Here is a 57,671-nt window from a genome sequence, read left to right on the forward strand (position 1 = left end):
TCTGCGACAAAATAAAAAATTACATATTGTCGGCAGTATTCATATGGGAACAAAGAACATGTTCCCACTTTCTGAAGTACTATTGGAGCAATTGGAGCAAGCTGATGCTCTTATTGTCGAAGCGGATATCACACAAGCAGCTCCCCCCTTCAAAGAAGGATTTCCAGAACAGATTGCTTTATCACAACGTTTATCTCCCGAATATTTTGACTACTTGCAGCATTACAGCCAGGAAATACAGTATCCTGTTTCGCTACTCGATCCATTACCGTCATGGCAAGTCGCATTAATATTACAGACTTCTCAAGCTCAAAATTTGGGGTTACGTCCTCAATATGGCATTGACTATCAATTGTTGAATAGTGCAAAAACACTGAATAAACCCATCATTGAATTAGAAGGCACCGATACGCAGGTTGCTTTACTTACCAATTTGCCAAATGGTGGGCTTTCTCTATTGGAAGATACACTTAACCATTGGCATACCAATGCCCGTGCTTTGCAGACGATGATCAATTGGTGGATGAATTATAACTGTGAGCAACAAGATCAGGTATTGCCGATGACATTTTGTGAAGAGACTCATCAAATCTTAATGGCTGAACGTAATCATCAATGGAGTAAGCAGTTGCAAGACTTACCAGTTGGAAAATATTTGGTTGCCGTGGGAGCCTTACACCTTCACGGTGATCACAATTTACGGCAGATACTGGTAAAATCGCAGGAATAGCTGCCTGTAACAAATACTCTATTTACAGGAATGACAGGAAAAAATATGACCCCCGCTATCGTTTTATTGGAAAAGCAAAAAATTAATTTCAAACTCCATCCTTATGAACACGATACCAATGAATATAACTTCGGTGACGAAGTTGTCAAAAAGCTTGGTTTAGATGCCCAACAAGTATTTAAGACACTGCTAGTCTCCTTGAACGGCGATCCCAAAAACCTTGCTGTTGCTGTCACACCTGTTTCCGGGCAGCTTGATTTAAAAAAAATTGCTAAAGTCTTCAAGGCCAAAAAAGCAGATATGGCCGATCCCCAGTTGGCACAAAAGGCTACCGGATATTTAGTCGGTGGCATTAGCCCGTTGGGACAGAAAAAACGTCTCCCTACGGTTATAGATAGCCATGCACAAACATTGTCAACGCTATTTATTTCTGGTGGCAAACGCGGATTAGATATTGAATTATCTCCTGCTGATTTATGCCAATTACTTAATTGTCCATTTGCTGATATTGCTAAGATTTGAAAATAAATTGCAACTTTCATTAATTTTTTTCGAGCTGGCTCTGTTTTTGCTAAAACAGAGCCTTGTGCTAAATCAGAATATCGATATGCTTCTCCTGTAGCAAAAAAACAATGACTATTTTAATTAACGTAATCCATTTAAATATAAAGAGTACAATAGATACCCCATCACTTTTCAATCAGATTGTTATTAACAATCTTAAGTCAATTAATATGCTGATAAAAGAAGAAAACAATTCATTAATTATAATAAAAATTAGATATATCCAATGGATTTCAAGATGCAGCGCGGCGGCAAGAGAATGAATCCCCAGGAGCATAGATAACTATGTGACTGGGGTGAATGAGTGCAGCCAACAAAGCGGCAACTTGAAAGACGAAAGGTATACGTTTAATTTCAACCACCTCTATTTTATATCCTATGGATTTCTAGTGACAGCCTGAAATCCAGAGGGTTTAAATTATGCATAACCACTTCTAAATAACTGTAAGAAAAATAAATAAATAGATAGATAATAGTAAGCAAAAGACCATCTATTTTATAGATGGTCTTCTTATGCAGATAACTAACAATAATCTTTTAATCTGTTGCTATCATTTATGCACTATTTCGCCTTTGGGTTCATAGTCAGCGGTATTCAATGGTGAATGTTTTTCAATATATCCTTTCAATACTTCAGCATCGACGAAACCGGTGTCAACGTAACCCGGTAAATGATCAATCTTTGGATAACCATCTCCTCCAATTGCGTTGAAATTCAGGGTAGCCATTCGATAAGTTTTATTTGGATCTAATGTCTTACCGCCGATTTTTACATCGCTGATATTCTTACCATCAACCACAAAACCTACATTATAGAATTGGCCATATGCACCTGAATCCTTTTCCATATTTGCAACAGCCGTCAAATATGGTAAGACTTCACTACCTTTAAAATCCAAATAAACCAACTGGTTAGAGAATGGATGCACTTTCATAACATCTTTGTAAGTAATATTTCCCGGTTCAATAGAATCACGAATACCACCACCACTCATCACAGCAAAATCAGCGTTTGTCCGTTCCATCTGAGCTGCCAGTACAAGGTGTGCCATATTGGTTTGTATAAAACGAACCTTACTACGGTCACCTTCTAGTTTGTTATCTACTGAGCCTACTTTAACATTAAGTCTTTGGCTGCTTTTATCCTGATAAGGTGTCAATAAATTGAGCATCTCAGGGTTTTGCTGAATTTCGTGTGTATAATAAACACGATCTGTACTACCATCTTCTTTAGTTACTTTTTTCTTCAAGTTGATAGGAATCAATTGGTAACTCACCAACTTAAATTCACCATTACGGAATTGAAAATCGGCTCGGCCAACATATTTTCCCCATTCATGAGCTTGAACGATCCATGTCCCATTCTGACGATCTGGGGAACAAGGTGTTCCTGGGATATAATCCATCTGTTTATAATTTTTCTTTTCTGCGGACATACAAACCGGATCTTGTGAGTGACCACCCACGATCATATCTAAATAACCCACAGGTAAACTACGCGCCATTTCAATATCTCCTGGCGCATTGGTGCCATGATGTCCATCGTCATAGTGCCCCATATGAGTTGCAGCAATAATCACATCTGGTTTTTCGTTCTTTTTCAGCTCATCAATAACTTTTTTGGCTTCTTCAGCAGGAATACGAAATTCAACATCGGGAAAATTAGCTGGATTACCTATTTTCGCCGTATCATTAGTCGTCAAACCAAAAACAGCAATTTTCACACCCTGCTTATCAAATATGGTATAAGGTTTAAACAAACGCTTGCCCGTGCTGGTTTGGTAAATATTGGCAGATAAAAATGGGAAGTTTGCCCATTCTTGTTGTTGGTACAGCACATTTAAAGGCTTATCGAATTCATGATTTCCCAGCGTCATTGCATCATAGCCTACAAGATTCATACCCTTAAAATCTGGCTCTGCATCTTGCATGTCTGATTCCGGTACGCCAGTGTTAATGTCACCACCTGACAATAACAATACGCTGCCACCTTTCTTGGCAACTTCCTGACGAACAGCGTCTACCACGGTTTTTTGAGCTGATAAACCATACTCACCATAATCGTTCTGCCAAAAATGTCCGTGATGATCGTTAGTATGCAAGATAGTGATATCGTAAGTTTTATCTTTTTCCCACGCAATAGTTACCAACGGTATCAATGAGAGAGAAACAGCAAGGACACATACTGGTGCTTTAAACGAAAATTTCATGGGTATCTCCATGTATTTTAAATTTTTATTAGTGATACCCACCATCTTTCAAATTGCAATGTTGTTAACGACAACTTGAAATCTATTGGGTATCTATGATCATGTATCGAGTTTTTTTGATAAGGATTACATAATTATGTCATTAGATAATGTCTTCTTTCACCTTTTCGGGATAACTATCAAATTATATCCATGCTATAAAATTTCATTAGCAGGCTAATATGTATTAAGGTGTAAAAATTAAACAACTATTTAACACTAGCCATCTCCCTACAAGTCACATTGATAAGCGAATAAATATGAGTGAACAAAGCAATGTAAAATCTCTGTCAGCCTCATCAACAAAAAAACACCGGACAGTTTTCTCAATACTTGGTGCTATCAGCTTATCTCATCTGCTGAATGATATGATTCAATCGTTGATTTTGGCGATTTATCCACTATTACAATCTGAATTTACCCTGAGTTTTATTCAGATTGGGATGATAACACTGACTTATCAAATCACGGCTTCACTATTACAGCCTCTTATAGGTCTGTATACAGATAAGCATCCTCAGCCCTATTCACTACCTATCGGCATGGGATTTACTTTATCGGGGCTGCTTCTGCTGGCTTACGCCGAAAATTTTTCCGTTATATTAGTGGCTGCCGCCTTAGTTGGAACTGGTTCATCTGTTTTCCATCCAGAATCATCACGAGTTGCACGAATGGCATCCGGTGGACGTCTTGGACTAGCACAATCATTGTTTCAAGTCGGGGGGAATTTAGGAAGCTCACTTGGCCCACTACTGGCAGCTATTTTCATCGCTCCTTATGGCAGGGGAAATATAGGTTGGTTTTCTCTGGCGGCATTACTTGCGATCGTGATCCTATTGCAAGTTAGCCAATGGTATAAAATGCAGCATCGAACCAATATTCACCAATCCTCTCGCCACATTTCTCTGCCAGCCCTACCGAGAAAAACCGTTATATGCTCTTTTTTCATTCTATTGGTACTGATTTTCTCAAAATATTTTTATCTCGCCAGCATCAGCAGCTACTACACTTTTTATTTGATACAGAAATTCGGTTTGTCAGTGCAAAGTGCCCAAATCTACTTATTCATCTTTTTATTTTCTGTGGCTGCAGGCACCCTCATCGGGGGGCCGGTTGGAGATAGAATAGGCCGAAAATATGTCATATGGGGATCTATTCTCGGGGTAGCTCCTTTTACCCTCTTGTTACCTTATGTCTCTTTATTCTGGACAGGCATACTGACTGTAGTGATTGGCGTTATATTGGCGTCTGCGTTTTCTGCTATTTTAGTTTACGCGCAAGAACTTGTTCCCGGTAAAACAGGTATGATCGCAGGCTTGTTCTTCGGTCTGGCATTTGGTATGGGGGGCATTGGTGCCGCGGTACTCGGCTATGTTGCAGATAAAACCAGTATCGAATTAGTTTATAAAATTTGTGCTTTCCTACCATTTCTTGGCATTTTTACACTATTCCTGCCAAATATAGAAAAGAAAACTTAAAATGTTCAATAAAATAATTAGATAGGTATTATAATCCCTATGTCATCCCCCTTTGTAAACAAGCGTAAATAATGACAAGATCTACATAAATTTACATTAAAATAGCATTTATGTAGATCACTCTTGTTTTCACCATTCAGCATGTTTTTTATCAGGTTCATCTTGAAATAATTATAAAAAATATTATTACCTGATTTAACTATATAATTTATTAACTCTCTAGCCCAGAAGGAGCCTTGATGGAGCATTCGACACCTCTTATCACGACCATTGTTGGCGGTTTTGTTCTCGCCTATCTACTTGGCATGCTTGCACAACGTCTTAAAATCTCGCCTCTAGTAGGATACCTTGTCGCAGGTGTACTCGCGGGGCCTTTTACACCCGGTTTTGTTGCCGATACCTCTCTGGCCCCAGAACTTTCAGAAATTGGCGTGATTCTACTGATGTTTGGTGTCGGTCTGCATTTTTCACTTAAAGATTTGTTAGCTGTCAAATCAATCGCCATACCAGGTGCCATCGCTCAGATTGCTGTAGCAACTTTATTAGGAGCAGGGTTATCAGCACTGCTCGGTTGGGGACTATTCAGTGGCATTGTTTTTGGCCTTTGTCTATCCACCGCCAGTACGGTGGTATTACTCAGGGCATTAGAAGAACGCCAGCTCATTGATAGTCAAAGAGGACAAATAGCCATTGGTTGGTTGATTGTCGAAGATCTGGCAATGGTTCTGGCGTTGGTGTTACTCCCCGCAGCAGCCGGTATTCTGGAGAGCCAGAATGCGAATATTGGTCAGTTATTGCTTGGGTTGTCCATCACAGTCGGCAAAGTGATTGCCTTTATTTTATTGATGATTTTCGTCGGTCGGAGATTAATCCCCTGGATATTGGCGAAAACCGCCAGCACAGGCTCTCGAGAACTCTTTACACTGGCCGTACTGGCAATTGCACTGGGTGTCGCTTATGGTGCAGTAACACTATTTGATGCTTCATTCGCTCTCGGGGCATTTTTCGCTGGTATGGTACTGAATGAGTCAGAACTAAGCCATCGGGCAGCACAAGATACCTTACCACTACGTGATGCCTTCGCAGTGCTTTTCTTCGTCTCTGTCGGCATGCTGTTTGATCCAATGGTTCTGTTCCAACAACCTCTGGCTATTTTAGGAACCCTTGTCATCATTATTATTGGCAAATCACTGGCAGCTATGGTACTAGTCAGAATGTTTGGTCATTCACGGCGTACAGCCTTAACCATCTCTGTGAGCCTTGCTCAAATCGGTGAGTTCGCTTTTATTCTGGCCGGACTTGGCGTTGCGCTAGGATTGTTGGATGGAGAAGCCCGTAACCTTGTACTGGCCGGAGCCATGATTTCCATTATGTTGAATCCTATCCTGTTCAGTTTGTTGGATCGCTATTTGGAAAAGACAGAAACTATTGAAGAGCAGTTACTCGAGGAAACACTGGAAGAAGAAACTCAGATCCCTGTCAATATCTGCGGTCATGCTATCGTAGTCGGTTACGGTCGGGTGGGGCATCTGCTATGCCAACGTTTGCAAGATAGAAACTTCCCAGTCGTCGTGATTGAAGATACACGTGCCCGATTTGAAGAACTGGGAGAAATGGGGATCAGTACAGTGATGGGTAATGCAGCCAATAAAGATACTATGGCTCTGGCGCGGCTCGACTGTGCCTGTACGTTATTTCTGACAATCCCTAATGGTTATGAAGCAGGTGAAATTGTCGCTAATGCCAGAGAAATACGGCCTGATATCAATATCATCGTACGTGCCCATTACGACGATGAAGTCACTTATATTACAGAACGTGGCACTAATCAGATCGTTATTGGCGAACATGAGATAGCAAGGGCGATGGCTGATGCAATGCCTGGAAATTATGAAGCCAGTTGCCCGATAGATCCCCCACAATTAGTTTCCCCAATCGCTCCATCTTCAACAGCATAATTTATTACGCAGGAATATCCCCGTATCTGGGGATATTCCAATGAAAGATTAAGATTTTATATTGATACAATGTACCGATATCAACGTTCCCAGTACGACTCTTCCAAACTATCTTCTTTCTCCGGTAACCCTCGGGTTAAACGTGGAGAATGTTGACTCAATACCTGATAACTGACTCTGTTCGCATACTTACAAACCTGAGCTAACGAGGAGTAAGTTAAATAAGAACGAGTATGTTTGCTGGAGTTCGGCACATTCATACGATGATAACTGTTGGCAGTTATATCATGCAGCAATGCAGATAATGCCCCGTCTCCTGCACCATTAGTATTCATGATTTTTTCAGGCCCCCCCATATAAGGTTCAATGTGGGAGTAGACTCGCACTGGATTCTGGCAATCAACCTTACGCATCGCTCGGCTGAATTCATAACGATTAAATTCCGCAATTGCACCAGGTAGCAGAGGATGCAATGTCTGTCGTTTATATTCTTCTTCTGTATAACCTGCCATGTATAATCCAGCAGGCCCGGCTGTACACAACACCAAATCAACCCAATTAAGCACCATATCTGCTGCCAGCAGAGGATCGCTGAAGCCGGTCAGTTCCTGAGCTTCATCTTCATTCATTGCCACAACAGAAACATTTTCAGCCAGAAAGTCACGCCACCACTGAGGATCATCAGCAATAACGTATTTTGTACCTAATGTCAGTACAACAGGCACATTATATTTCTTCGCATATTCGATGGCTTTCATCGTCGCTTCCGGCATTGGTTCACCAGGCTTGCAACGCACCAAATACGCCGTAATCACTAATGCTGACGCTTCCGCAATAATATGCTCTGGGATATTCTCTGGATGGAGCTGATTCATTAAACCCGGGCTAATAGCAAATGTTCTTTCACCATTTTCCGCCACTAACGTAAAACAACGACCAATTGAGCCGTTAACTCCTTGAAGATGATTCAAATCCATACGGCTGGAAGTATTACACAGATAACAATAGGCATAACTCCCTATTTGGATATTATTGCACATGGCACCAAGCAATACGGATTTGTCATCAGCCAGAACGGAATAATTATGCAAAGTATTACCAATAGTCCCTCCTGCAAATTCATGGCTGATCAGCTTATTATCTGTGAGTTCTTTATAAAGCGTCTCAGCTACATCATCTTCAATAACTAACGAATGTCCCTGGCTCAAGTTATAACGCTGAATAAAACTCTCATCGACTTTAGCTTCAATATCTACCAGTGTTTGGTCAATACCGACGATGTAAGCTCGGTTATTTTCAGTGTCCATCATCTCTTTAATGGGTTGGAGGAGAGGATCTCTTAAACTGACAGGAAAATAGTGTTTAGATTTACGTTTACCAGGGAATTTCATAATTAATTGCTGCTACAGAGCCAAAATATACGACATTTTAGCACAATATAATGTGTCACAATACTGGAGGCAAAGCGAAAACAGAGTGGCATAAATAAAAACAGCCAATGTTATCTTAACATTGGCTGTCAAAAGCGTTAGTTATGGCAAGAAATCACCATTAATAACATTAAGCTTCTTGTTTCCGGCGGCTATTCACCATATGACGCAGCAAAACAAACATGATAGACATAATAAATCCGATAAAGCCAGCACCTATCAGAATCAACAAACGCTTGGGTGAGTCTTTTGACGTTGGTTCATAAGGTTCCTGCATATATTTGAAAGGTTCAAAATTAACCTTATCAATACTCACTTTCTCCAGACTTTTGATATATAACTGACGGTTAAGTAAATCTACATCAATTTTAGTTGGATCAGTAATTTCTTCAGTAATCTGCAACTTACGTTGCAATGCATCCGCACCTAGCGCAATCGAATAATCCGGATCATCCTTGATCACCGCTCCGCCACTCGATGCTGGCTTTTTGATACCGGCAGAGTTAGCAATGGAAATCGCATACTTCAGTCGTTCAATATCTACACTGCGCATGTTAGCGATACGTGATAAATCAAGTTTATACATTTTCTGCGAATAAGCCAGTTTTTGATGAACCATATCATTCAACTCATCTTTCACTTGATCACGAACAATTGAAGAGACAAATTTAATATAACCACTCAACAAATTGTAAGCATCTTGCGCTGTACCAGCACTGAAAGAAAGCCTGGTTTCCTTAAATTCATCATCTTCCTTAGGCGAAGAAGAATTGATACTTTTATTGACAACTTGCTCGATAAGTCTTCTTTTTTCCTGTTCAGAATGATCATCACTCTTAGCAAGCAATTCCTTGAAATAATTAGTATTGACCAAATAGTCTTCACGCGATACACGTGAATTAAAGTTCTCAATAAAACGCTCATACAACATTTCTTCGGTCACTTTCGGTTCAAGACTTAGAACGTGCAAACCCGTTAACTCATCTTTCAATGGCTGAAACTCTTCCAGACTCGGTTTAACCACAGCGGCTGTACTAGTCCATTTTTGTGGCAAAGATGATGCAACACCGAAGCCAATAACTGCAAAAATAAAAGATACCGCAATGATCAAATATTTTGATTGGAAAATTACGGAGAATAATTCAAACAAATCAATTTCATCTTCCTGCGCCAGATGATGATAGTCTGAATGTTCCGCATAAAAATCGGGATGCTTAATAGGTTTATCACTCATTATCTATATGTCCAATCCAAATAATTTTGTTTTTCATTGATATGCAAGCTTTTTTTCGCTTACAATCATTATCGATTTAAGAACAATGTCATTAAAAATCATATAATTACTGACGTTTGTCACTCATTTTGGCAGATAAAACTGCATAACAAACAGTTGAAAATTATTTAATAATAGTATTTATCAACTTTTCGAGCAGCAAAATGTGCGCTTCATTATCATTAAGTGCTGGGATATATTCAAACTTTTTCCCGCCCGCACTTAAAAAGATAGTTTTATTCTGTTGCTTGATTTCTTCCAATGTTTCCAAACAATCCGCTGAAAATCCTGGGCATACTACTTGAATATGCTCCACTCCCTGATCTGGCAAAGATGCCATTGTTTTATCTGTATAAGGTGATAGCCATGGTAAGCGACCAAAACGAGATTGATATGTCATCATAATTCTATCAGCCGGATAGTCCAATGCTTCAATCAACAATTTGGTCGTTGCTTCGCAATCCAGCGGATAAATATCCCCCATCGTGGCCAGACGTTCAGGGATCCCATGGTAGGAAAGGAGCAGACGATCCGGCCGACCATGTTTTTCAAAACTCTGTTCAATGGTTTCTTTTAATGCCGCAATATAAGTAGGTTCCGTGGCATAACTACGGATGAAATGCAGATTAGGGAACGTGTGATACCCCTGCAATATTTTACTGATACTATCAAATACCGCAGCAGAAGTAGTACTGGAATATTGGGGATAAAGTGGCAATATAATCAAATTATCAATGCCTTGTTGCAACAAATTATCAATGGCCTGAGACAAAGAAGACGAACCATAAGTCATGCCCAAAACAACAGGGATACCCGCTAATTTTTCATCCAATAACTTTTGCTGACGGCGACCATAAACCAGTAGAGGAGATCCCTCTTCCGTCCAAATTTCTTGGTAAAGTTTGGCAACACGAGAAGAACGAAAAGGAAGAATAAGGCCGTACAGTATAGGTTTCCAAATTAATGGTGGGATATCAACGACTCTTCTATCACTCAGAAACTTCGCCAGATAACGTCTTACTGCTGCTGGTGTTGGTGCATCTGGCGTCCCAAGATTTACCAATAGGACACCATACTTCTTACTACTCATTCCTAGGTGCTCCATTTAAATACCTGACAGCCTAGTATAAGGCATGATTAATAGCCATATGTAACATTTCATGGAATGGTATACAAAAAAGTCAGGCGGTACAAATACCACCTGACTATTCTGGCAATTCAAGATATAACTATTTAGAAATACGCTAAATCATTCACCCAGAATGCTGGCTAATTCTGCGCTCACTTCGGATACCTGACGGGTACCATCAAGTTTAAAGTATTTTGTGTTACCTTCCTGTGCTTCTTTTTGGTAATAAGAGACCAAAGGCGCAGTTTGTGCGTGGTATTCAACTAAGCGTTTGCGGACGGTATCTTCCTGATCATCTTTCCGGATAGTCAGTTCTTCACCAGTTGCGTCATCTTTGTTTTCTACTTTTGGTGGATTGAATTTGATATGGTAAACACGGCCTGATGGTGCATGCACTCGACGACCGATAATACGTTCAACGATGATTTCATCGGGAACATCAAATTCCAGAACCGAATCAATTTTGATACCCGCTTCTTTCATCGCATCAGCTTGTGGAATAGTACGCGGGAATCCATCCAACAAGAAGCCATTACGGCAATCATCTTGTTTGATGCGCTCTTTAACCAAGGCAATGACTAATTCATCAGTCACCAGCTTGCCATTATCCATCAACTCCTTTGCCTGCAAACCCAGCTCTGTACCCGCTTTTACTGCGGCACGCAGCATGTCACCTGTCGAAATCTGAGGGATCCCATATTTCTCCATTATAAATTGGGCCTGAGTCCCCTTACCGGCGCCTGGTGCGCCCAGCAGAATAATACGCATCGCGTAAATCCCCTTGCTATTTGCTTTTCGTATTTTTAAAGAAAACGAACCACCATACCACTTGAATGGGGAGTGGCTCAAGAAAACAGGTAAACGTTTTCGCGTTATACAAAAATAAACCACGCTCCATTTTTCCATGGAAGCGTGGTTATTTATCGCGATCTCAATGAAATTATACTTTTTCAGTTAATAACAATTGATTCATTCGACGAATGAATTGGTTTGGATCATCCAGTGTGCCACGCTCTGCAAACAGAGCTTGATCCAGCAACAATTCTATCCAATCAGCAAATTGAGCATCATCATGAACATCTGATGCTTTTTTAACCAAATCATGTTCTGGGTTAAGTTCAAAGTTATAGCTCACTTCCGGCACAGACTGGCCTGCTGCTGCAAATAACTTCGCCATTTGAGTACTCATTCCATTGGCATCAGTTGTTACAATTGCCGGCGTATCAGTCAAACGGTGAGTCAGTTTTACTTCTTTCACGCGCTCACCCAACAGGGTCTTCACACGCTCAACGAACGGCTCCAATTTTTTATCTGCTTCTTCCTGCTCTGCTTTATTTTCATCCGCCAGTTTATCGAGAGATTCATCAGCTTTGCTAACAGACTGGAATGATTTACCATCAAATTCTGTCAGATGGCTCATCATCCATTCGTCGATACGGTCAGACAGCAGCAGTACTTCAATGCCTTTCTTGCGGAACAATTCCAAATGTGGGCTATTTTTAGCCGCAGCATAGCTATCTGCAGTGATGTAATAAATCTTCTCCTGCCCTTCTGCCATGCGACCAATATAATCTTCCAGAGAAACGATTTGTTCTGAAGAATCATTGTGAGTTGTAGCAAAGCGCAAAAGTTTAGCAATGGTTTCTTTATTTGAACCATCTTCAGCCGGCCCTTCTTTCAGCACTAAACCGAATTGCTGCCAGAAAGTCTGGTATTTTTCTGTATCATCTTTTGCCAGTTTATCCAGCATCTGCAATACACGTTTAGTCAGTGCACTGCGCAAGTTACGAGTAATTGTGCTGTCTTGCAGAATTTCACGGGAAACGTTTAACGGCAGATCGTTGGAATCGATCAGGCCACGGACAAAACGCAAATAATTCGGCATGAATTGTTCAGCTTCATCCATGATGAATACGCGTTGAACATATAATTTCAAACCATGTTTATGTTCACGGTTCCACATATCCCATGGCGCTTGAGAAGGGATATACAACAGGCTGGTATATTCCTGTTTACCTTCAACACGGTTATGGCTCCAGATCAGAGAGTCGGCAAAGTCATGAGAGATATGCTTATAAAACTCTTGGTATTCTTCATCACTGATTTCTGCTCTACCGCGAGTCCACAAAGCTTGGGCTTTATTGATTTTTTCCCATGTGATTGTAACCGAGTCGTCTTCTTCATTTTTAGTTTGAGTTTCAATCTCAACAGGTAAAGCAATGTGATCAGAATACTTGCCGATGATAGAACGAAGACGCCAGTCATTGAGGAATTCGCTTTCGCTGTCACGCAGATGCAAGGTGATTTCTGTACCTCGCTCTGCTTTTTCAATATCAGCAATAGTATAATCACCTTCCCCCGTTGATTCCCAGAATACGCCTTGATCAGCCGCAGCACCAGCTACACGGGTGCGTACAGTAACTTTATCCGCAACGATAAATGCAGAGTAGAAACCTACACCGAATTGGCCAATCAATTGGCTGTCTTTTGCCTGATCAGAACCGATGGATTCAAGAAATGCTTTAGTGCCGGATTTTGCAATCGTTCCCAGATTATCGATGACTTCATCACGGGACATACCGATACCATTATCACTGATGGTGATGGTTTTTTGCTCTTTATCACAAGCTAGACGAACGCGTAATTCACCATTATTTTCATACAGATCAGGTGTAGACAATGCACGGAAACGCAATTTGTCAGCCGCATCAGAGGCATTCGAAATCAGTTCACGAAGAAAAATTTCTTTGTTGGAGTAGAGAGAGTGGATCATCAACTGCAACAGTTGTTTGACTTCAGACTGAAATCCACGGGTTTCCTGACCTTTCATGTTCATTTATTACCTCAATCTAAATCCAGTTCAGATATGTAAAATCGGATGATGGTAATCAAATGGGGATAGATCTGGAGAGTTTCAAGTTAGAAAAACAAGAAGAATGAAAAATTTAGTTTGATGAGTGCGTAAATCTGTTATGGATGGCGGCATTAACCGCAGCACCATCCATTGAATTTTCCCATTTGAATTAGGGGAATAAATCACAAATCAGTGATTTTTTGACGGCCAGCCAGTGAATGAGACAAGGTCGTGCCATCCACCATTTCAAGCTCACCACCCACAGGAACCCCGTGAGCAATTCGGCTGGCTGTCACACCATACTGAGAGCAGATTTCTGCAATATAGTTTGCCGTTGCCTCTCCTTCGACGGTTGGGTTCGTTGCCAGAATGACTTCTGACAACGTTTCAGCAAATAATCGTTCTTCTAAACGATCCAAACCAATATCCATTGGCCCGATACCATCCAAAGGTGATAAGTGCCCCATCAGGACAAAGTAGCGTCCCGCAAATTGACCTGTCTGCTCAATGGCATGAATGTCAGCAGGGCTTTCTACCACACAGATCTGTCCATTTTGCTGACGACGGGGATTAGCGCAAATCGTACACTGTTCCTGTTCAGTGAATGTCCGGCAATCTTGACAATGGCCAATTTCAGACATCGCTCTCGTCAGTGACTGTGCTAACCGCATTCCCCCACTACGATTCCGCTGCAATAGGTGAAATGCCATCCGCTGAGCAGATTTAGGGCCTACGCCGGGCAAACAGCGTAGTGCTTCCATCAATGATTCAAGAAGAGGGCTGGTTTGCATCAGAATGGCATCTTAAAGCCTGGTGGCAATTGCATTCCATTGGAAACACCGGCCATTTTCTCTTTCTGGGTTTCTTCAATACGGCGAGCCGCATCATTGAACGCAGCAGCGATCAGATCTTCCAACATGTCTTTGTCATCGTCCATCAGACTTGGATCGATTTCTACACGACGGCAGTTGTGTGCGCCATTAATAGTGATTTTCACCAGACCCGCACCGGATTCCCCCGTCACTTCCAGGCTTGCAATTTCTTCCTGCATTTTTTGCATTTTTTCTTGCATCTGCTGGGCCTGTTTCATCAAATTACCCAAACCACCTTTACCAAACATAATTCTCTCTCTTCGCTATAGCCACAGCATAAAGATACACTGCGGCGGTTAAACAGGCCGGATACTTTCTTCATCTAATTCTGCATCAAATAGCTGCTGAAGTGTTTGAATCGTTCTATCCGAAATAATGGATTGGCGCGCTTGTGCCAATTTTTCTTCATAAATGGCTTGTCGCCATTCCAGAGGCGTTTTTACCGCAGGATTATCATCTTCAATGATACTGAGTTCAATAGGTTTTCCATGCAATGCACTTAATGCTTCAGCCAATGATTCCTGTGCCGATGCCGAATTAAGATGGCGCTGCTTTGAACGCAAATGCAGACAGAACCGAGTTTCATCCATCTGTTCTCTAAATGCATTTAACGCGACCTGCTGAACTAATTTTGGAATATTCAGTTTATCAATTTCCGCTGCCCATGAATCCCTTTGTATCGATTCGACAACCAGTTTTACGGCTAATTCTGCTGTTTTTTCATGCTCAAGCGCCGCTTTTATCGCTTTTGGCGTTGTTACCGGTGATTGTTTTTCTTCAACATGCGCATTTGTGGCTCGCCAGCGATACGCCTCTTTCTTTATCGGTTTAGGCTCTTGTGTTTTAGGAATATATGATTGAGGGCGCTGCTCAGCCACCGCCACCAATCTCTCCAGAGCCGAACTTGCCGGCTTAGCCTTCGCAGACTCTGCCGGCTCAGGCTTTTTTGGTGGAGTTTGTCCTTGACGAGTAAGTGAACTCCTCGCTTGCAATAATTTTGCTGTCGGACTGCTTGCCATAGACTCGCTGTCCGTTGATTGAAGTGTTCTCTGTTCAGGGTTCTCATTTGCCCGGTTATTTGGGATTTGCTGAACCGGAGATACAGGTGCTGATACTATTGGCACCAAGGGCCTTTCCACTGTAGGTGGTGGTGTTTCATCAATGACCGTTTTGGGGTGAAATGCCAAAGCTCGCAATAACGCCATCTCAACCCCCATTCGACGCTCTGGGGCATAAGGGAGTTCTTTGCGCCCAACCAATAATGCCTGATAATAAACTTGCAAATCAGTAGGGGAAATCGATCTTGCCAGCAAACGCAAACGCCCTTCTACCGAAGAAGGATCATTCTCAGGTTGCTGAGGTAATAATTGAAGCATCGCAATGCGATGCAACAACGACAGTGTTTCGACTAACAAGTTTTCCCAATCCATACCTCGGGATGCAACTTGCTCAACCAAAGCCATCACTTGTTGGCCATCAGCACGAACCAACGCTTCGATCATCTCCAATGGTTGGGCATCATCCAATGTTCCCAGCATCTGGCTGACAATATCAGATGTCAGTTTGCCTCCGCCAAGAGCAATAGCCTGATCGGTTAAACTCAAGGCATCACGCATACTGCCATCCGCAGCACGGGCAAGAAGCTGTCGGGCACGAACATCACTTTCTATTTGTTCCGCATTCAGAACATGCTCCAATTGATTGCTGATTTGATTCACATCAAGCGCCTTCAAATGGAATTGCAAACAACGCGAAAGAATAGTTACGGGCAGTTTCTGTGGATCTGTCGTTGCCAAAAGGAATTTCACATGCTCAGGCGGCTCTTCCAATGTCTTCAACAAAGCATTGAAGCTATGGCGAGAGAGCATATGAACTTCGTCAATAAGATAAACTTTGAAACGGCCTCGGGCCGGAGCATACTGAACATTGTCCAGTAGTTCACGGGTATCCTCTACTTTTGTTCGGGAAGCTGCATCGATTTCAATCAGATCGACAAATCTCCCCTGTTCAATTTCGAGACAGTTTACACACTGACCACACGGAGTCCTTGTAATACCCTTTTCGCAATTCAGTCCTTTTGCCAACAGACGTGCGATTGTGGTTTTACCTACACCTCGAGTGCCGGAAAAAAGATAAGCGTGATGGAGACGCTGGTGTTCAAGACCATTCGCCAATGCAGTCAACACATGTTGCTGACCGATCACGTCAGAAAATATTTGTGGGCGCCACTTACGGGCAAGTACCTGATAGCTCATGAATACCGAGGAAATTGAACATGACTGACTATCATGCTAGCACAGCCTCACCATGAACGGCGAGGCTGATGTATCAATAATGCGAAAATGAGAACAATCAGTGACCGGGAAACTCAATGATTGTATAGCTATCAATGCCTTGTTTTTTCAAGCGTTCGGTGCCACCCAAATCCGGTAACCCAATAATGAACGCTGCTTCTGAAACTTCCCCCCGCAAACGGCGGATCAGGCGTACCGTAGCTTCAATCGTACCACCCGTTGCAAGTAGATCATCAATGACCAGGACTTTTTCCCCCTCATTGATACTGTCCTTATGGATTTCCAACGTATCAGTACCATATTCCAGATCGTAAGTTTCACTTAACGTCTCACGCGGTAACTTACCTTTTTTACGGACAGGAACAAAACCGACACCCAGACGCAGCGCAACAGGAGCACCGAATAAAAAACCACGAGCTTCAGTACCAACAATTTTCGTGATGCCTTTTCCTTGATAATGCGCAACTAATAGATCTATTGTAGCTTGGTACGCAGCAGGATTATCCAGTAATGTGGTAATGTCACGAAAAAGTATTCCCGCTTTTGGATAATCAGGAATTGTTTCAATACTATCTTTAATTAATTGCAGTTGTTGTGCGTTAGCGGTCATAATCAATGCCAGCCAGTTTATAAAAAACGAAAACGGTAAAATTTATTCAAACTATTGAAAAAAAGCAACTGTAATCCAAATTACAGCCTATATTTTGTTGATCTAGGTCAAGCTCCGCGTCTATCAAATAGGATGACATCGTGGCCAAATAAGATAGGCCAACGAAATCGCCTTTAACGAACAGATTATTAACGATAACGAGATACTGATGAGCATACAAAATTTATTAAATGCACTTGAAAAACAAATCAGTATTCTGGAAAAAGACCTCACTTTATTACACGATACGCCTTTTTCCATCGCACGTTTTGATCGGACACTATTCCACCATCATAGCAACAAACTCAGTGGATACATGCAAGAAATTAAACAAAATATGGGGCAGTTAAAAGCTTGTGTAAACGACTATCGTATTGAACAGGTTAAATTCCTTTCTGAACGCTTGGTAACACAAATTGAGGCATTGAAGCGTGAAATAGCAACCCAAACGCTGCGAAAACAGGAAGATAAATTTGAACACCGATCACAACAACGCGATCTTTATCAACGTCTGGCAGAGCACCAAGATTATGAACGCCGTTTAATTGCAATGATCGATGACAGAGAATTGCAATTAAATAAGCAAGTTATACTAGCCAACAGGTCTAAATTGCAAAGAGAAATCGCAGCTCTGGCAGGAAGGCTTGCCCGCTGTCGTCAGGCACTGATGCGTATCGAAAAATCAATAGAAAAACAAGAACATTCAGATTAACCAGAAGGATAAAAAGACCGTTATGACTCTTGAACAAGCATCACCTGAAGTACAACTGGCAGTAGATCTTATTTACCTGCTCGAATGCAATGAAATTTCCCCTGCCATCGCACTAGCTGCATTAGAGATAGCCAAACACGATTTTCAGGGGAAACTGAAAAAACAGTCTCAACAACCTGAGAAATAAGTAAAACTAATTCCTATTTCATCAGGCTTCATTTTTTAAAAACGACCATCTGGGTGGTGGTTATCACCATTTAATGGTTTCTGCACCTCTTGCAAGCTATCACCTTGCCCATTGTGCAAGTAAACTTCTAACTGGTTAAATGCGATGTTGATACCATTTTCCCGACATAATTTATCGATACTGCGGTTTATTTCATCCACTGTGCGACTGCGATCGCCCAATTCTCGAACATAGAGCCTTAATTCATGATCCAATGTACTGGAACCGAAACTCATAAAATAGACTTGTGGCCCCGGTTCGCTCATTACTCGGGAATTATCGTTTGCTGCTTTTAACAAAATCTCTTTTACCTTATCAAGATCAGAGCCATATGCGACACCAACCTTAATGATAATCCGCGTGACAGTATCGGAAAGTGTCCAGTTGATTAACCGTTCCGTTACAAATGCACGATTAGGGATAATCACTTCCTTGCGATCAAAATCTGTGATTGTTGTCGCACGAATACGGATTTTACTGACCGAACCAGAGTAAGTTCCTATTGTTACTGTATCTCCAATACGAACGGGGCGCTCAAACAAAATAATCAGGCCTGAAACAAAGTTAGCAAAGATTTCCTGCAAACCAAAACCTAACCCAACTGAAAGAGCTGCCGCCAGCCACTGTAATTTATTCCATGAAACACCCAGAGTTCCTAGAGCAGTAATTCCTCCAACACCCATGATTAAGTAAGTCAATGTTGTCTTAATGGCATATGAGGAACCTTGCTGTAATTGCAGACGAGAAAGCACCAAGACTTCCAATAATCCCGGCAGATTTCTCATCATGACCCATGCGATCACAAGCATTGCTATCGATAGCATCAAGTCTTTCAGGGTAACGTATTTCAGAACATTTCCCAGTTCTGTTGTTGTGCTGTATTGCCACAGATTGATCCTGTCGAGGTAAGAAAACACCGTCACCAAATCAGACCAAATCCAATAAAACGCTCCCAGGAAGACCAAAAACAGTACCATCGTCGTCAAACGCAATGACTGCTGGTTAATCTGATCCAAAGCCATTGGGGGTTCTTCCACAACTTCACCTTCTGCCCCTTCTTTCGCCAGGGACTGACGACGGGCAACAGCCCGCTGATAGGCAATGCGGCGAGCGGCAATACTCAATCCCCGTAAGCAAGCCTGATAACTGATATGCCAGAAAAACAGTAAATACAGGCTGTAAAGCCAACGTTCTGCCAAGCGCAAAGTCGTGTAGAAATAGCCGGATACCATCAATACCATTAGTACCAATGGTGCAAACGTCAATGCTGTCACCACGATAGTGCGAATCATGTGTGAATTCTTTTCACGCCATATATACCGACAGAATGGAAAAATAAAAAAGAAAAGCAAGAATAGGCAAATAAATACAATACACTGACCAATGACATCATCAGACAATCTCAGGGGATGTTTTGCACCCAATGTTATCCAGAATAAAATAGGCAGTAATGCTATCGATAAACGTACAAGATTTTTGCGAAATAAAATGCAGACCGCTCTGTCCAGAAAAAAATGACTCTCTCCAATTCCATCTTTGGTAAGAATTTGGTAACTACAACTATATATAATCCAAAATAATGCCAATTGACGGGAAAACCCCCAAATCAAATCATCCAGGTTATCACCTGATTTCGAATACCAATAACCTATTGCCAGAACGATAAAAGCCAGTGGTAATGTTTTTATCAGTGTCAGAATCAATGCCAGTGGCGTGTGTAATTGGCTATCACGATGAAATTGCCCCACTTCATCTGCAATTTTCTTCAACTGTTCATTAATGCCTTTGGTCTGCCAACGTAAAAATAAGCCAACCAGTATGAGAGGGATAACGAAATGGATGGAATCTTTTAGCCCAGTGATAAGCCCACTGAAGTTAAATCGAACATTTAAGTGGCTCAATTCTCCCTGAATCAGTCCGGGCAGGGATTTCAGCCAAACTAAGTTCATCGGTTTGTTACTGTTCACCCAAAAAATCTGCTGAACAAGCGTTTGTTCCAACGAATGGGTAACATCCAACAACTCCTGTTGATCCATCTGTAAGTTGATGGCATGAGTAATTTGGTTTCCTAACTGATCATTTAGCTGATCCAGAAGCCCACGGCGAACATCCACAACCTTATTGAGGGCATTGTGAATTTCTTCCATCATCTCAGCGGATTCGTTCTTTATTTTATTGTGACTATCTTTCAATAAATCGACGATATAGTCATCATTCTGATAAATAAGATCCCGTTCCTGAGTAATTTCAAACTGCTCCAGACGCAAGTCAGCAATTTTTGTCGGCAAATCTTTTGTCAGAATATCCTGAGGGACTTTCAACTGTTCTTGAAATAAAATACGCGATAATAATAAGCTGCCACGTAATACCTTGACCTGCTCTTTTAAATTCCGCTCGGATTGAATGATTCTTTCCAGATAATTTTTGACACTAATATTTTTCTGGAACAACTGATTGTTGTCTCGTGTTGCCGCAATCAATCGTTCACTGAGTTCATGGTTATTTTCAATTTCCTGCTGAATCAGTGGATTATCCTGAATATGTGAATTTTTTCCGTCCTGATTTTGGGCTTCTTTAGCTGTTTCTTCAGATATGCTCAGGCGTTTTCCACTCAACACATTTTGAATAAATTCGACGTAATTCTCCAGTTGTCTAATCTGATACGTCGTATAATCCCTTTGCTGTCGCAGGAGCACCTGCAACTGAATATTCGCTTGCAAGGATGTTTTTTGAAACGCATTTTGATACATCAAGAAAGATTGTTCTACCTGCAACAACTCCATTTGGGTACGACTGTATTCTGGTTGTTCAGTCAATGCACTATTAAGTTGATTACGAATTTGCTGTAATCTCTGCATGTTTTGAAACAACACGTTTTGTGCTCGTTCTGGCTGTGTTTGCAACCCAATCAACTGACTATTGTAGCTTCCAAGATTTTCCTGTGCCTGTTGCAAACTATTCCATGTAGTATTTAGCTTCGCTTCAAGCTGTTTAAGAGATAATCTTTCCAGCGCCTCTATGTATTCATTTTTATCTTGCTGAGTGCTACTTTTCAGGTTTTCTAATTTAGTCATAACCTGACGTGCTTTTTGTGGCGCTTCTTGCCAATTTTTGTGAAGTAGCTCGGTATCCAACTTCACTTGTTCTATCCTGTCAAAGAAAGAAAGTGTTTTTTCCAAATCAGATATGGATACTCTTTCTTCAACCGTATGTTCCTTACGTTCTGTCAGGCTCTTAAGCTGGTTTTGAATATCGTTACGGGTTGGGACATCGCTACTGAATGCCGCACTTGCAGGAGAAAATAGAGATGACAGGAGAAAAAACAGACTTATCATCAACGCAAAGCGAAAAAATAATTTATCGGAGAGTTTGCTACACGAACTCCCCTTATTAAGCAAAATACCCAAATATCGGTTAGCTGGAACCATGAATTCATCTACTCATTATTTGCAGATAATGGAATAATGCCAGCCCGCTAATTCCTCTGGCATCCGTGCAGGTTTTGCACAATTTCACTTCGACATTTTGAGCCGTCAAAATTTCTAACATCTGTTTTAAATTATAACCTTCTTTGGGAATTTGCCCGGCTAGACCAGCAATCACAGCATCAGACATTAAGAACAATTTTAATTCGTTTTGAGGCTTCTGCTCTTTGAGTGCAATGGATAATCTCAACGCGTTAAAAAATTTTCTTCGCGATTCCGCACGTGGAGACTATATTTAAGTGTGTCGATAAAGCTGTCCACCAGATACGCTGACTGCTCTTGAATATTAAAACTGTCCGGTGCGAATGACCAGTTTTCCAATAATCCCGTCATCAATGCTTTCAGCATTATCGCAGAACGTCTGAGATCTAGGTTATAAGGTAATTCTCCAGATTGAATGCACGCTTCCAACGCTTTTTCAATTCTTTCGTAATCGGAAATACATGCCTCCCGAAGCTCCTCCGCTAATGAAGACATTTCTCCTACGAACTCACATTTATGGAAAAAAATTTCCATCAACAGGTGACTTTGAGGATCATCCATCATCATTCCTAACATAAAAATTAATAAAGATCTCAACGCCAGGAGTGGATTATTAGGGTATTTTGCTTGATACTCTTTCTCTAATGCGTCTATTTTATCTTCTGGAATTTTACAAACAATGGAAAGTAAATCCGTTTTATTTTTAAAATGCCAATAAATTGCTCCACGCGTTACACCAGCTGCTGTTGCGATATCTGCCAATGAAGTAGCAGAAACACCACGCTCAGAAAAAGTCTTTATCGCAGCGTCTATGATTTGTTGACGAGTTTTTTTTGCTTGTTGTTTAGTTTTTCGTGCCATTTTCGTGCCATAAACTTTGTTTTTGACTGAGGCTGATTTACATACATTCATGTATGTTTGTACTATAGCACCCTTAATCAATGAAGTAATGATTTCACTTGTTTGTTCAGAGAATCAACATTGAAAAATTGAGGTTTACTTATGCGAAAAAACAGGGGCGTTTTACCTCTGGCTACATTACTACTGGTGCTTTCAGGCGGTTTTATTCTTTCTGGATGTAATGACAATAAAGACGCACAGAAAGGAGCTGGAGCTGCCGGCCAGCATGTTCCTGAGGTCGGGATCGTAACGCTGAAAGCAGAACCTCTGACAGTGATCACGGAATTGCCAGGCCGTACAACGGCTTATCGTGTTGCGGAGGTTCGGCCTCAAGTCAGTGGTATTATTCTGAAACGTAACTATAAAGAAGGAAGTGATATTGTTGCTGGAGAATCGTTATACCAGATAGATCCGGCAACCTATCAAACAGATTACAGCAAGGCTAAGGCAAATTTAGCCAGAGCGCAGGCTAATGAGAATGTCTCTCATTTAACCGTTGAACGTTATAAATCATTGCTGGGAACACAGTATGTAAGTAAGCAGGAATTTGATAAAGCAACGTCTGATTATGCACAAGCAAACGCAGATGTTCAGTCCGCTCAGGCTGCATTGGAAAGTGCCAGAATCAATCTGGCCTATACCAAAGTCACGTCTCCTATTTCCGGCCGCTCGGGTAAATCCACCGTCACAGAAGGTGCACTGGTTTCTGCTAACCAAGGTTCAGCCTTAACAACTGTTCAACAGTTAGATCCTATTTATGTTGATATCACCCAATCAAGTGATGATTATCTGCGACTTAAAAATGAAATTGCAAAAGGAGTCGTTCAAAAAGAAACCCCAAAAACCAAAATTCGCCTAATTACTGACTCTGGACAAGAGTACAGTCAGGAAGGTTATCTTGAGTTTTCAGACGTGACGGTTGATGAAACTACAAGCTCTATCACTATGCGTGCTGTTTTCCCGAACCCAAATGAAGAAATACTTCCTGGCATGTTTGTCCGTACCAAACTGGAAGAGGGTGTCCGTCCGAATGCAATTTTGATTCCTCAGCAAGCTGTTACCCGGACACCTCGCGGCCAAGCGACTACTATGGTTGTCGATAAAGGTGACAAAGTAGAAGTACGTAATATCAGTGCTACTCAGGCACTCGGTAACAAATGGCTGGTGACGGAAGGCTTGAAATCTGGAGATAAAGTTATCGTCACTGGATTACAGAAAATAGCGCCGGGAATAACGGTTAATCCAGTAGAAACTGATCTAAATGCCAAGCCTGCGACTAATCAAGCTGAGCCTGAAAAAAAGCCTCAATAAGGAGTCGGTGATTCATGCCTAAGTTTTTTATCGAGCGACCAATCTTTGCATGGGTAATTGCAATTATCACCATGCTATCTGGTCTGCTGGCAATCATGAAATTACCCGTGGAGCAATACCCTGCTATTGCGCCACCCGCTATTTCTATTTCGGCAGTTTACCTTGGAGCTGATGCGTCTACAGTACAAAATACTGTGACACAGATTATCGAACAGAATATGAATGGCATCGATAATCTAGTGTACATGTCCTCCAATAGTGATTCTGCCGGTCACATGAATATCACGCTGACTTTTGAGGCGAACACGAACCCGGATATTGCTCAAGTGCAGGTACAGAATAAACTGCAATTGGCGATGCCTCTGTTACCTCAAGAAGTTCAGCAACAAGGGATCAATGTTGAGAAAACAACTAATTCATTTTTGATGGTGGCTGGTTTCAACTCCCAAGATGGTTCCATGAGTCAAGATGATATTTCCGACTACGTCGGAGCCAATGTCAAAGATTCCTTGAGCCGCGTTACAGGCGTGGGTGAAACAACGCTGTTCGGTACACAATATGCGATGCGTATCTGGCTCAATACTGAAAAGCTGCTTAACTATAAAATGACCCCCTTGGATGTGGTTAATGCAATTAAAGCACAAAACAATCAGGTTGCAGGTGGGCAGTTAGGGGGAACACCACCAGTTCCGGGGCAACGATTAAATGCGTCGATCATTGCACAAACTCGCCTCAGTTCTGCGGAAGAATTCAGCAAAATTCTGCTACGCGTGAATCCTGACGGATCAAAAATTAATTTGAGTGATGTTGCTGTCGTTGAACTAGGTGCTGAAGGTTACAATATCATTGGCCGATTCAATGGCAAACCTGCAGCTGGTATCGGTATCAAACTAGCTACAGGTGCCAACGCACTGGATACATCCAAAGCCGTCAAAAAAGCATTGTCTGAGATGTCGCCATTCTTCCCGCATGGGCTGACTGTTGTATATCCGTATGACACAACACCATTTGTTAAAATATCTATTTTCGAAGTGGTGAAAACATTGGCAGAAGCTATCCTGCTGGTGTTTGTTGTTATGTACCTGTTCCTGCAAAACTTCCGGGCGACTCTGATTCCAACGATTGCGGTTCCGATTGTATTGCTTGGCACATTCGCCATTCTTGCAGCCTTTGGTTATTCCATCAATACATTGACGATGTTTGCCATGGTGCTTGCCATCGGCTTGCTGGTCGATGATGCTATTGTTGTGGTGGAAAACGTCGAGCGTGTCATGCAGGAAGAAGGTCTATCGCCAAAGGAAGCTACCAAAAAATCAATGGGGCAGATTCAAGGCGCTCTAGTCGGTATCGCACTGGTACTTTCTGCTGTATTTGTACCAATGGCATTCTTCGGAGGAGCTACAGGGGCAATTTACCGCCAGTTCTCAATCACTATAGTTTCTGCAATGATATTATCTGTTCTGGTAGCCTTAATCCTGACGCCAGCTTTGTGTGCAACCATGCTCAAACCCGTTGCCAAAGGTAGCCATAACACTCAAAGAGGACTCTTTGGTTGGTTTAACCGTCTGTTTGAAAAGAGCACCCTCCATTATACCGATAGCGTCGGCCGGATGTTGCGTGGTACAGGGCGTTACTTGTTGATCTATGTTGCATTGATTGCAGGTATGGCGTTGATGTTTACCCGTCTGCCATCATCCTTCCTGCCTGACGAAGATCAGGGTGTTTTATTGGCAATGATTCAATTACCGTCAGGCTCCACTCAGGAGCAGACACAAAAGGTATTGAATCAAGTCAATGACTACTTCTATACCAAAGAGAAAGATGTTGTTAAATCTGTGTTTACCGTTAACGGCTTTGGTTTTGCTGGTCAGGGGCAAAATACCGGTCTGGCATTTATCAGTTTAAAAGACTGGGATCAACGTAAGAATGAGAAAGATAAAGTTTCTGCTATTGTTGATCGAGCAAATGCTGACTTTTCTCAAATTAAGGAAGCCGTTGTCTTTGCGTTTAATATTCCTTCGATTGTAGAGTTGGGTTCTGCCAGTGGCTTTGATTTCCAATTGATTGACAAAGGAAACCTTGGGCATGAAGCATTAACGAATGCACGTAATCAGTTGCTTGGTATGGTTGCTCAGCATCCTGATATGCTCAGAAGTGTTCGCCCTAATGGACAAAATGACACACAGCAATACCGTCTCCATATCGATAAAGAAAAAGCAGAAGCGTTAGGGATATCTACTTCAAATATCAACACAACACTGGGCACTATGTTTGGTGGTGCTTATATCAATGACTTTATTGACCGTGGTCGAGTCAAAAAAGTTTATATCCAAGCTGACGCAGCTTACCGTATGTTACCTAGCGATATTAGCAAATTATATATCCGCAATTACCATGGCCAAATGGTGCCGTTTTCCGCATTCATAGACGTATCAAAAGAACCGTGGGTTTATGGTTCACCCCGTCTGGAACGCTATAACGGGCTTCCTTCTATGGAAATCGTAGGTGAAGCAGCTCCTGATAAAAGTACCGGTGATGCAATGGCGCTGATGGAACAGCTAGCTGCACAACTGCCCGCTGGAATTGGCTATGACTGGACTGGAATGTCTTATCAGGAACGTCTGTCAGGTAATCAGGCCCCAGCTCTCTATGCGCTGTCATTGATTGTCGTATTCCTCTGTCTGGCGGCGTTATATGAAAGCTGGTCCATTCCGTTCTCAGTCATGTTGGTCGTCCCCCTGGGGGTTATCGGTGCATTGTTGGCAACATCAATGCGGGAGTTAGGTAATGACGTTTACTTTAAAGTTGGCTTGTTGACGACCATTGGTTTGTCAGCGAAAAACGCCATTCTTATCGTAGAGTTCGCTAAAGATCTGATGGAGAAAGAAGGCAAAGGGTTAATAGAAGCCACTTTGGATGCTGCCAAAATGCGTCTACGTCCAATACTGATGACATCTTTGGCCTTTATGCTTGGGGTTATGCCTTTAGTATTAAGCAACGGGGCTGGCTCAGGCGCACAAAACGCCGTAGGAACAGGAGTATTGGGTGGTATGATTGCTGCTACATCATTGGCAATTTATTTCGTCCCAGTGTTCTTTGTTGTTATCAAGCGTCGATTCACAAAGAAAAGTGAAGCGGTTGAGCACACCTCAACCCACCACTAAATTTAATTATGTTAAAAAAGGTCACATAAGTGACCTTTTTTAATGGACAAAAATCACTTCAAACGGCAAATTACCCTGATTACAATATCCACCTTAAAGCCTATCTATAATCTAGTTAAAATAAATACTTATGCAAAAAACTACATTTAAGGGCGATATCATTCTGTTTTTTATAATAAATAGAAGATAAATTGGCAACTGTCCTGATTTTTCTTCTGATTACACCTTTAATGGTAAAAAGTGTTCCATCCCGATGGTGACATATGTAATAATATCGATATATTGATTTTGAAAGTCGCAATACAATCGCCTATAATGACCCCAGTGCTATTGCTACAGTCTCTACTGTATTAGAATAATTCTATATATTTAACGGTATATGTAGATATGACTATCTTTTATAGTAGAATGTCAGGCTGTTGTCTGAAACTAAGCTGTACCAGAACTAAGTGTTTTAGTAAAACTAAACATAAATTAGTCATTGTTAAAAATTCAGTTAGCAGATGAACAAAATAGAGCTTTTAATATTAATAAATAATAATCATGTTTTGATAGGCTCTATTCTAAAATAATGACTATAATAAATAGCATGTATAAGCCTTAGTTCAAATAAGCAGTGCGCTTTTTACGGAGGTGATTATGGATGAATATTCACCAAGAAGACATGATATTGCTGAATTAAAATACTTATGTGAAGAATTAATTCATGAAGCACTTTTAGTCCTGAATCGCACTGAGAATCATTGGATTCACGATCTAACTTCCGAGAGAAGCTTAAAACTAAACGAATTGATCGAACACATTACAGCTTTTGTCTGGAGCTTTAAAATTAAATACACAGATAACTACGATCTCAGCACCTTAATTGATGAATATCTGGATGAAACATATAATTTGTTTGGAAGTGATAAGATAAGCTTTCTTGAACTTACAAAATGGCAAAGAACAAACAAACACTTAACTAACATTCTGCTACACGATTTGAACGCTTCTTTAAGCAAAACCTGATAAATATATTTCTAACTATTTTTTATACCAAATAAGATAAGGCAATTATGACTAAAACTGACTATTTGATGCGTTTGAGAAAATGCACTTCTATTGAAACACTGGAACGTGTAATTGAAAAAAATAAATACGAACTTTCGGATGATGAACTTGAATTGTTCTACTCCGCTGCTGACCACCGTTTAGCCGAACTTACTATGAATAAGCTCTATGATAAGATCCCATCATCTGTCTGGAAATTTGTCCGCTAAGCTGTAGTGATCAGATAGTAAGCGACTAAAGCCGGTAGATATTATCGGCTAACTGAGGAGCTAATTATAAACCTGAAATTGGCGAGGGCTCTGCCAGCGACATCCCGGCACACACATCCCTTGCTATGGCTGCTTCTTTCCAGACCTGACCAAGTTAACAAGTTAGCGTTGCGGGAGAACCAACAGAGCCCCCATTGACATTAGCTTCAAATCTTGAAGCGGTGGTCATTATCATTCATATATAATAAAATAGCAAGACACCTTCATTTGAATGCTGCTTTCTTGCTCGCGGCGATGAAAAAAAAATCAAAAAATAACATCAAGAAAACAAATGTTTCTGCTACCTAAAGGAATTAACCTTTCCATAATTCAACATTTCCGCTTAACATAATGCTCTTTTTATGTTCTATAGATATTAAATTAGCTTCAATTTCTTCAGTATAAGAATCGTTTTTCGGGATAAAATGAACATTTAACATGCAAACAATAAACAGATAAAATAATAAAAAAAGCATATACGATAACAAACATGAATCATTTTAAAATTATATAAAAATCTGAAAGAGTTTACAATATTAACTTAAATAAAATATTAACATTATCTTTTCGCTCAAGTAAAAATAATCATATAAATCAATAAATAAACATTAAAGTAATGTTATATACATTATTTGAATAAGTATTGGTTAAATTAACAGTGATAATTTAACACCGAAATAAAAACATAAAGATAAATTTGATTTACAACTTAATATCTTTATTTTTTTGGATAAATGAATTTTATATCTGTAATCGTTTGATTATACGTTTTCAACAGCTCTTATAAAAAGCAAAGGCACATTATGAGCCAGGCATTGCAAAATTTAATTAACTTGATACATCTGGAAAAGATAGAAGAAGGGATTTATCGTGGGCAAAGTGAAGACTTAGGATTTCCCCAAGTTTTTGGCGGCCAAGTGATAGGTCAGGCTCTGTATGCAGCAAAACAAACGGTTGCAAATGATAGAATGGTTCACTCCTTTCACAGCTATTTTCTACGTCCAGGCAATAGTCATAAACCTATTGTTTATGATGTTGAAATATTACGGGATGGGAGAAGTTTCAGCGCTCGTCGTGTTAGTGCAATACAACATGGTCAACCCATTTTCTACATGACAGCATCCTTTCAAGGCCATGAAGAAAGCTTTGAGCATCAAAATACCATGCCAATAGTTCCTCCTCCAGAAGAGTTAGAGTCTCAAGAGGAAATGGTAAAAAAAATGGCTCCCTCACTCCCTGACAAATTGTACAAAGCTTTTTCCGCACCACCTCTGGAGATGAAACTGGTTAAATCCCACAGTCTGCCTAATCATTCATCAAAAGAGCCTGTGCGTTATGTTTGGTTTCGCAGTAATGGAAAAATGCCAGAAGATCCATTCATACATCATTGTTTGTTAGGATATGCTTCAGATTTCGATTTTCTGCCGACATCTTTGCTGCCCCATGGAGTGGGATTTATGGAACACAATATGCAGGTAGCCACAATTGACCATTCAATGTGGTATCACCGTCCTTTCAATATGAATGATTGGTTACTCTATGCAATCGAGAGTCCATCAGCATCAGGAGCACGTGGTTTCGTTCGTGGGCACATCTATAATCGTGAAGGAATACTTATTGCTTCGGCAGTTCAGGAAGGGGTTATCCGCAAACTGTAAAAAATAAGCACTGTATGCCGTAATAATCTGGATAACACATAACGGTTATTCATTGTTACCCTATTATTACGGTAATCAATTTTGCAAAAATTAAAAGTTTATATACCCATTGGATTTCAAGATGCAGCGCGACGGCAAGGGAATGACGAATTCGTCGGGAACGAATTTGCCCAGCCAAAGGCTAAGGCTGGCCTCCGGTGAAAGGCAGGAGCCTTTCATTAATCCCCTGGAGCATAGATAACTATATGACCGGGGTGAGTGAGCTCAGCCAACAAAGCTGCAACTTGAAAGACAACAAGTATATCTCATAGATTTCGAGTTACAACCCAGCAATAAGAGAGTCAGCTCTTAGCAACATCACTAATTAACGGTATTAGTTATAAGCACTTTCACCATGTGAAGTAATATCCAGCCCTTCTCTTTCTGATTCAACGCTAATGCGTAATCCCACCAGTTTATCGGCTATCTTAAATGAAATATAAGCAGCTACTGATGACCAAACAATACAGATCAATATACTGATAAACTGCACTCCAAGCTGTCTTAACATGGTCATACCATCAGCAAATCCCATTCCGCCTAAAATTGGATCGGTAAAAACACTTGTTAGTAAACAACCAACAATTCCACACACGCCATGCACTCCAAAAACATCACAGACATCATCAACACGTAACCACCGTTTTAGTATGACCACTCCCCATAAACCGGCTAAGCCTGCAATTATCCCCATAACCAGAGCACCGCCGATGCCAACCGTTGCTGCTGCGGGTGTAATTACCACCAAACCCGAAATACACCCAGAACACGCACCTAAAAGCGATGGCTTTTGGCGGAATAACCATTCAGAAAAAACCCATGACAGTACTGCTCCTGCCGTTGCTATTACCGTATTTAAAAAAGCCAAAGCAGCAATAGCATTCACTGCACCAGCGGAGCCTACATTAAAACCAAACCAACCGATGTAAAGGATTGCTGTACCAATAAAAGTCATTGGTAAGTTATGAGGTTTAAAAGCTTCCCTCCCAAACCCTGACCGTTTTCCAAGTAAGTAAGCACCAACCAATCCTGCTGCCGCCGCATTAATATGAACAACCGTTCCCCCTGCAAAATCCAAAGCGCCATCTTTCGCAAGCAAACCTCCTCCCCATACCATATGTGCTATAGGAATGTAGGCTGCCGTCATCCATAACACACAAAAAATCAATAATGCTGAAAAACGAACTCTTTCGCACAAGGCACCCACAACCAAAGCAACAGTGATACAAGCAAACGCCCCTTGGAAAACAACATAAATAAATTGGTAGAAACTGCCGCTCAAATCAGTAATGGAAATATTTTTCAGCATAACCTGATCTAATCCACCCCAAAAACGATTACCTGTAGTAAACGTCATGCTATACCCGTAAACAATCCAAAGCACACACACCAATGAAAAGCTGACAATTACTTGTGACATCAATGATAAAATGTTTTTACGGCGCAATAATCCTCCATAAAATAAAGCAATTCCCGGGATCGTCATAAAAATCACCAGTATAGTATTTATTAACATAAATACTGTATCAGCCTTATCAAGAGTATTTTCCGTAGCGAAAGCGAATGAAGGTAAACTGGCTATAGCGCCAACTATGGATAAAAATTGTTTTTTCATTTTTCCCCCATTTACAGTGCTAAATCATTCGTTTCACCCGTCCTGATCCGAACGGCATGCTGTAACTCAAAAACAAAAATCTTCCCATCACCCATTTTGCCTGTGAATGCAGTCTGTTGAATAATATGTATAATCTCTTCAACTCGCTCATTATTGGTTGCAATATCAATCTTAACTTTGGGTAAAAAATTAACGTTGTATTCAGCTCCCCGGTAAAGCTCAGAATGACCTTTTTGGCGCCCAAAGCCCTTTACTTCTGAGATAGTCATGCCTTGTATACCTATGTCAGCAAGCGCTTCGCGTACTTCTTCCAGCTTAAATGGTTTGATGATGATAGTGATTAATTTCATACCTTCCCCCGCATTTTGCTGTATTTGAATAAAGGAGATAGGCAAGGGATATGCCAAAAATCAAAAATAGTATGGAATCAATTTATTACCGAAGAATATTGCTAAAGAAGGGATAAAAAAGGAGCAGCAAACAGCAACTGCTCCCTATATGTGCACACTAAACGTGCACAGGCTCATTCAAAATTTCACCAACCTGTTGAAGTTGGTACATTTGGTAATAACGTCCACGTTTTGCCAGTAACTGCTGATGCCGTCCCTGTTCTACAATTGCACCACGATGCAGCACTAAGATGGAATCGGCTTCAATGATGGTCGAAAGACGATGGGCGATAACTACCAACGTTGTCTGCTTACGGATCATTCTCAATGCTTTTTGGACTGATTGTTCTGTTCCAGAATCAATATTCGCCGTTGCTTCATCCAAAATAAGAATCTGTGGCGTTTGTACTAAAACCCGAGCCATCGCTAAAAGCTGTTTTTGTCCTGCTGAAAGGGTGTTCCCTTGTTCTCCCAATAAAGAATTCAAACCATCTGGCAAGTTACGGATAAATTCGGCTAACTGAACCAGCTCCAGTACTTCCCATATTTTTTCTTCACTGATATCCCGTCCTAACGTGATATTGTCGAGAAATGAAGCGGCCAAAACGACAGGATCTTGCTGTACCATTGCGATGCCATTACGCAGCACTGCATGGGAAAGCGAAGATACGGGGCGTCCATCAAGATAAATTTCACCGTCTTGCCACGGATAATAGCCCATAATCAAATTGGCCAAGGTACTTTTCCCACTCCCTGTATGCCCAACCAACGCTACAAAACCATGAGGAAGAACATGCAGGTTAATATCATTCAAGACATTTTTGTCACTTCGATAGGAAAAACTTAAATTTTCAACATCAATTCGACCACCCGCCAATGCCTGTGAGTCATTGCCATACAGCTGCTGCGGGCTATCCATCAGTTCAAAAACCCGTTCTCCCGAAATCACAGCTTGCTGCAATAACGATTGCTGTGCCGTGAGTTCAATTAACGGTTCATTCAATCGACCGAGGTAGTTGATAAAAGCATACAATACACCAACGCCAATGACGTCAGTTCCTTTGAATCCAAATAGCAGAAGCAAGCCACACAATATTGCAGTAGAAAAAAAACTCAGTAATGGCCTCAACAAAATCCCATCTAACCGTAAAGCCTGCATACGAGCCTTATAATGCGCCCGGTTAGTAGCCAGCATTCTTTCACCAAAACGAGCTTGCTGACGGAATTGCTGAATTACAGCCATTCCATTAATAACTTCATTAAAACCATCATTTATGTCGGCCAGATAGCCACGAACCCGCCTAATAATTGGGGTACTTAAACGCTGATAAATAAACATTACCAACAAGACCATTGGGAATATTGCTATCGCAACAGATGCCATGCGCCAATCCAGTACAAACATGGCTATCAACATCGCACCAATCAATGCAATACTACGGAACACAGCAGGGATCACATTTACGAACAGATCCTTAATGACTTCAGTATCATTAGTTACACGAGAGATCAGTTGACCAACAGGCTGATTATCAAAAGCGCTTAATGGCTGACGCAATGCTGAGTTCATAACATCAGTACGTATCTGCTGTACCACACCTACAGACGCCTGATTAAAAAACAAGGTCTGGTAATAATGTAAAACAGCAGAAATAATCTGTAAGATCAAAAAGGCGGCCGCAAGCCCACTGACAACATCAAGCGGTAAATGTCCCTTTGCAACTATATTGTCGATAAAATAACTCACAAGCAACGGCCCACTCACTTCTGCCAGCGCCGCAATCCATAACATTAACACAGCAATTATAATGGGCTTGCGATGGTTTTTACTGTAAGAAAGCAGGCGCTTTAATGATGGCCATAGCTTGCGCACATGAATATTAGTCATCGTCCCCATCCAATGCGGCTTCTAATTGTTGGTAATGATACATGTCAGAATACCAGCCGGGTTGAACGATAAGTTGCTTATGTAAACCTTGCTGTGCAATTGTGCCATGCTGCATAATCAATATATTATCTGCCTCCGTTAATGCAGATAGTCGGTGTGCACTAATAATAATGGTGCGTCGCTGTCTCCACTGGTTGAGATTTTTCATGATGCGATGTTCTGTATGACCATCAACAGCTGATAAGGCATCATCAAGAATTAAAATCTCTGCATCCAATAACAAGGCCCTGGCAATGGAAATACGCTGCTTTTGTCCCCCGGAAAGCATCACTCCACGTTCACCTACTTCGGTTTGATAACCTTGTGGCAACCGCAAAATATCATCATGCACATTCGCCAAGCGAGCGACCTCTTCTATTTGCTCTTGGGTTGCATTAGGCCGTCCTAACGCAATATTGCCAGCTACTGTATCCGAAAACAGGAAAGGTGTTTGATTAACAATAGCCAACCGTGAACGCCACTCCTCTATTCTGAAGGCAGAGATATTTTGTGACTGAAAACGAATATCTCCATCAGTGACATCAAATTGTCGCTGTAATAAAGCCAACAAAGTACTTTTGCCTGAACCTGTTGGGCCACATAGCCCTAATAACTGACCAGGCTCTAACTGGAAACGGATACCATTCAAGACAGGCTTATCATTTGTTGGATAAGTAAACGTATTAATATTTGCCTGCAAAATGCCATGATCTGAAGATAAGGGCTGTGTACCATCATTGATCACTAGAGGTTCCTGCAATAAACTCTGAATACGTGTATATGCGGCGCTACCCCTCTCAACAATGTTGAACATCCAAGCCAATGCCAGCATTGGCCAGATCATCAATCCCAAATACATAACAAAGCTGGTAAGTTCACCCAACGTCATGGAGCCATGCACAACCATCCAGCTCCCACCACCAATAGCCAAAAGATTTGAAATGGCAATAGTGACAAAAATTGTAGGATCAAAACATGCATCCACACGTGCAACATGCATATTTTTACGCCCTGCATCAATGGCAACTTCTTCAAACTGACTGGATTGTAATTCTTCCAAACCAAACGCTTTTATCATACGGATACTGGTCAAACTTTCCTGAGCGTGGTTATTCAGGCTTGAGAAAGCGCCTTGCGCTGATTTAAAACGATGATGGAGCTGAGCACCATAATGTTTTATTGCCAACGCCATAATGGGCATCGGCAATAGTGATAACAACGTTAATTCCCAACTAATTTCCACACTCATTACGATAAGAACAGCACACCCCATCACTAAGGCATCAACTAAAGTAAGTACTCCCTCACCCGCAGCAAAAACAACTCTGTCAACATCGTTTGTTGCGCGAGCCATGAGATCACCGGTTCGATGCCGTAAATAAAATTCAGGATTCTGGCTACTCAGCCGCAGGTAAAAATCACTGCGCAATTTAACAGCCAATCGATAAGAGGCTCCAAACAGCCATACACGCCAAACATATCGCAGCCCATAAATAGCCAATGCGATAATAAGTAACACTCCCAGCCACATCAATAGCTGATCGGATGACATAGTGTTTGCGCTAATACCATCAACAATAATCCCCACCAAGCGAGGTGGAATGAGTTGCAGCACTGCAATCATAATAAGAAAAATAATAGCGCCCAAATAACGCCGCCATTCACTAATAAAATACCAACCTAATTGTGAAAATAATCTCACGTACCTATTCCTGAGGTAAAAATGAAAAAGTTAGCGTCCACATACCAAAGGGAACTTCATATTACTGGATCTGATATTGGTAACGCCGTTGTATATTTTATTTTCTCCATTGCAAAATTGGAGGTGACATCAATCAAACCAGAAATCCCATTTACCATGCGTTTGTAGAACCGATCATAACTTTTCATATCAACAACTTCTACATGCATGAGGTAATCATATTCACCAGCCATGCGATAAAATGTTAAGACTTCTGGCATCTCTTTAATAAAGGTAACAAACTGCCCATACCATTCACTGCTGTGTTGCTGAGTTTTGATCATCACTATCACTGTCAGACCAAGACCGAGTTTCTCACCATTGAGCAATGCCACTTTTCCAACAATATATCCCTCAACTTCAAGTCGCTTAAGACGTTTCCAGCAAGGTGTAGACGTCAAATTAACAGCTTCAGACAACGCATTCAGGGATAAACTACAATCCTTTTGGAGTAGTTCCAGTAGCTTACGGTCTATTTTGTCTAGCATATCTCAATCCTATAGAAATATTTCCCAAATATAACGGATAAAAACAGAAAAATAACAACCTATTTCTCTAAATGTAAGGGTAATCTATATACCACTACGGTATTATTATTCAGGATCAATTTATGTCGTCTTCATGGGCTAAAAATGCCATAAGAGCTATCCAAGCTGATTATCAACGCAGTGCTGATACGCATCTGATTCGCCTCAATCTTCCCATGTTTCCAAATATTCATCTCTATCTCAAAGATGAAAGCACTCATCCTACAGGTAGCCTGAAACACCGGCTTGCGCGTTCCCTATTCCTTTATGCACTCACTAATGGCTGGATTAAGGAAGGAACTCCAATTATTGAAGCTTCATCCGGCAGTACCGCTGTTTCGGAAGCTTATTTTGCCCGTTTGCTTGGCTTACCTTTTATTGCAGTAATGCCTTCCTGTACGGCTAAACGTAAGGTTCAGGAGATTAAGTTCCATGGCGGTAAATGTCATTTTGTAGAACATTCGGCTCTGATTTACCAAGAATCAGAACGTCTGGCAAAAGAACTGAACGGCCACTACATGGATCAATTTACTTATGCCGAACGAGCAACCGACTGGCGAGGAAACAACAATATTGCAGAAAGTATTTTTCGCCATATGAAACTAGAGCCATTTCCTGAACCAACTTATATTGTTATGAGTGCAGGAACTGGAGGTACATCGGCAACACTTGGCCGCTATATCCGTTATCAGGGATATGACACCAAACTGGTTGTTGTTGATCCTGAAAACTCCGTTTTCTACGATTGCTATCGTCAGAATTGCCGTGAAATTCGCGGAGATGCTGGCAGCAAAATCGAAGGTATTGGTCGTCCACGTGTAGAACCCTCCTTTATCCCTACTGTTGTCGATGACATGATCCAAGTTCCTGATCCTGCCTCTATTGCTACTATTTATTGGCTTGAAAAATTAATTGGCAGAAAAACGGGTGCATCAACAGGAACTAACGTCTGGGGCGCTTTACAACTCGCCAAACAAATGCACGATAACAACCAACAAGGTGCTATCGTGACGTTAATTTGTGATAGCGGAGAACGCTATCTTGATACTTATTACAATCCGGAATGGGTTCGCAATAATATCGGTGATGTCACTCAGTATCTAACACAACTACCCAAGCTAAACAGTTATGAGTAACATACCTCCTTCAATTTACAGAGGCAGGTATCATGAAACGAGCCGTTGTTGTATTCAGTGGTGGGCAGGACTCCACCACTTGTTTAATTCAGGCACTCCGTCAATATGACGAAGTTCACTGTGTTACTTTTGATTATGGGCAGCGTCATCGCACTGAAATTGATGTCGCTTGCCGTATCAGCAAAGAATTAGGAGCCGCTGCCCACAAAGTCCTTGATGTTACTTTGTTAAATGAGCTTGCAATCAGCAGCCTGACAAGAGACAACATTCCTGTGCCAGATTTCAATGCAAGTGAAAAAAGTGACCTCCCAAATACTTTTGTGCCCGGTCGTAACATTCTGTTTTTAACTTTGGCAGCTATTTATGCTTACCAGATTGAGGCTGAAGCAGTGATTACTGGTGTTTGTGAAACTGATTTTTCGGGCTATCCAGATTGTCGTGACGAATTTGTCAAAGCGCTAAATAACGCTGTCAGCCTTGGTATCGCTCGTGATATCCGTTTTGAAACTCCCTTAATGTGGTTAAACAAAGCGGAAACTTGGGCACTGGCCGATTATTATCAAAAACTAGATTTTGTCCGAAACCAAACTCTCACTTGTTATAACGGTATTCAAGGTGATGGATGCGGTGAATGCGCTGCCTGCCATCTCCGCACCAAAGGATTAACTAACTATTTAACCAATATTCAATCCATAATGGCAGATATGAAATCTAAAACACATTTAAGTTAATCACATCGTTTTATTTAATTCATATCTGTTTGTGAGAGGTTCAACAGACCTCTCACTTTATTCTATTAGGTCTTATTACCCGTCATCTTTCAAGTTGCAGCTTTGTTGGTTTAGTTTGCTCATCCCAGCTACCGTTTTTATACACATGCAGGAGTTATCTATACTCCTATATTGCCTCATGATCTGCTTCTTTATTGTCACGCTGCAATCCGAAACTCATTGGTTATAGGCTTCCATTCTTTTCCGTAGTTCACCTTCCAATATCAGAGATTTTTGGGTTTTTAAATCAATACAGGCAAATGTGGTTAAAGCATCAGCAATAATTTGATTATCTCTCCTGCGTATAATTTCCTGAAAGAATGTGCCACTTTTATTGCGTAATTCCTGTAAAGAAGATTTCACTTCCAATTCATCGGCTATCACTGCCGGATGGCGATAATTAATATTGATATTCACCACGACAAAACCAATATTATTACTGTTTAACCATTCCATAGAGTCACCTTCTGTTAGTAAATCCCAGCGAGCTGCCTCCATAAATTCTAAATAACGGGCGTTATTCACATGCTGGAAAAGATCGATATGGTAACCCCTAACTTTGATAATCGTGCTCATTGCTATTTTTTCCTTAAACTCATCCGACCAGACGAACATTAACAATAGCAAAACAATTTAATTACAATAGTGTTTAATGAATTATTTTTGATCGGTATCACAGCCCTCTTGGCAGCAGCATAACTGTGCCTCAAGAGGGCTTAATACTTAGTAAGTTAACTTATTCCGATTTTTTTCTATAAAGATAGGTCCAATACCTTGAACTTCCTGTAGTTGTTCTATTGCCGTAAAAGGGCCATACTTCTCACGATATTCAATAATTGCCTGTGCTTTTTTAACGCCAATGCCATTAAGTTCTTTCGCTAATTCTTCCGCATTTGCAATATTAATATTAAGTGATCCTTTCCCTGATATTTGCTGAGTGGTGACTTGCTCCTTTCCTTCTTTTGAAGCACTGTCTTCAATAATAGCTTTATGTTGACTACCAGATTGTTTTACCGTTTTATCAGCAGGCTCATTTGGCGTGATCGCATACGATAACGGCATATTGATACACAAAACCACGATGAATGAGTTGAATAATATCCTTAAATACTTCATGTAAATTTCTCCATGTATTGTTGACGGAAGAGAGATTGCCATAACAATATTTTTGGACAACAGGCAAGATTAAAATATGCGAAAGGCCACGAAAGTGGCCTTTTCAAATTACTATTTTACAAAAATAGTTGCGGGTAACGTCGCAATTTTACTCGGTTTGGCCGAACTTAATATCAGCTTCATCACGTAAATTAATCATCAATGATTCCAGCATAATATTACCAATCTGATACTGATATCCTTCCTGGTATTCTTTAATCTGCTCTTCGTTGATAGAGCCAGGAGCAACTTTATCCAACTGGATAAATACCGAGTTCCCAAGCTCATCTTGAGCTAAACCATATTCAACTTTACCTTCTTTAGGACGAGGCAGAGTAAATGCAACATCAGTCACCTGATTAGTTTGTGAGAAGCGTTTTATTACTGTAGGTTGACCAAATTGGATATTAGCGGTTTTCAGCGCCTGCTCACCTTTATCTTCTTTTAGAGCCGCCAGCAGCTTTTCGCTTTCAATCTGAAGCTGTTTTTCCGCTTTCTGACGTTTCAACAATTCAGTCACTTCAGATTTAGCTTGTTCGAACGGTTGAACAGTTTCAGGTTTGACAGCATCAACACGAACAATAAAGGCTCTGTCACCTTCAACAGAAATGACATCAGAGTTAGTTCCTGTTGCTCCTTTATCATCAATCAAATTACCGGAAAAAATAGCCTGAACAACTTGAGTGAAATTAATGTCAGCGGGAATTTGATCGCGGTCAAACCAGTCAGTGGTCACAGCTGCATGACCAGCTGCTTTTTCTGCTGCTGCCAAGGATTCGTTATCATCAGCTGCTGCGTCGCTCACTTTGCGTTGCAATGCATAGAATGCATCAACAGCTTTTTCCTGCTTAACGATTTTCTCTATTTCCGAATGCACATCAGCTAATGATTTGATTACCTGAGGCTTGATATCATCTAAACGGAAGATGGCGTACCCATTGGATAATTTGACAATATCAGAAAGTTGCCCTTTTTTTGTTAAATTAGCTGATTTAAGCTCATTAGGCAGAGAACTCTCTTCCATCCAACCGAGATCTCCTCCCTTTTGGGCAGAAAACTTATCAGTCGATTTTTCGGTTGCCAATTGACTGAAATCAGCCCCTTTATTTAACTCATCCAAAACAGATTTGGCGACTAAATCTGAAGACAGTTGAATAAAGCTATACTTCTTCTGTTCAGATGTCGTATATTTTGACAAATTATCTTTATAATATTTTTCGATATCGGCTTCAGATACAGTGATATTTTTGAGTTCATCTGTAGCATCCATCTTGATATAGCTGATTTTAACTTTTTCTGGTACGGTGAAATGCTTGCTATTCTCACCATAGTAGTTTTTCAACTCGTCTTCGGTAACTTTTTGCTGTGCTTCAATTGATTTCAATTCAAGAGTCGCAAGACGCACCGTTCTTTCTTGAAGAGCAAGCATGACTTCTTGTTTGATTTCTGTCGGTAAGGCAATTTCCGACCCCATCAATATTTGCATCAATTGACGATTGATAATCTCGTTACGAACCTGCTCCGCAAAGTTATCAGGGCTTATGTTTGAACGGGCAAGTAAGTTCAAATAATCCTGATATTTATTGCTATCAAATTTACTGTCGGTCTGGAGAAAAGGTAAGTTACGTATCTCCTGTGCAACCTGATCATCGCTTGCAGACAAGCCTAATTTGTAGGCATACTGCTCAATCAGTGCAGAATTGATAAGACGATCCAATGACTGACGACGAATCTGACGTACTTGTTGTTCATTGCTTAACAGCGTTGAGAATTGATCTCCCAGCTTCTCCTGCAACATACTTTTTTCTTGCAGAAATACCTGCTCCAGTTGAGCACGACTAATGGTTTGACCATTCACTTTGGCAGCATAACTACCACTTTCGCTTGACAGGTAGCCCGTTACACCAGTCAACACAAAAGTCAGGATAATTAGAGCCAACACAATTTTAAGCACAGGACCGTTTGCCGCCGTGCGTAGGTTGTCCATCATAAAGACGTAAAACTCCGCTTTAGTGAAAAAGAAACTGTCATATTACGCTAATTCAAACGCTAAGAGAAAAAAAGCGCACCAATCAATTGATGCGCTTATATTCTAACCCATCAACCCTGCCTAGTCAGTTGAAGTTTACTGCGATGGCAAAAATGAGAGGCCTGTTTTTTTATTCTTAGGCATTAACAGCGTCTTTAAGGCCCTTTCCTGCACGGAAAGCAGGTACCTTTGCTGCCGCAATTTTAATTTCTTTGCCTGTCTGGGGGTTGCGTCCTGTACGTGCAGCACGCTCACGCACAATAAATGAACCAAACCCTACCAAAGCGACATCATCACCGTCTTTTAATGCATCAGATACTGAAGAAATGAATGCATCTACTACACGTCCAGCTGCTGCCTTGGAAATGTTCACATCAGCAGCAATTTTGTCGATCAGTTGTGACTTATTCACTCTTATCATCCCCATTTAGTTTTACTATTGTAACAAAATCCGATTCATAACAGATAACACAACAGTCACGCTGTCATATCAATCCTTTCCAGTATTAGCAAGAAATCATGGAACAGCAAAATATTTAATCGGATAATTAGACTAAACTAACTTAATGATACAAAAAAAGCTGGCAAGTCTGAATTTACTCGCCAACTTAAATTTTATACACATTTCTTGAATTAGCTCACTATTTTTGTACTATTTTAGTGATACTACTTCTGTTCCAAATGCCGGTTCCTGCAAAGCAATAGACAAAACATCCTCTATGCGCTTAACAGGATGGATCTCTAAATCTTTGATCACATTCTGAGGGATCTCTTCCAGATCCCGTTTATTCTCATATGGAATCACAACTGTTTTAATTCCCCCACGATGCGCTGCCAGTAGTTTCTCTTTCAAGCCACCAATTGGCAACACTAAACCACGCAAGGTAATTTCCCCCGTCATAGCGACATCAGCGTTAACTGGATTACCAGTCAGGCAAGAAACCAGTGCTGTGCACATTGCAATACCTGCACTCGGCCCATCTTTTGGGGTAGCTCCTTCTGGTACGTGAACGTGAATATCACGTTTTTCATGGAAATCAGAACTGATACCCAATTTATTTGCACGAGCCCGAACGACTGTCAATGCGGCCTGGATGGATTCCTGCATCACTTCACCCAATGAACCGGTATAAGTCAATTTACCTTTACCCGGCACACTGGCTGTTTCAATCGTCAGCAGATCACCGCCCACCTCTGTCCACGCAAGGCCCGTTACCTGACCAACAAGGTTTTCTGTATCGGCGCGACCATAATCCACACGCTGTACACCCAGATAGTCTTTCAAATTATCCGCATTGATTTCAATGTGCTTAATCTTTTTATCCATCAGTAGTGCTTTAACAGCTTTACGACACAATTTAGAGATTTCACGCTCCAGACTGCGAACGCCAGCCTCACGAGTGTAATAACGAATTATGCCAATAATCGCACCATCATCAATGGACAGTTCACCTTTCTTCAACGCATTGCGTTCGATCTGTTTTGGCACTAAGTGGCGTTTGGCAATATTCAGTTTTTCATCTTCGGTATAACCTGACAAACGAATAACTTCCATACGATCCAGCAACGGTGCTGGAATATTCATGGAGTTGGATGTTGCCACAAACATCACATCAGACAGATCGTAATCTACTTCAAGGTAGTGATCGTTAAATGCCACATTCTGTTCAGGATCAAGCACTTCCAATAAAGCTGAGGCTGGATCACCCCGCATATCGGATGACATTTTATCAATCTCATCCAACAGAAACAGTGGGTTTTTAACCCCAATCTTGGACATCTTCTGAATCAATTTACCTGGCATAGAGCCGATATAGGTACGGCGATGCCCACGGATTTCAGCTTCATCATGTACGCCTCCCAATGCCATACGCACATATTTCCGTCCTGTCGCACATGCAATGGAACGACCCAATGAGGTTTTACCTACACCCGGAGGTCCTACCAGACAGAGTATTGGCCCTTTGAGCTTGCTAACACGGCTTTGTACTGCGAGATATTCAAGAATACGCTCTTTAACACGCTCCAGACCATAATGATCTATATCCAGCACTTCCTGAGCTTTAACTAAATCTTTCTTAACCTTGCTACGCGTAACCCAAGGAACTTGTACCATCCAGTCAATATAACTACGAACGACCGTCGCTTCTGCTGACATCGGAGACATCATTTTTAATTTCTGCAACTCAGCTTCTGCTTTTTCGCGAGCCTCTTTCGGCATTTTCGCATCTTCGATCTTGCGTTTAAGCGTTTCATACTCATCAGGCGCATCATCCATCTCGCCCAACTCTTTCTGAATCGCTTTCATTTGTTCATTCAGGTAGTACTCGCGCTGGCTTTTTTCCATCTGTTTTTTAACGCGATTACGGATACGTTTTTCTACCTGTAACAGATCGATTTCTGATTCCATCATGGCTATCAGGTATTCAATGCGTTCAACAACATCAGACATTTCTAAAACTGCCTGCTTATCATTGATTTTCAAAGGCATATGAGCGGCAATGGTATCTGCCAATTTTGCCAAATCATCAATACTATGCAACGATGTCAATACTTCCGGCGGGATCTTTTTATTCAGTTTGACGTAACCTTCAAACTGATTAATAGCAGTTCTTACCAGAACTTCTTGTTCACGTTCATCTACTTCAGGAGATTCAAGGCATTCAACCTGTGCATAAAAATACTCACCATTATCCGTTAATGTGGTAATGCGAGCACGCTGCAAACCCTCAACCAGAACTTTTACTGTACCATCTGGCAATTTTAACATCTGTAAAACAGAAGCCACTGTACCTACGGAGAAAAGATCATTGACTCCTGGTTCATCAGTGGATGCCTCTTTTTGCGCGACCAACATGACCTGTTTGTCATGATCCATTGCTGCTTCTAGGCAATGAATTGACTTCTCACGCCCAACAAACAGAGGGATCACCATATGTGGGTAAACCACTACATCGCGCAAAGGCAATACAGGGATTTCTATGCGTTCGGAACGCTCAGGATTCATAGAGCTCTCTCTTCGTTTATACCCTTCATCTTTCAAGTTGTCTCTCTGTTGGCTGCGCTCACTCACTCCAGTCACATAGTCGCTATATAGTAGCTATGCTCCTGTGAATCGATTAACTTGCCGTCGCGATGTAACTCGAAATTTATCGGGTACAGCTTTCGCCAGTTTTTAGGAATCTCGTGAAACACGGTTTTCACGAGTTTCACTTCAAAGAATATAAAATATATGGGGACAAGAATCTGACATTCAATAGCCTATAACGGCAAAAAACAAAATGAGGGAGAATCCCTCATTTATTTTTTCAATGGATATTGATAATCGGTATTTCCTACCCTATTTTCTTCACTCACCAGAAACTTGGGCATCCGGCTTGCTATATATTAATAATGGTGCGGATTTCTCTTCAACAACCGTTTCATCAACGACAACTTTTTCTATGTGTTCCATTGATGGCAGGTCATACATTGTATCTAGCAAAACACCTTCAACAATTGAACGAAGACCACGGGCACCTGTTTTACGTGCCATTGCTTTTTTCGCAATAGCAGTAAGTGCTTCTTTTCTGAACTCCAGTTCAACGCCCTCAAGATTAAATAGGGCCTGATACTGTTTGGTCAGTGCATTCTTCGGTTCCTGAAGGATCTGAATCAATGCTTCTTCATTAAGCTCAGTCAGCGTTGCCACAACAGGTAGACGGCCAATGAATTCAGGAATTAACCCAAATTTGATCAAGTCTTCTGGTTCAACCTGAGCCAGTAATTCACCCTCTGTTGCTTTCTCCGATTCGCCTTTAACTGTAGCACTAAAACCAATGCCTGAACTGACATTCAAGCGCTGGCTGACAACTTTGTCCAAACCGGCAAACGCACCACCACAGATAAATAAGATTTTGGATGTATCAACCTGCAAGAATTCCTGCTGTGGATGCTTACGACCACCTTGAGGTGGAACCGCTGCCACAGTACCTTCAATCAGTTTCAACAGTGCCTGCTGAACCCCTTCACCCGATACGTCACGGGTAATTGAAGGGTTATCAGACTTACGAGAAATCTTATCTATTTCATCAATATACACGATACCACGTTGTGCTTTCTGTACATCGTAGTCACATTTTTGCAGAAGTTTCTGGATAATATTCTCGACATCTTCCCCAACATAACCCGCTTCAGTCAATGTTGTGGCATCAGCCATAGTAAACGGAACATCTAAATAGCGGGCAAGTGTCTCAGCCAACAAAGTCTTACCGCTACCCGTCGGGCCAATCAGCAAAATATTACTCTTGCCTAATTCCACACCATTACTGGTGTCACCATTACGCAATCTCTTGTAATGGTTATAGACGGCCACTGCCAATACCTTTTTCGCCGGTTCCTGACCAATGACATAATCATCCAGATGTTGACGAATTTCATGAGGGGTAGGCAATGTACTACGCTCACGATGTGGTACTAACTCTTTAATTTCTTCGCGAATGATATCATTACATAAATCGACACATTCATCGCAGATATACACTGACGGGCCAGCTATTAATTTCCGCACTTCATGTTGGCTTTTCCCGCAGAAAGAGCAATACAGCAGCTTTCCTGAACCGTCTTTGCGCTTATCTGTCATCAGTCAACCTCACTTTATGAGCTGTTATCCCAGTTTATCTGGCATAACAGAAAAAACGCTGTTTTATTACTCCGCTTAGTCTGACACTAAGACAAAAAGCGTTCAGAAAAAACCAGCATCGGAGTAATAAAATAATTGTCAATAAATTAGTTTCGCTGGGTGAATATACTATCAACCAACCCGTATTCTACGGCCTCCGACGCTGATAAGAAACGATCACGTTCAGTATCCTCTGCAATCTTATCAAGCGGTTGCCCAGTATGTTTTGCCATCAACTCATTCATACGAGCTCTAACCTTGAGTATTTCCTGCGCATGGATTTCAATGTCTGTCGCCTGCCCTTGGAAACCACCTAATGGCTGATGAATCATAACTCTGGAATTTGGTAGACAGAAACGCTTACCTTTTGCTCCAGCTGTCAGCAGGAACGCCCCCATTGAACAGGCCTGCCCCATACAAATAGTACTCACATCTGGTTTGATAAACTGCATCGTGTCATAAATAGACATACCAGCCGTAATAACACCACCCGGCGAGTTGATATATAGATGAATATCTTTTTCTGGGTTTTCTGCTTCCAAGAATAACATTTGGGCGGAAATCAAATTCGCCATATGATCTTCAACTTGGCCTGTCAGAAAAATAATACGATCTTTTAATAAACGGGAGTAAATATCAAATGCACGCTCCCCACGTGCTGTTTGTTCAACCACCATCGGCACCAAAGACATGTTAGGTGCATATTGATCTTGCTTGCCACTGTATGACATTTCCGTCTCCTAATAGAACTCACGCTGGTGCCATTCATAACTGATTCTACTTGAGATAAGCGATGATGACCATGATCCAAAGTTAACTCATAAGGGGTTTTCTTCCCTCTAAAAAGTAGTAAGCCCTTACATAATAGTAAGAAAGGATATGAGGTTAAATCTGTTTTTTTCAAGAAAAATAAAAAAAACCCGTAGGCATTGCCTACGGGTTTCCTTCATTGAGAGTGAGATTTCATCATCCCAGGCAATCAATAAATGAAACTTATGCCAGTTGATTTTGGTTCATAAGATCATTGAAGCCAGTTTCTTTTTCAGAAACTTTAGCTTTACTCAGAACAAGTTCAACAGCCTGTTCTTCCAGGGCGATGTTACGAACATTGTTCATCATTTCTTTGTTTTTGCTGTAGTATTCAACAACTTCTTTCGGATCTTCGTAAGCTGCAGCCATCTCTTCGATCAGTGCATTAACGCGATCTTCGTCTACTTTCAGCTCATTGCTGCTGATAACTTCACCTAACAGCAAACCAACAACAACGCGACGTTTCGCCTGCTCTTCGAACAGTTCACGTGGCAGTTCCAGAGCTTGTTTCTCATTGCCACCAAAACGCTGAGCCGCCTGACGACGCAGTACATCGATTTCACCATCAATAACTGCAGCAGGAACTTCAATTTCGTTAGCCTCAACCAGACCATCAAGAACCTGAGTTTTGATACGATTACGAACAGCATTTTTCAGTTCACGTTCCATGTTCTTACGAACTTCAGCACGCAGACCTTCAACAGTACCATCAGCAATACCAAAACGCTGGATGAATTCTTCAGTCAGTTCTGGCAGTTCACGCTGTTCAACTTTCTTCAGGTTGATCACAAAATTAGCTTCTTTACCTTTCAGATTTTCTGCATGGTAATCTTCTGGGAAAGTTACATCAATAGTAAACTCTTCACCTGCTTTGTGACCAACGATACCGTCTTCAAAGCCAGGGATCATACGGCCCTGACCCATTGCCAGAACGAAGTCAGTTGATTTACCGCCTTCGAACTCTTCACCATCGATAGAACCAGTAAAGTCAACAGTTACACGATCTTCTGCAACGACTGCTTCATCTGTTTCTTTCCAATTTGCCTGCTGTTTACGCAGCGTGTCCAGCATAGTGTCAACGTCTGCATCTTTCACTTCAACAACAGGTTTTTCAACTTCAATTTCTTCCAGGCCTTTCAGTTCAATTTCTGGATAAACTTCAAACTCAACTGAGTAAATAAAGTCTTCACCTTCTTTGAACTGCTCTGGTTTGTAGCTTGGTGCGCCCGCTGGATTGATTTTCTGCTCAATAATCGCATTGACAAAATTGCGTTGCATCAAATCACCCAGAACATCCTGAAGAACAGAAGCGCCGTAACGTTGCTGGACGATCTTCATTGGCACTTTGCCTTTACGAAAACCGTCAATACGGACTTTTTTTGCTACATTAACCAATTCACTGCTAATTGCTTTTTCGATATCGGCAGCAGGAACGGTGATTGACACACGACGCCCAAGGCCTTGAGTGGTTTCAACAGAAACTTGCATCTTGTTACCTCAAAAAAATCATAGTGCTCGGTCAACTTCAGAATGACTGCAATACTTAAAATAAGTAGATCACAGCACTCTTTAAGAACCGGGGCGGTCGTATTTAAAACCGCGAATCCCTGTGATCAGAAGCGTCCCGAAACCATTCTAAAAATTTAGACGCAACATTATAGCGATGCAGACAGTATGAGTCGAGAATTGCAGATAAAAGCATGCATGATTCGTTGACTTATGTGATAAATGTTACTCACTAGCCACATCACTATATTGTTTATCCCCCTTGTCTTTCAAATTGCAGCTTTGTTGGCTGTGTTCACTCATCCCAGTCACATAACTATCTATGCTTCCAGAGATTTGTACTTTTGCCGTCACTCCACCTCTTGAAATCCATTGGGTATATGTCCTATGTATATAAATAAAAATACAGCCCGAAAGCTGCTATCTAAAATTAAGACCTAAATAGGCTATTCATAATAGTGATACACACAAATTATGAAGTTTCCTCACTCCTCGCGTTGCGAGAAGTAAGGGAGTGATCTACAATTTTTAGTTGCTATTTAGATTAATAAAATAAAGCGGAATAGGCTATTGAATTAGGCTAAAAAATCACAAAGTTGATGTTTTTGTGCTTCCACCACGGCATGCAGGAGAAGCCAAAACACTATCGCCTAATTCTGCCCACTCTTTCTCTGTATAAGTATGGAGCGCCAAAGCATGCACCCCTTCTTCCAACTCTTTAGCCAAGACACTGTATACTAAGCGATGTCGGCTGATCATTCGTTGTTCAATAAAGTCATTACTTATTACAATGACTTTAAAATGGCTTTCGGAACCAGCAGGCACATTATGACGATAACTTTCATCGACAACTTCCAGATGAGAAGGCTTAAATGCCGCCTGTAACTTTGTTTCTATTTCCTGACGCACCATCTCATTCTCCTTAATCACCTAAGGTTATTTATTAATCACATAATTAATTTTAGTTTATTTCCCGTGATTTATAACATCAGGGCAACCAAACCTCTTTAACAACATTTGCTTAAGTACTTCTCCCTATATATCAATCATAAGGGATATGCCGTTATCAATGGCAATGCTATGATTACGACAGTTTATACTACCTACGATTTATACTACCTGTTTTAATATATCGGGTATTCAAATCTTGAATTGAGAAAACTCAAATGCTAAAGAAAATATTTATTTCAGTGATCACACTTTTCTTTTTAATTGGCTTATCCGGCTGCGCAGACTCAGGCAATACATTGATTATTCAACCTAAAATCACTCTGCCACAGGCAGACCCAACAATGAAGACGATCACAATCAGTATTAGTGGGGTCGATCATCGTCAATCTCAAGCTCTTGCTCAAATTAATCGTAATGCTCGCTTAGTCACTCTCCTCCCTTCCCGTGATTTACGTTTTTTACTGCAAGAAGTACTGGAAAAACAAATGGTGGCTCGCGGCTATATGATTGGTTCTCCTGCTAATGCAAATTTGCAAGTCACTGTAAATCAGCTCTATGCCAATGTGAAAGAAGGGAGTCTGCGCCATGATATCTCGGCCAAGGCAGAGATATCTATCATTGTTTATGCTCAAAATGGCAATAAGCAAACTAAAAACTATCGTACCAGTTACAATGCCCAAGCACCATTAAGTGCAACAAATGCCAAAATTGCTGATGCTGTAAATACGGTTTTATCTGACGTGATCGCGGACATGGCTCAAGATACATCAATCAGTACCTTCATCAAACAAAACGTGCAATAACAGGATAATGAATAAACTTTTTGCCTGGCTTTGACTGAACTAGGCAACAGGCAGAAAGTTTTTAGGAGACTCATGACTAGCCATCGTTATTTAAACCTATCTGCATTACGCAATTATCGTACTCTTCTATTATTAGGCTTTGCTTCTGGCCTACCTCTTGCGCTCACTGCTGGAACGTTACAAGCATGGATGACTGTTGAAAACGTTGATATCCGGACTATCGGGTTTTTCACATTAGTTGGTCAAGCCTATGTTTTTAAATTCCTCTGGGCACCCGCAATGGATCGATATTCACCCTCATTATTAGGGCGAAGACGAGGATGGATGCTTGTTACTCAGCTTTTATTGATCGTCAGTATCGCAGCAATGGGTTTTCTCCAACCTTCCCAACATTTATGGTGGCTCGCTGCATTAGCCGTTTCAGTAGCGTTCTTCTCCGCCTCTCAGGATATTATTTTCGATGCCTATAAAACCGACTTGCTGCCACAAGAAGAAAGGGGAACAGGTGCCGCTATTTCTGTTCTGGGATATCGGCTGGCTATGCTGGTTTCCGGTGGATTAGCGTTATTGATAGCTACCTATATCGGCTGGCAAAGCATGTACTGGGTTATGGCAGGCATGATGCTGATTGGTGTTTATGCTACTCTGACAGCCAAAGAACCAGAAATAAATACAGCACCCCCAAAAACGTTGCATCAAGCGGTATTAGAGCCTTTGTATGATTTTTTCAGTCGAAACAATGCCTGGCTTATCCTTCTATTAATCATACTGTATAAACTGGCAGATGCCTTTGCTATTTCACTCAGTACACCATTCCTTATTCGTGGTGTCGGCTTCACTCCTGCTGAAGTAGGCATGGTCAATAAAACCCTCGGACTCGGGGCAACCATTATTGGTGCATTGTACGGTGGTTACTTGATGCAGAAGCTGAGCCTATTCCGTGCTCTGATGATATTCGGTATCCTTCAAACCGTTTCAAATTTCGGTTACTGGATACTTGCGGTTACTCCTAAAGATATTTATGTCATGGGGGCCGCTATTTTTCTGGAAAACATCTGTGGTGGTATGGGTACCGCAGCTTTTGTTGCCTTACTGATGACCCTGTGCAATAAATCATTCTCAGCAACTCAGTTCGCGTTACTTTCTGCACTGTCAGCCGTTGGCCGGGTTTATGTTGGCCCGGCGGCAGGTTGGTTTGCAGAAGCATATAGCTGGCCTATGTTTTATTTGTTTTCTGTTATTGTCGGATTACCGGGGCTTATGCTGTTATTTATCTGCCGTAAGACACTGACATATACCCAAGAAACTGACTCATTTATTCCTCGTACTCTGTTCAAAAAATATTATAAGTCCACTTTTATTATCATGGTACTGGCTGCCTTGATGTTTGTAATCTGGTTAATTATTAGCAGCATACTGTTCATCATAATTTATTTTGTGCCCCTGATATATGATATGTCTCCAGAATACATTCTATATCTTAACAACATAGGTGACTATATATCCCCGCTATTAACCTGCGGTGTACTTATTGGAGCCGTAAGCCTTTTCTTGGGTGGGATTCTGGACTATTTAGCTTTAAAGAAAAGCAAATTAGCCTAGTCTATCTTGCTGATTCAAAACATCTTTGATATTCATCTCCAACATAAGACTGATAAAGTTCAGTCTTATGTTGATTTTTTTAGTGACAAACTTCACAGGAAAAATAAAAAAATACAACTATATGAAATTAACTTGAAGATGCAGGTTTTAAATACACAAATATAGAAATATAAAACTGACTACATAATTAAAAATCGATATATTTTTTAGTTTTTGAATATTGAATTGGTTGCTTAAAACCTGGAATCGTAATGCCGTTCATATCGATCCTGACTTCATTCTCATTCACTTCATGCTGTCCATAAATTACGTTTAATTTGCCGCGCGATGCTGCCATATCGTAAGTATTTACCCGCTGCTGCACTTGGCGATTACGCTGCTGGTAATCGGTAAAAGCTTGCTTACCATGCCTTCTACGCAACCATTGCATTGTCAATTGTGGCGAATAGACCACGCCGGTAGCATTGTTGCCGCCAAACCCTTTCGAGTTGATAAAAGCAACCTGCGCCTGTTCATCCGATAATGTCTGATCCTGCGTCGCAATCATCAGACGCGCATCATTCACCTGCGGCGAAATATGCGACACGCTTTTGATCCCTGGCAAAATTCCATACCGGAATGTTCCTAGGCAGCTGATTAACTGGTCTCCGCTGGCGGATCCCAACGAGTGGCCTAGATAGGATTTTACGGCAGTTATCGGCCAGTCGCGGATGGAGAATGCCTCAGCGATTCGGTCAAAAATTTTCGCTTCAGAGATACAATTTTTCGGAGTACTGGAACCATGCGCCTGAATAAAAGAACCCGTCTGCACAGTTTCCAGCCCGGCCATTGTGACAGCAGAGGCCACCGCTTTCGCCATGGTGATGTAATTACCCGATCCTGGTGAGGCAATAGAACGCTTATAACCGTCAGCATTGATGAAAACATCACTCACCGAACCATGAATTTCCGCTCCCAGCTGCAAAGCCAGTTCATCATCCATCAACACGATATACTGGCTGGATTCGGCCACCACAAAACCACAGCTGTTGCCAAACGGTCGGCTGCTATTACGCCAGTTTGTCATATCTGTTTCATCGACACGGCAAAGCTTGCTTTCCGTCGCCAGTGCGCTCATAGCTTCAAAACCTTCGATCACTTCCGAGGTAATTGGTGCTTCCGCGCTCCCGACAATCGCAACACGGACTCTGCCAGCCTGAATGTCTTCAACCGCCACATTCAGGTTATACAGAAATGTAGCGCAGGCTCCCAGAGTAGCACTGGTATGACCAACATTCCCCAAGACATAGGCATTTAAAAAGTCAGCACACATGCTGTTTAGACCCAATGGACATTGCTTGCTACTGACGCGATGTCCTTTCAGACGCGATTGCAACATGCCACCAAAACCATAATCGTCAAGCTGCCCCATGACGTTGCTTGAGTAAACACCTAACTGATCCGGCGCTATCGACGCACGTATTTCATTCCACGGGATCCCAAGAGAATTAATGGCGTCGGAAGCCCCCACAATGGCCATCTGCAATGCGCGTGGATGAAACTGAGAACTGTAGTGTTCGCCAGGCCGAAAGCCCCGTGGCAGCTGACCGGCTGCCCGAACTTCTGTACGTAATATCGCATCTATTTTACACTCCATTTCACCCTGCACGGTAACGCGCAGCCGATCGGCGGTTAACGGCTCGACAAACCACCCCTTCGGCAGGGGATCAGGTAACTGACCGGTAGATAACTCAAAACTGAGAGGACTGATACCCGAGGCCATATTCAATCGGGTATAGCTAGTTATGGCATCAATATCGAAATGTTCTTTACCAATCTGTCTAATCAATGTGCCTGCTAGCACTACATCTTTTATTTGTGCCGTGGCTTGTATGGGTGATAGTTTTATTCCGTGATTATCATAATAATTATCTTCGTCGTACTTAAGCAGCCCCATCAACACAGCGAGTGATAATAACGTTTCTTGTTGCTGTTTTTCAGACAAAGATTCAATAACCATGCGGCGAAACGAATGATGTGAAGAGCTTCGCCCAGCGGGTCCGTAGCCACCAAATGCAGTTATGACAGGTAATCTAACCATAATATATCCTGATCTTGCAGTGACGTAGACGATCATCACTACTTTAAAAAATATACTGGTATCAGTTTACAAATTAATAACAAAAGCTAATATGATAATTCAGCCAAAATGCTGGCTTTTTTGGCCAGGAAAATTTTCGATATATCTAATATATTCAGGTATGTTTATGTTTTGTATTCATAAATCAAATCAATCAACATGGGTAGCCAGACAGAGAAAATTTGAAGATCCCGGAATTACTGGTATCTTCAAATTAAGAAAATGACGGTTGCCATTTTCATCTCTCTTAATGTTGAATGTTGACATGCTGAAAGTACAATTCCTGCGTCTTGACAGGAATAAGGCTGTGGGTATCGATTGTTCCATTCATGCTGAAAATGTGTGAGGTCACGGATCTGGCGGATGCGGGAGTTCCGTACGCCCGGTTCGGAGAAAGGGTCAGCCCAAGTGACTGGGCAGGTCTACTACTCAACATACCAAATCATCATGCTGTTCAAACATTCTTCACGAAACGTCAACACGCCCTAAATAATAAATCAGGTATTGATTGAAAAATGACAAATACAAAAATCGGATATGTATTGTATGAACGCATGTTAAGTTCTGCTCTCAGCTTACCGATCGAAATGTGGAAAGCAGCAGCCAGCTGTTATTTAGCTGAACAAACAATAAGTTCAGAAAAACAAGGAAAATATACCTTTAAACGTTACAAGCCTGAAAATATACTTACTATTAGAACTGTTAGTACTAATAAAAACCCAATTCTGACTCACAGTAATTTTAGCATTATCGCCGACACCACGTTTAAGGAAGAGAGCGATTATGATGTCATTTACCTACCCGCTCTATGGCGTAATCCGCGATTGATAATTAGGAAGTATCCTGAAATGTTGCAATGGCTGGCGGATCAGGCCTCCAAAGGCACACGCATCGCCGCTGTCGGGACTGGGTGCTGTTTTCTTGCTGAAGCCGGATTGCTCGACGGAAAACCAGCCACCACCCATTGGCATTACTTCAAACAGTTCACCCACGACTACCCCAGAGTGAATTTACAAACCAGATACTTTCTTACCCAATCAGACAATTTATTCTGTGCTGCCAGCGTCAAAGCGCTCTCCGATCTTACCATTCATTTTATTGAAACAATTTATGGTAAACATGTTGCCACCTACACGCAGCGCACTTTCTTCCATGAAATTCGCAGTCATTTCGAACGTCAGTGCTACCAGGTGGAAAACAAACCTCATCCGGATGAAGATATCATGCAGGTTCAAACATGGATAAAAGAGAATTGTACTACGGATATATCAATGCAAGTGCTTGCAGATATGACAGGAATGAGCTTACGAAACTTTAACCGACGTTTTAAAAACGCCACAGATATATCTCCGTTACAATATTTACTCACTGTCAGGATTGAATCAGCGATTAATATGCTGCAATCAACCAATCTGACTATACAAGAAATTGCTTCTCTAGTTGGTTATCAGGATATTGCACATTTCAACCGCCAATTTAAACAAAAAACCACAATTTCACCTGGAGAATATCGCAAAACTGTCCGAGCTAAAATGTTCTGCCTGAATAACTGATATGGTTCAATAAATTTGGTCAACTTCTGAGAGGTGATTTTCTTGCATCACCACATTAGATTGATAGTCGACATGCGAAATTCGCTGCTGATTCCAGTAAATTGAAATATCATTTATCTCTTTTCCGGATCGCTCCAAACGACCTACCACGCGAGAGAATGTAATAAAGCCAGTGATGCTGCATTCATTGATAATGCTTTCGAGTGAGTTGAGCAGGAAGATCTTTTCTCGATCACCACATTAATTCCACTTTTCTTTAGCCTGCACGCCAGTAGCAATCCGACAGGGCCAGCACCCACAATTAATACCTGATAATGGCTTTTCATTGCAGCTCCTTACGGGATATTAATTTGGACTGCAATTACATTGAGCTACGTGTGGAAGGCAGTAAAAACCACAGTGAGTGGCGGGTGCCGATGATCCCGCAGCTGAAACCCCGGCTGGCGCAGTTGGTTGAACAGGCAAAAGCCTGTGGCGCGAAAGAGGATGATCCGCTGTTTGATTTAACCCGCCTGCGTTTTTGTCATCACGGACGCCATGTCAGTCACCAGTATCATCATGACAGGGAAAAGCAGCATCTCCGTTCTTTTTTTAACCGCCTGTCGAAAGAGTGTGGTTTTACCGTCTCGCCTCATCGCTTCCGTCATACGCTGGCGACCGAGCTAATGAAAGCCCCCGACCAAAATTTGCAGCTGGTCAGGTGAACCCATGCACGACTAAACTGAGAGTTAAACCATTTGGTTGGTCAAGGCGCAGTGCATCCTGTCCTCAGTGATTGCACAAACTCAGGGGAAGAATACGGACGGCTAAATCAATCTTTGTTGTTTATTTTCGTTCGTGATCGCTTCGCTATCCGTATTTCCCCTCTGTTTTTCAGACTTATTTTACTCATTTCGAAACATTCCCTGCGTGTCGGTTAGGTTCACCGTTCCGTGGTGCGTCAGATAATGTGTAGCAGGGCGAGGTGGTGTTGAGTTTTTGCAGGAGTTCGCTACGTGCTCAGCACGGCGATGAAATACTCCCCGTTCAGGGCCTGATCAGCTCAGGATGAACGCCTCATTAATCGTGACATAGTGTGATTTCTCCTTTTTTTACTGCATCAGCCTGTTGTAAGGCAGTGGGTTGAAAACCAGACCGGACAATTGTTCATCAATCAAACAAAATGCCAGTCTGTACGGGTCAATGGCTTATTTCGAGTGGTTTCATTGAGTAATTCGGGGTTCAAATGGGTTGTAAAGGCAGGCCGAACGTGCTCTGGACGTTGGCCGCTTAGCGGCGTCACTTGGTAATCGCTACGCTTAAACGCAAGTGACGCCGTGCAGTGTTCGGAACGTTTGTCGTGCGTTAATCAAAATGTGGATTAAGATCGGGCAGGGGTAAATTGTAATGGTAAATGTGGCAGGTGTTCTGCGTTATATAAATGATAAGCCGATGAATAAAGAAACCGGGTAACTTTCATCGCCGGACGGTGGGTTATATGTCCGGCAATATCCGCTTCCAAAAGTGCGCAGATGTACCACAATATTTGCTCTCCCTTGCAGGCTACGGGAGTTTGATTTCGCCACCTGAAGGCGATCCTGACAGGCGATGGATCATTGTTGTAGAAAAAGATATTAACGGTCAGGCCGGATAGAGTCAAACTGTGGCTATCCTGTCATCCTTATTTTTGCCTGAATTCCCGTGCAAATTCCGCCGACAGGCCGATATTCCACCAAAACCAGACAAAAATTGGATTTAATTGGTTGATTAATTTTACTGATGAATGTGTACAATTATAGACCTAACATCTTTTATTCATTCAGCACTATTCCGATCTCTGACGGGTAAAAACGTAAGTGAAATTCAATGAAGAACAACAAGGAATCGCTGTACCTGCAAGAACGCGCCTACCTGCGGGAGCTGGCTCAGCGCGTGGCAAAAGAATCCCCCCATTTAACTGATTTTCTGGCCACGGCCCATGATCCCGATATTCAACGTCTCTTTGAAGCGTTTTCTCTGCTGATTGCCCGCTTACGGGATAAGCTGGAGGATGATTTCCCCGAAATTACCCTCGGTATTTTATCCCCTATCTGGCCGTTAGTGCTGTGCCCTGTTCCGCCGGCCACAGTCATGCAATTTTTTCC

47 protein-coding genes, 1 other RNA gene and 1 pseudogene (2 of these 49 cut by a window edge) are annotated in these 57,671 nt (G+C 41.5%); 18 read left to right on the forward strand and 31 right to left on the reverse strand.

All coding sequences use genetic code 11. The annotated features are described in order from the left end of the window. Nucleotides 1-730, forward strand: partial view of a TraB/GumN family protein gene (locus AACQ81_RS13350; protein ID WP_237385554.1) — the 3' portion only. It extends 83 nt beyond the left edge of the window; 730 of the gene's 813 nt are visible here — the last part of the coding sequence; its start codon lies beyond the left edge, outside the window; the stop codon is at nt 728-730. Nucleotides 731-775: 45 nt separating this feature from the next. Next, nucleotides 776-1,252 carry a Cys-tRNA(Pro)/Cys-tRNA(Cys) deacylase YbaK gene (ybaK, locus tag AACQ81_RS13355; protein WP_237385505.1) on the forward strand — a complete coding sequence of 159 codons (477 nt, stop codon included), beginning with the start codon at nt 776-778 and terminating at the stop codon, nt 1,250-1,252. Between the two features lie 593 nt (nt 1,253-1,845). Here the strand turns inward: ybaK and ushA are convergent. After that, on the reverse strand, nt 1,846-3,504 hold the full coding sequence (ushA, locus tag AACQ81_RS13360; RefSeq protein WP_237385506.1) for a bifunctional UDP-sugar hydrolase/5'-nucleotidase UshA: 1,659 nt from the start codon (nt 3,502-3,504) through the stop codon (nt 1,846-1,848). 299 nt (nt 3,505-3,803) lie between these two features. Here ushA and AACQ81_RS13365 point away from each other — a divergent pair, with 299 nt between their 5' ends. Together AACQ81_RS13365 and ybaL are read left to right on the forward strand one after the other, a co-directional pair. Next, nucleotides 3,804-5,021, forward strand: coding sequence for an MFS transporter (locus AACQ81_RS13365; protein WP_272902972.1), 1,218 nt, complete (start codon nt 3,804-3,806; stop codon nt 5,019-5,021). Nucleotides 5,022-5,260: 239 nt separating this feature from the next. Beyond that, complete coding sequence (ybaL, locus tag AACQ81_RS13370) at nt 5,261-6,979, forward strand: YbaL family putative K(+) efflux transporter (RefSeq protein WP_237385507.1); 1,719 nt, start codon at nt 5,261-5,263, stop codon at nt 6,977-6,979. A gap of 80 nt (nt 6,980-7,059) precedes the next feature. Here the strand turns inward: ybaL and AACQ81_RS13375 are convergent, their stop codons facing one another. The 9 genes from AACQ81_RS13375 to apt all read right to left on the reverse strand — a co-directional run bounded on the left by AACQ81_RS13375 (nt 7,060) and on the right by apt (nt 17,441). Further along, nucleotides 7,060-8,370, reverse strand: a complete 1,311-nt coding sequence (locus AACQ81_RS13375; protein WP_237385508.1) for an inosine/guanosine kinase — start codon at nt 8,368-8,370, stop codon at nt 7,060-7,062. Between the two features lie 169 nt (nt 8,371-8,539). Further along, nucleotides 8,540-9,643 carry an LPS O-antigen length regulator Wzz(fepE) gene (wzz(fepE), locus tag AACQ81_RS13380; RefSeq protein WP_237385509.1) on the reverse strand — a complete coding sequence of 368 codons (1,104 nt, stop codon included), beginning with the start codon at nt 9,641-9,643 and terminating at the stop codon, nt 8,540-8,542. Between the two features lie 163 nt (nt 9,644-9,806). Then, nucleotides 9,807-10,772: a ferrochelatase gene (hemH, locus tag AACQ81_RS13385; protein ID WP_237385510.1), complete on the reverse strand. Its 966-nt coding sequence runs from the start codon at nt 10,770-10,772 to the stop codon at nt 9,807-9,809. 159 nt (nt 10,773-10,931) lie between these two features. Further along, nucleotides 10,932-11,579, reverse strand: a complete 648-nt coding sequence (gene adk / locus AACQ81_RS13390; protein ID WP_237385511.1) for an adenylate kinase — start codon at nt 11,577-11,579, stop codon at nt 10,932-10,934. Nucleotides 11,580-11,751: 172 nt separating this feature from the next. Beyond that, on the reverse strand, nt 11,752-13,641 hold the full coding sequence (gene htpG, locus AACQ81_RS13395) for a molecular chaperone HtpG (RefSeq protein WP_237385556.1): 1,890 nt from the start codon (nt 13,639-13,641) through the stop codon (nt 11,752-11,754). Nucleotides 13,642-13,847: 206 nt separating this feature from the next. Further along, the gene (gene recR, locus AACQ81_RS13400) at nt 13,848-14,456 is read right to left on the reverse strand and encodes a recombination mediator RecR (protein WP_237385512.1); all 609 of its coding nucleotides are present in this window, start codon (nt 14,454-14,456) and stop codon (nt 13,848-13,850) included. Then, a complete protein-coding gene (locus AACQ81_RS13405; RefSeq protein WP_237385513.1) occupies nt 14,456-14,785 on the reverse strand; it encodes a YbaB/EbfC family nucleoid-associated protein in 330 nt (109 codons plus the stop codon). Before AACQ81_RS13405 ends, recR begins: the two co-directional genes overlap by 1 nt. 48 nt (nt 14,786-14,833) lie before the next feature. Then, nucleotides 14,834-16,792 (reverse strand): DNA polymerase III subunit gamma/tau, encoded by a 1,959-nt coding sequence (dnaX, locus tag AACQ81_RS13410; protein ID WP_237385514.1) that lies wholly within the window; start codon nt 16,790-16,792, stop codon nt 14,834-14,836. Nucleotides 16,793-16,889: 97 nt separating this feature from the next. After that, nucleotides 16,890-17,441, reverse strand: a complete 552-nt coding sequence (gene apt / locus AACQ81_RS13415; protein ID WP_092551258.1) for an adenine phosphoribosyltransferase — start codon at nt 17,439-17,441, stop codon at nt 16,890-16,892. A gap of 208 nt (nt 17,442-17,649) precedes the next feature. On the opposite strand from apt, the gene priC reads away from it, so the two are divergent. Next, nucleotides 17,650-18,192, forward strand: a complete 543-nt coding sequence (gene priC, locus AACQ81_RS13420; RefSeq protein WP_237385515.1) for a primosomal replication protein PriC — start codon at nt 17,650-17,652, stop codon at nt 18,190-18,192. Between the two features lie 22 nt (nt 18,193-18,214). Beyond that, nucleotides 18,215-18,379, forward strand: a complete 165-nt coding sequence (gene rsmS / locus AACQ81_RS13425; protein WP_237385516.1) for a pleiotropic regulatory protein RsmS — start codon at nt 18,215-18,217, stop codon at nt 18,377-18,379. A gap of 35 nt (nt 18,380-18,414) precedes the next feature. Here the strand turns inward: rsmS and mscK are convergent, their stop codons facing one another. The 3 genes from mscK to acrR are packed head-to-tail and all read right to left on the reverse strand — an operon-like array spanning nt 18,415 to nt 22,746. After that, nucleotides 18,415-21,846, reverse strand: coding sequence for a mechanosensitive channel MscK (gene mscK, locus AACQ81_RS13430; protein WP_237385517.1), 3,432 nt, complete (start codon nt 21,844-21,846; stop codon nt 18,415-18,417). Between the two features lie 4 nt (nt 21,847-21,850). Continuing rightward, nucleotides 21,851-22,093, reverse strand: coding sequence for a DsrE family protein (locus tag AACQ81_RS13435; RefSeq protein ID WP_237385518.1), 243 nt, complete (start codon nt 22,091-22,093; stop codon nt 21,851-21,853). Beyond that, nucleotides 22,090-22,746 (reverse strand): multidrug efflux transporter transcriptional repressor AcrR, encoded by a 657-nt coding sequence (acrR, locus tag AACQ81_RS13440; RefSeq protein ID WP_237385519.1) that lies wholly within the window; start codon nt 22,744-22,746, stop codon nt 22,090-22,092. Before acrR ends, AACQ81_RS13435 begins: the two co-directional genes overlap by 4 nt. Before the next feature lie 141 nt (nt 22,747-22,887). On the opposite strand from acrR, the gene AACQ81_RS13445 reads away from it, so the two are divergent. From AACQ81_RS13445 to AACQ81_RS13460, 4 genes are all read left to right on the forward strand, one after another. Beyond that, nucleotides 22,888-24,096: an efflux RND transporter periplasmic adaptor subunit gene (locus AACQ81_RS13445; protein ID WP_237385520.1), complete on the forward strand. Its 1,209-nt coding sequence runs from the start codon at nt 22,888-22,890 to the stop codon at nt 24,094-24,096. 14 nt (nt 24,097-24,110) lie between these two features. Next, nucleotides 24,111-27,260 carry an efflux RND transporter permease subunit gene (locus tag AACQ81_RS13450; RefSeq protein WP_237385521.1) on the forward strand — a complete coding sequence of 1,050 codons (3,150 nt, stop codon included), beginning with the start codon at nt 24,111-24,113 and terminating at the stop codon, nt 27,258-27,260. A 639-nt stretch (nt 27,261-27,899) separates the two neighbouring features. After that, nucleotides 27,900-28,268: an Hha toxicity modulator TomB gene (tomB, locus tag AACQ81_RS13455; RefSeq protein WP_237385522.1), complete on the forward strand. Its 369-nt coding sequence runs from the start codon at nt 27,900-27,902 to the stop codon at nt 28,266-28,268. Between the two features lie 47 nt (nt 28,269-28,315). After that, complete coding sequence (locus tag AACQ81_RS13460) at nt 28,316-28,519, forward strand: HHA domain-containing protein (RefSeq protein WP_010845060.1); 204 nt, start codon at nt 28,316-28,318, stop codon at nt 28,517-28,519. 88 nt (nt 28,520-28,607) lie between these two features. On the opposite strand, the gene ffs is transcribed toward AACQ81_RS13460, so the two are convergent. Next, nucleotides 28,608-28,704: signal recognition particle sRNA small type (gene ffs / locus AACQ81_RS13465), an RNA gene on the reverse strand. A 657-nt stretch (nt 28,705-29,361) separates the two neighbouring features. Here ffs and tesB point away from each other — a divergent pair. Continuing rightward, nucleotides 29,362-30,216 carry an acyl-CoA thioesterase II gene (gene tesB, locus AACQ81_RS13470; RefSeq protein WP_237385523.1) on the forward strand — a complete coding sequence of 285 codons (855 nt, stop codon included), beginning with the start codon at nt 29,362-29,364 and terminating at the stop codon, nt 30,214-30,216. A gap of 373 nt (nt 30,217-30,589) precedes the next feature. Here tesB and amtB read toward each other — a convergent pair whose 3' ends face one another. From amtB to AACQ81_RS13495, 5 genes are all read right to left on the reverse strand, one after another. After that, nucleotides 30,590-31,870 (reverse strand): ammonium transporter AmtB, encoded by a 1,281-nt coding sequence (amtB, locus tag AACQ81_RS13475; protein WP_237385524.1) that lies wholly within the window; start codon nt 31,868-31,870, stop codon nt 30,590-30,592. Nucleotides 31,871-31,881: 11 nt separating this feature from the next. Continuing rightward, a complete protein-coding gene (glnK, locus tag AACQ81_RS13480; RefSeq protein WP_237385525.1) occupies nt 31,882-32,220 on the reverse strand; it encodes a P-II family nitrogen regulator in 339 nt (112 codons plus the stop codon). A 157-nt stretch (nt 32,221-32,377) separates the two neighbouring features. After that, nucleotides 32,378-34,156, reverse strand: a complete 1,779-nt coding sequence (locus AACQ81_RS13485) for a SmdB family multidrug efflux ABC transporter permease/ATP-binding protein (RefSeq protein WP_237385526.1) — start codon at nt 34,154-34,156, stop codon at nt 32,378-32,380. Continuing rightward, nucleotides 34,140-35,888 carry a SmdA family multidrug ABC transporter permease/ATP-binding protein gene (locus AACQ81_RS13490; RefSeq protein WP_237385527.1) on the reverse strand — a complete coding sequence of 583 codons (1,749 nt, stop codon included), beginning with the start codon at nt 35,886-35,888 and terminating at the stop codon, nt 34,140-34,142. Before AACQ81_RS13490 ends, AACQ81_RS13485 begins: the two co-directional genes overlap by 17 nt. Before the next feature lie 56 nt (nt 35,889-35,944). Beyond that, on the reverse strand, nt 35,945-36,415 hold the full coding sequence (locus AACQ81_RS13495) for an Lrp/AsnC family transcriptional regulator (RefSeq protein WP_237385528.1): 471 nt from the start codon (nt 36,413-36,415) through the stop codon (nt 35,945-35,947). A gap of 122 nt (nt 36,416-36,537) precedes the next feature. Between AACQ81_RS13495 and AACQ81_RS13500 the strand changes: the two genes are divergently transcribed. Both AACQ81_RS13500 and queC read left to right on the forward strand, forming a co-directional pair. Continuing rightward, the gene (locus AACQ81_RS13500) at nt 36,538-37,590 is read left to right on the forward strand and encodes a PLP-dependent cysteine synthase family protein (RefSeq protein ID WP_237385529.1); all 1,053 of its coding nucleotides are present in this window, start codon (nt 36,538-36,540) and stop codon (nt 37,588-37,590) included. A 32-nt stretch (nt 37,591-37,622) separates the two neighbouring features. Then, complete coding sequence (queC, locus tag AACQ81_RS13505) at nt 37,623-38,321, forward strand: 7-cyano-7-deazaguanine synthase QueC (RefSeq protein WP_237385530.1); 699 nt, start codon at nt 37,623-37,625, stop codon at nt 38,319-38,321. A gap of 216 nt (nt 38,322-38,537) precedes the next feature. Here the strand turns inward: queC and AACQ81_RS13510 are convergent, their stop codons facing one another. From AACQ81_RS13510 to bolA, 9 genes are all read right to left on the reverse strand, one after another. After that, nucleotides 38,538-38,936 carry an acyl-CoA thioesterase gene (locus AACQ81_RS13510; RefSeq protein ID WP_237385531.1) on the reverse strand — a complete coding sequence of 133 codons (399 nt, stop codon included), beginning with the start codon at nt 38,934-38,936 and terminating at the stop codon, nt 38,538-38,540. A 147-nt stretch (nt 38,937-39,083) separates the two neighbouring features. After that, on the reverse strand, nt 39,084-39,476 hold the full coding sequence (locus tag AACQ81_RS13515; RefSeq protein WP_237385532.1) for a ComEA family DNA-binding protein: 393 nt from the start codon (nt 39,474-39,476) through the stop codon (nt 39,084-39,086). Between the two features lie 148 nt (nt 39,477-39,624). After that, nucleotides 39,625-41,505 (reverse strand): peptidylprolyl isomerase, encoded by a 1,881-nt coding sequence (ppiD, locus tag AACQ81_RS13520; RefSeq protein ID WP_237385533.1) that lies wholly within the window; start codon nt 41,503-41,505, stop codon nt 39,625-39,627. A 175-nt stretch (nt 41,506-41,680) separates the two neighbouring features. Continuing rightward, entirely contained in the window at nt 41,681-41,956 is a 276-nt protein-coding gene (gene hupB / locus AACQ81_RS13525; protein ID WP_237385534.1) for a nucleoid-associated protein HU-beta, read from the reverse strand. A gap of 240 nt (nt 41,957-42,196) precedes the next feature. Further along, nucleotides 42,197-44,551: an endopeptidase La gene (gene lon, locus AACQ81_RS13530; protein ID WP_237385535.1), complete on the reverse strand. Its 2,355-nt coding sequence runs from the start codon at nt 44,549-44,551 to the stop codon at nt 42,197-42,199. 342 nt (nt 44,552-44,893) lie between these two features. Next, complete coding sequence (clpX, locus tag AACQ81_RS13535) at nt 44,894-46,165, reverse strand: ATP-dependent protease ATP-binding subunit ClpX (protein ID WP_237385536.1); 1,272 nt, start codon at nt 46,163-46,165, stop codon at nt 44,894-44,896. Between the two features lie 146 nt (nt 46,166-46,311). Then, complete coding sequence (gene clpP / locus AACQ81_RS13540; RefSeq protein WP_237385537.1) at nt 46,312-46,935, reverse strand: ATP-dependent Clp endopeptidase proteolytic subunit ClpP; 624 nt, start codon at nt 46,933-46,935, stop codon at nt 46,312-46,314. A 262-nt stretch (nt 46,936-47,197) separates the two neighbouring features. After that, complete coding sequence (tig, locus tag AACQ81_RS13545; RefSeq protein ID WP_237385538.1) at nt 47,198-48,502, reverse strand: trigger factor; 1,305 nt, start codon at nt 48,500-48,502, stop codon at nt 47,198-47,200. Between the two features lie 606 nt (nt 48,503-49,108). Continuing rightward, on the reverse strand, nt 49,109-49,432 hold the full coding sequence (bolA, locus tag AACQ81_RS13550) for a transcriptional regulator BolA (protein WP_237385539.1): 324 nt from the start codon (nt 49,430-49,432) through the stop codon (nt 49,109-49,111). Nucleotides 49,433-49,686: 254 nt separating this feature from the next. Between bolA and AACQ81_RS13555 the strand changes: the two genes are divergently transcribed. Continuing rightward, nucleotides 49,687-50,274 (forward strand): lipoprotein, encoded by a 588-nt coding sequence (locus AACQ81_RS13555; protein ID WP_237385540.1) that lies wholly within the window; start codon nt 49,687-49,689, stop codon nt 50,272-50,274. Between the two features lie 72 nt (nt 50,275-50,346). Next, complete coding sequence (gene ampG, locus AACQ81_RS13560; protein ID WP_237385541.1) at nt 50,347-51,876, forward strand: muropeptide MFS transporter AmpG; 1,530 nt, start codon at nt 50,347-50,349, stop codon at nt 51,874-51,876. 187 nt (nt 51,877-52,063) lie between these two features. Here ampG and AACQ81_RS13565 read toward each other — a convergent pair whose 3' ends face one another. Beyond that, the gene (locus AACQ81_RS13565) at nt 52,064-53,956 is read right to left on the reverse strand and encodes a beta-ketoacyl synthase (protein ID WP_237385542.1); all 1,893 of its coding nucleotides are present in this window, start codon (nt 53,954-53,956) and stop codon (nt 52,064-52,066) included. A gap of 554 nt (nt 53,957-54,510) precedes the next feature. Between AACQ81_RS13565 and AACQ81_RS13570 the strand changes: the two genes are divergently transcribed. Beyond that, nucleotides 54,511-55,548 carry a GlxA family transcriptional regulator gene (locus tag AACQ81_RS13570; RefSeq protein ID WP_237385543.1) on the forward strand — a complete coding sequence of 346 codons (1,038 nt, stop codon included), beginning with the start codon at nt 54,511-54,513 and terminating at the stop codon, nt 55,546-55,548. A 143-nt stretch (nt 55,549-55,691) separates the two neighbouring features. Here AACQ81_RS13570 and AACQ81_RS13575 read toward each other — a convergent pair whose 3' ends face one another. Beyond that, entirely contained in the window at nt 55,692-55,874 is a 183-nt protein-coding gene (locus tag AACQ81_RS13575; protein ID WP_237385544.1) for an FAD-dependent oxidoreductase, read from the reverse strand. Between the two features lie 9 nt (nt 55,875-55,883). Between AACQ81_RS13575 and AACQ81_RS13580 the strand changes: the two are divergent. Next, nucleotides 55,884-56,249, forward strand: a pseudogene (locus tag AACQ81_RS13580) (site-specific integrase); the annotation flags it as partial. 659 nt (nt 56,250-56,908) lie between these two features. On the opposite strand, the gene AACQ81_RS13585 reads toward AACQ81_RS13580, so the two are convergent. After that, the gene (locus AACQ81_RS13585) at nt 56,909-57,187 is read right to left on the reverse strand and encodes a hypothetical protein (RefSeq protein ID WP_237385545.1); all 279 of its coding nucleotides are present in this window, start codon (nt 57,185-57,187) and stop codon (nt 56,909-56,911) included. A 206-nt stretch (nt 57,188-57,393) separates the two neighbouring features. Between AACQ81_RS13585 and AACQ81_RS13590 the strand changes: the two genes are divergently transcribed. Then, a protein-coding gene (locus tag AACQ81_RS13590; RefSeq protein WP_237385546.1) for a type VI secretion system baseplate subunit TssF crosses the window boundary here: on the forward strand, nt 57,394-57,671 show its 5' end (the start). 1,474 nt of this gene lie beyond the right edge of the window; 278 of the gene's 1,752 nt are visible here — the first part of the coding sequence; the start codon lies at nt 57,394-57,396; the stop codon falls past the right edge of the window.

The sequence above is a fragment of the Xenorhabdus sp. Sc-CR9 genome, from assembly GCF_963897815.1.
Lineage (GTDB): Bacteria > Pseudomonadota > Gammaproteobacteria > Enterobacterales > Enterobacteriaceae > Xenorhabdus.

Bases quoted from the DNA above. Each gene is read 5' to 3' on its own strand.
- AACQ81_RS13375 (WP_237385508.1), bottom strand. From the start codon at position 8,370: ATGAAATTCCCTGGTAAACGTAAATCTAAACACTATTTTCCTGTCAGT.
- AACQ81_RS13495 (WP_237385528.1), bottom strand. From the start codon at position 36,415: ATGCTAGACAAAATAGACCGTAAGCTACTGGAACTACTCCAAAAGGAT.
- recR (WP_237385512.1), bottom strand. From the start codon at position 14,456: ATGCAAACCAGCCCTCTTCTTGAATCATTGATGGAAGCACTACGCTGT.
- tesB (WP_237385523.1), top strand. From the start codon at position 29,362: ATGAGCCAGGCATTGCAAAATTTAATTAACTTGATACATCTGGAAAAG.
- AACQ81_RS13510 (WP_237385531.1), bottom strand. From the start codon at position 38,936: ATGAGCACGATTATCAAAGTTAGGGGTTACCATATCGATCTTTTCCAG.
- AACQ81_RS13445 (WP_237385520.1), top strand. From the start codon at position 22,888: ATGCGAAAAAACAGGGGCGTTTTACCTCTGGCTACATTACTACTGGTG.
- AACQ81_RS13365 (WP_272902972.1), top strand. From the start codon at position 3,804: ATGAGTGAACAAAGCAATGTAAAATCTCTGTCAGCCTCATCAACAAAA.
- AACQ81_RS13500 (WP_237385529.1), top strand. From the start codon at position 36,538: ATGTCGTCTTCATGGGCTAAAAATGCCATAAGAGCTATCCAAGCTGAT.
- ybaK (WP_237385505.1), top strand. From the start codon at position 776: ATGACCCCCGCTATCGTTTTATTGGAAAAGCAAAAAATTAATTTCAAA.
- ushA (WP_237385506.1), bottom strand. From the start codon at position 3,504: ATGAAATTTTCGTTTAAAGCACCAGTATGTGTCCTTGCTGTTTCTCTC.
- tomB (WP_237385522.1), top strand. From the start codon at position 27,900: ATGGATGAATATTCACCAAGAAGACATGATATTGCTGAATTAAAATAC.
- AACQ81_RS13405 (WP_237385513.1), bottom strand. From the start codon at position 14,785: ATGTTTGGTAAAGGTGGTTTGGGTAATTTGATGAAACAGGCCCAGCAG.
- adk (WP_237385511.1), bottom strand. From the start codon at position 11,579: ATGCGTATTATTCTGCTGGGCGCACCAGGCGCCGGTAAGGGGACTCAG.
- AACQ81_RS13485 (WP_237385526.1), bottom strand. From the start codon at position 34,156: ATGGGGACGATGACTAATATTCATGTGCGCAAGCTATGGCCATCATTA.
- AACQ81_RS13450 (WP_237385521.1), top strand. From the start codon at position 24,111: ATGCCTAAGTTTTTTATCGAGCGACCAATCTTTGCATGGGTAATTGCA.
- priC (WP_237385515.1), top strand. From the start codon at position 17,650: ATGAGCATACAAAATTTATTAAATGCACTTGAAAAACAAATCAGTATT.
- bolA (WP_237385539.1), bottom strand. From the start codon at position 49,432: ATGGTGCGTCAGGAAATAGAAACAAAGTTACAGGCGGCATTTAAGCCT.
- hemH (WP_237385510.1), bottom strand. From the start codon at position 10,772: ATGAGTAGTAAGAAGTATGGTGTCCTATTGGTAAATCTTGGGACGCCA.
- AACQ81_RS13515 (WP_237385532.1), bottom strand. From the start codon at position 39,476: ATGAAGTATTTAAGGATATTATTCAACTCATTCATCGTGGTTTTGTGT.
- ppiD (WP_237385533.1), bottom strand. From the start codon at position 41,505: ATGATGGACAACCTACGCACGGCGGCAAACGGTCCTGTGCTTAAAATT.
- queC (WP_237385530.1), top strand. From the start codon at position 37,623: ATGAAACGAGCCGTTGTTGTATTCAGTGGTGGGCAGGACTCCACCACT.
- ybaL (WP_237385507.1), top strand. From the start codon at position 5,261: ATGGAGCATTCGACACCTCTTATCACGACCATTGTTGGCGGTTTTGTT.
- AACQ81_RS13460 (WP_010845060.1), top strand. From the start codon at position 28,316: ATGACTAAAACTGACTATTTGATGCGTTTGAGAAAATGCACTTCTATT.
- AACQ81_RS13575 (WP_237385544.1), bottom strand. From the start codon at position 55,874: ATGAAAAGCCATTATCAGGTATTAATTGTGGGTGCTGGCCCTGTCGGA.
- AACQ81_RS13570 (WP_237385543.1), top strand. From the start codon at position 54,511: ATGACAAATACAAAAATCGGATATGTATTGTATGAACGCATGTTAAGT.
- tig (WP_237385538.1), bottom strand. From the start codon at position 48,502: ATGCAAGTTTCTGTTGAAACCACTCAAGGCCTTGGGCGTCGTGTGTCA.
- acrR (WP_237385519.1), bottom strand. From the start codon at position 22,746: ATGGCACGAAAAACTAAACAACAAGCAAAAAAAACTCGTCAACAAATC.
- lon (WP_237385535.1), bottom strand. From the start codon at position 44,551: ATGAATCCTGAGCGTTCCGAACGCATAGAAATCCCTGTATTGCCTTTG.
- apt (WP_092551258.1), bottom strand. From the start codon at position 17,441: ATGACCGCTAACGCACAACAACTGCAATTAATTAAAGATAGTATTGAA.
- dnaX (WP_237385514.1), bottom strand. From the start codon at position 16,792: ATGAGCTATCAGGTACTTGCCCGTAAGTGGCGCCCACAAATATTTTCT.
- clpP (WP_237385537.1), bottom strand. From the start codon at position 46,935: ATGTCATACAGTGGCAAGCAAGATCAATATGCACCTAACATGTCTTTG.
- rsmS (WP_237385516.1), top strand. From the start codon at position 18,215: ATGACTCTTGAACAAGCATCACCTGAAGTACAACTGGCAGTAGATCTT.
- glnK (WP_237385525.1), bottom strand. From the start codon at position 32,220: ATGAAATTAATCACTATCATCATCAAACCATTTAAGCTGGAAGAAGTA.
- mscK (WP_237385517.1), bottom strand. From the start codon at position 21,846: ATGGTTCCAGCTAACCGATATTTGGGTATTTTGCTTAATAAGGGGAGT.
- ampG (WP_237385541.1), top strand. From the start codon at position 50,347: ATGACTAGCCATCGTTATTTAAACCTATCTGCATTACGCAATTATCGT.
- AACQ81_RS13565 (WP_237385542.1), bottom strand. From the start codon at position 53,956: ATGGTTAGATTACCTGTCATAACTGCATTTGGTGGCTACGGACCCGCT.
- clpX (WP_237385536.1), bottom strand. From the start codon at position 46,165: ATGACAGATAAGCGCAAAGACGGTTCAGGAAAGCTGCTGTATTGCTCT.
- amtB (WP_237385524.1), bottom strand. From the start codon at position 31,870: ATGAAAAAACAATTTTTATCCATAGTTGGCGCTATAGCCAGTTTACCT.
- AACQ81_RS13555 (WP_237385540.1), top strand. From the start codon at position 49,687: ATGCTAAAGAAAATATTTATTTCAGTGATCACACTTTTCTTTTTAATT.
- htpG (WP_237385556.1), bottom strand. From the start codon at position 13,641: ATGAAAGGTCAGGAAACCCGTGGATTTCAGTCTGAAGTCAAACAACTG.